The 56,648-nt window shown below is 58.6% G+C and carries 53 protein-coding genes and 1 tRNA gene (1 of these 54 running past the window's edge); 25 read left to right on the forward strand and 29 right to left on the reverse strand.

From position 1 onward, the window contains the following. Positions 1-178 precede the first annotated feature (178 nt). Both ACVWXW_RS07660 and ACVWXW_RS07665 read right to left on the reverse strand, forming a co-directional pair. Complete coding sequence (locus ACVWXW_RS07660) at positions 179-2,128, reverse strand: acetate--CoA ligase family protein (protein WP_457403417.1); 1,950 nt, start codon at positions 2,126-2,128, stop codon at positions 179-181. A gap of 376 nt (positions 2,129-2,504) precedes the next feature. Further along, complete coding sequence (locus ACVWXW_RS07665) at positions 2,505-2,654, reverse strand: hypothetical protein (RefSeq protein WP_011429585.1); 150 nt, start codon at positions 2,652-2,654, stop codon at positions 2,505-2,507. 134 nt (positions 2,655-2,788) lie between these two features. Here ACVWXW_RS07665 and ACVWXW_RS07670 point away from each other — a divergent pair, with 134 nt between their 5' ends. Continuing rightward, a complete protein-coding gene (locus ACVWXW_RS07670) occupies positions 2,789-4,033 on the forward strand; it encodes an Era-like GTP-binding protein (RefSeq protein WP_457403418.1) in 1,245 nt (414 codons plus the stop codon). On the opposite strand, the gene lipA is transcribed toward ACVWXW_RS07670, so the two are convergent. The 4 genes from lipA to ACVWXW_RS07690 all read right to left on the reverse strand — a co-directional run bounded on the left by lipA (position 4,030) and on the right by ACVWXW_RS07690 (position 7,317). After that, a complete protein-coding gene (gene lipA / locus ACVWXW_RS07675) occupies positions 4,030-4,884 on the reverse strand; it encodes a lipoyl synthase (RefSeq protein ID WP_414424038.1) in 855 nt (284 codons plus the stop codon). The two genes, ACVWXW_RS07670 and lipA, sit on opposite strands and share 4 nt — an antisense overlap. Positions 4,885-5,105: 221 nt before the next feature. Further along, the gene (locus tag ACVWXW_RS07680; protein ID WP_011429588.1) at positions 5,106-5,600 is read right to left on the reverse strand and encodes a DUF4079 domain-containing protein; all 495 of its coding nucleotides are present in this window, start codon (positions 5,598-5,600) and stop codon (positions 5,106-5,108) included. Between the two features lie 56 nt (positions 5,601-5,656). Next, the gene (locus tag ACVWXW_RS07685) at positions 5,657-6,850 is read right to left on the reverse strand and encodes an RNA-guided endonuclease InsQ/TnpB family protein (RefSeq protein WP_457403419.1); all 1,194 of its coding nucleotides are present in this window, start codon (positions 6,848-6,850) and stop codon (positions 5,657-5,659) included. A gap of 230 nt (positions 6,851-7,080) precedes the next feature. Further along, complete coding sequence (locus ACVWXW_RS07690) at positions 7,081-7,317, reverse strand: DUF3148 domain-containing protein (RefSeq protein ID WP_011429589.1); 237 nt, start codon at positions 7,315-7,317, stop codon at positions 7,081-7,083. Between the two features lie 510 nt (positions 7,318-7,827). On the opposite strand from ACVWXW_RS07690, the gene ACVWXW_RS07695 reads away from it, so the two are divergent. The 4 genes from ACVWXW_RS07695 to ACVWXW_RS07710 all read left to right on the forward strand — a co-directional run bounded on the left by ACVWXW_RS07695 (position 7,828) and on the right by ACVWXW_RS07710 (position 11,075). After that, the gene (locus tag ACVWXW_RS07695) at positions 7,828-8,049 is read left to right on the forward strand and encodes a DUF2949 domain-containing protein (protein WP_414399082.1); all 222 of its coding nucleotides are present in this window, start codon (positions 7,828-7,830) and stop codon (positions 8,047-8,049) included. A gap of 262 nt (positions 8,050-8,311) precedes the next feature. After that, a complete protein-coding gene (gene mazG, locus ACVWXW_RS07700) occupies positions 8,312-9,112 on the forward strand; it encodes a nucleoside triphosphate pyrophosphohydrolase (protein ID WP_457403454.1) in 801 nt (266 codons plus the stop codon). 422 nt (positions 9,113-9,534) lie between these two features. Beyond that, positions 9,535-10,476: a transglutaminase family protein gene (locus tag ACVWXW_RS07705; RefSeq protein WP_457403455.1), complete on the forward strand. Its 942-nt coding sequence runs from the start codon at positions 9,535-9,537 to the stop codon at positions 10,474-10,476. A gap of 92 nt (positions 10,477-10,568) precedes the next feature. After that, entirely contained in the window at positions 10,569-11,075 is a 507-nt protein-coding gene (locus ACVWXW_RS07710; protein WP_011434437.1) for a hypothetical protein, read from the forward strand. Between the two features lie 9 nt (positions 11,076-11,084). Here ACVWXW_RS07710 and ACVWXW_RS07715 read toward each other — a convergent pair whose 3' ends face one another. Both ACVWXW_RS07715 and frr read right to left on the reverse strand, forming a co-directional pair. After that, a complete protein-coding gene (locus ACVWXW_RS07715) occupies positions 11,085-13,811 on the reverse strand; it encodes a CBS domain-containing protein (RefSeq protein ID WP_457403420.1) in 2,727 nt (908 codons plus the stop codon). A gap of 231 nt (positions 13,812-14,042) precedes the next feature. Further along, positions 14,043-14,591, reverse strand: coding sequence for a ribosome recycling factor (gene frr / locus ACVWXW_RS07720; protein ID WP_011429597.1), 549 nt, complete (start codon positions 14,589-14,591; stop codon positions 14,043-14,045). Positions 14,592-14,828: 237 nt separating this feature from the next. On the opposite strand from frr, the gene ACVWXW_RS07725 reads away from it, so the two are divergent. Continuing rightward, positions 14,829-15,407, forward strand: coding sequence for a hypothetical protein (locus ACVWXW_RS07725; protein WP_457403421.1), 579 nt, complete (start codon positions 14,829-14,831; stop codon positions 15,405-15,407). A gap of 13 nt (positions 15,408-15,420) precedes the next feature. On the opposite strand, the gene recR is transcribed toward ACVWXW_RS07725, so the two are convergent. Further along, positions 15,421-16,020 (reverse strand): recombination mediator RecR, encoded by a 600-nt coding sequence (gene recR, locus ACVWXW_RS07730; RefSeq protein WP_414374697.1) that lies wholly within the window; start codon positions 16,018-16,020, stop codon positions 15,421-15,423. A gap of 35 nt (positions 16,021-16,055) precedes the next feature. Then, positions 16,056-16,391 carry a YbaB/EbfC family nucleoid-associated protein gene (locus ACVWXW_RS07735; RefSeq protein ID WP_414344527.1) on the reverse strand — a complete coding sequence of 112 codons (336 nt, stop codon included), beginning with the start codon at positions 16,389-16,391 and terminating at the stop codon, positions 16,056-16,058. A 221-nt stretch (positions 16,392-16,612) separates the two neighbouring features. Between ACVWXW_RS07735 and ACVWXW_RS07740 the strand changes: the two genes are divergently transcribed. Together ACVWXW_RS07740 and ACVWXW_RS07745 are read left to right on the forward strand one after the other, a co-directional pair. Continuing rightward, on the forward strand, positions 16,613-17,509 hold the full coding sequence (locus ACVWXW_RS07740; protein WP_414329037.1) for a carbohydrate ABC transporter permease: 897 nt from the start codon (positions 16,613-16,615) through the stop codon (positions 17,507-17,509). Positions 17,510-17,527: 18 nt separating this feature from the next. Then, the gene (locus tag ACVWXW_RS07745) at positions 17,528-19,036 is read left to right on the forward strand and encodes a UbiD family decarboxylase (RefSeq protein ID WP_457403422.1); all 1,509 of its coding nucleotides are present in this window, start codon (positions 17,528-17,530) and stop codon (positions 19,034-19,036) included. Here the strand turns inward: ACVWXW_RS07745 and ACVWXW_RS07750 are convergent. Then, a complete protein-coding gene (locus ACVWXW_RS07750) occupies positions 19,033-20,244 on the reverse strand; it encodes an ABC transporter permease (RefSeq protein ID WP_414351827.1) in 1,212 nt (403 codons plus the stop codon). The two genes, ACVWXW_RS07745 and ACVWXW_RS07750, sit on opposite strands and share 4 nt — an antisense overlap. Next, positions 20,241-21,614: an efflux RND transporter periplasmic adaptor subunit gene (locus ACVWXW_RS07755; RefSeq protein WP_457403423.1), complete on the reverse strand. Its 1,374-nt coding sequence runs from the start codon at positions 21,612-21,614 to the stop codon at positions 20,241-20,243. The genes ACVWXW_RS07750 and ACVWXW_RS07755 overlap by 4 nt, the downstream gene beginning before the upstream one ends. Before the next feature lie 165 nt (positions 21,615-21,779). Here ACVWXW_RS07755 and rplS point away from each other — a divergent pair, with 165 nt between their 5' ends. From rplS to ACVWXW_RS07775, 4 genes are all read left to right on the forward strand, one after another. Beyond that, positions 21,780-22,172 (forward strand): 50S ribosomal protein L19, encoded by a 393-nt coding sequence (rplS, locus tag ACVWXW_RS07760; protein WP_457384001.1) that lies wholly within the window; start codon positions 21,780-21,782, stop codon positions 22,170-22,172. Positions 22,173-22,223: 51 nt separating this feature from the next. After that, positions 22,224-22,296 (forward strand) — tRNA-Trp (locus ACVWXW_RS07765). Between the two features lie 72 nt (positions 22,297-22,368). Further along, entirely contained in the window at positions 22,369-23,193 is an 825-nt protein-coding gene (locus ACVWXW_RS07770; RefSeq protein ID WP_457403424.1) for a tetratricopeptide repeat protein, read from the forward strand. A 402-nt stretch (positions 23,194-23,595) separates the two neighbouring features. Continuing rightward, positions 23,596-24,018: a hypothetical protein gene (locus ACVWXW_RS07775; protein WP_414344534.1), complete on the forward strand. Its 423-nt coding sequence runs from the start codon at positions 23,596-23,598 to the stop codon at positions 24,016-24,018. 151 nt (positions 24,019-24,169) lie between these two features. Here the strand turns inward: ACVWXW_RS07775 and pgl are convergent, their stop codons facing one another. Both pgl and ACVWXW_RS07785 read right to left on the reverse strand, forming a co-directional pair. Then, positions 24,170-24,901 carry a 6-phosphogluconolactonase gene (pgl, locus tag ACVWXW_RS07780; protein WP_457403425.1) on the reverse strand — a complete coding sequence of 244 codons (732 nt, stop codon included), beginning with the start codon at positions 24,899-24,901 and terminating at the stop codon, positions 24,170-24,172. Between the two features lie 86 nt (positions 24,902-24,987). After that, positions 24,988-25,995 (reverse strand): phosphoribulokinase, encoded by a 1,008-nt coding sequence (locus ACVWXW_RS07785; protein WP_414351832.1) that lies wholly within the window; start codon positions 25,993-25,995, stop codon positions 24,988-24,990. Between the two features lie 351 nt (positions 25,996-26,346). Between ACVWXW_RS07785 and ACVWXW_RS07790 the strand changes: the two genes are divergently transcribed. Both ACVWXW_RS07790 and leuS read left to right on the forward strand, forming a co-directional pair. Beyond that, a complete protein-coding gene (locus tag ACVWXW_RS07790; RefSeq protein WP_011434421.1) occupies positions 26,347-27,237 on the forward strand; it encodes a ferredoxin reductase domain-containing protein in 891 nt (296 codons plus the stop codon). A gap of 140 nt (positions 27,238-27,377) precedes the next feature. Beyond that, positions 27,378-30,026 (forward strand): leucine--tRNA ligase, encoded by a 2,649-nt coding sequence (leuS, locus tag ACVWXW_RS07795; protein ID WP_457403426.1) that lies wholly within the window; start codon positions 27,378-27,380, stop codon positions 30,024-30,026. A 13-nt stretch (positions 30,027-30,039) separates the two neighbouring features. On the opposite strand, the gene ACVWXW_RS07800 is transcribed toward leuS, so the two are convergent. Next, positions 30,040-31,278, reverse strand: a complete 1,239-nt coding sequence (locus ACVWXW_RS07800; protein ID WP_457403428.1) for an RNA-guided endonuclease InsQ/TnpB family protein — start codon at positions 31,276-31,278, stop codon at positions 30,040-30,042. Positions 31,279-31,334: 56 nt separating this feature from the next. Here ACVWXW_RS07800 and tnpA point away from each other — a divergent pair, with 56 nt between their 5' ends. Together tnpA and ACVWXW_RS07810 are read left to right on the forward strand one after the other, a co-directional pair. Beyond that, entirely contained in the window at positions 31,335-31,775 is a 441-nt protein-coding gene (gene tnpA / locus ACVWXW_RS07805; protein WP_457403429.1) for an IS200/IS605-like element ISSoc10 family transposase, read from the forward strand. 205 nt (positions 31,776-31,980) lie between these two features. Next, on the forward strand, positions 31,981-33,372 hold the full coding sequence (locus tag ACVWXW_RS07810) for a TldD/PmbA family protein (RefSeq protein WP_457403430.1): 1,392 nt from the start codon (positions 31,981-31,983) through the stop codon (positions 33,370-33,372). Positions 33,373-33,606: 234 nt separating this feature from the next. On the opposite strand, the gene ACVWXW_RS07815 is transcribed toward ACVWXW_RS07810, so the two are convergent. The 9 genes from ACVWXW_RS07815 to ACVWXW_RS07855 form a co-directional block, all read right to left on the reverse strand. Next, positions 33,607-33,864 (reverse strand): CHRD domain-containing protein, encoded by a 258-nt coding sequence (locus tag ACVWXW_RS07815; protein ID WP_414374720.1) that lies wholly within the window; start codon positions 33,862-33,864, stop codon positions 33,607-33,609. 380 nt (positions 33,865-34,244) lie between these two features. After that, positions 34,245-34,703, reverse strand: coding sequence for a fasciclin domain-containing protein (locus ACVWXW_RS07820; protein WP_414357838.1), 459 nt, complete (start codon positions 34,701-34,703; stop codon positions 34,245-34,247). 81 nt (positions 34,704-34,784) lie between these two features. Further along, the gene (locus ACVWXW_RS07825) at positions 34,785-36,095 is read right to left on the reverse strand and encodes a CO2 hydration protein (protein WP_457403431.1); all 1,311 of its coding nucleotides are present in this window, start codon (positions 36,093-36,095) and stop codon (positions 34,785-34,787) included. Between the two features lie 58 nt (positions 36,096-36,153). Beyond that, positions 36,154-37,689 (reverse strand): NADH-quinone oxidoreductase subunit M, encoded by a 1,536-nt coding sequence (locus tag ACVWXW_RS07830; RefSeq protein WP_457403432.1) that lies wholly within the window; start codon positions 37,687-37,689, stop codon positions 36,154-36,156. Between the two features lie 50 nt (positions 37,690-37,739). Next, positions 37,740-39,575 carry an NAD(P)H-quinone oxidoreductase subunit F gene (locus ACVWXW_RS07835; RefSeq protein WP_457403433.1) on the reverse strand — a complete coding sequence of 612 codons (1,836 nt, stop codon included), beginning with the start codon at positions 39,573-39,575 and terminating at the stop codon, positions 37,740-37,742. 533 nt (positions 39,576-40,108) lie between these two features. After that, positions 40,109-41,065: an NAD(P)H-binding protein gene (locus ACVWXW_RS07840; RefSeq protein ID WP_457403434.1), complete on the reverse strand. Its 957-nt coding sequence runs from the start codon at positions 41,063-41,065 to the stop codon at positions 40,109-40,111. A 149-nt stretch (positions 41,066-41,214) separates the two neighbouring features. Then, positions 41,215-41,505: a 4a-hydroxytetrahydrobiopterin dehydratase gene (locus ACVWXW_RS07845; RefSeq protein ID WP_099884075.1), complete on the reverse strand. Its 291-nt coding sequence runs from the start codon at positions 41,503-41,505 to the stop codon at positions 41,215-41,217. 78 nt (positions 41,506-41,583) lie between these two features. Continuing rightward, entirely contained in the window at positions 41,584-42,120 is a 537-nt protein-coding gene (locus ACVWXW_RS07850; RefSeq protein ID WP_011434411.1) for a GNAT family N-acetyltransferase, read from the reverse strand. A gap of 2 nt (positions 42,121-42,122) precedes the next feature. Next, entirely contained in the window at positions 42,123-42,281 is a 159-nt protein-coding gene (locus tag ACVWXW_RS07855) for a hypothetical protein (protein ID WP_011434410.1), read from the reverse strand. Between the two features lie 266 nt (positions 42,282-42,547). Between ACVWXW_RS07855 and ACVWXW_RS07860 the strand changes: the two genes are divergently transcribed. The 6 genes from ACVWXW_RS07860 (at position 42,548) to ACVWXW_RS07885 (ending at position 49,765) form a co-directional block, all read left to right on the forward strand. After that, on the forward strand, positions 42,548-43,327 hold the full coding sequence (locus ACVWXW_RS07860) for a cysteine hydrolase family protein (RefSeq protein ID WP_457403456.1): 780 nt from the start codon (positions 42,548-42,550) through the stop codon (positions 43,325-43,327). A 45-nt stretch (positions 43,328-43,372) separates the two neighbouring features. Then, positions 43,373-43,837 (forward strand): cupin domain-containing protein, encoded by a 465-nt coding sequence (locus ACVWXW_RS07865; RefSeq protein WP_457403436.1) that lies wholly within the window; start codon positions 43,373-43,375, stop codon positions 43,835-43,837. Positions 43,838-44,127: 290 nt separating this feature from the next. Next, the gene (locus tag ACVWXW_RS07870) at positions 44,128-45,750 is read left to right on the forward strand and encodes a CocE/NonD family hydrolase (RefSeq protein WP_457403457.1); all 1,623 of its coding nucleotides are present in this window, start codon (positions 44,128-44,130) and stop codon (positions 45,748-45,750) included. Positions 45,751-45,848: 98 nt separating this feature from the next. Then, positions 45,849-46,109 (forward strand): DUF6761 family protein, encoded by a 261-nt coding sequence (locus ACVWXW_RS07875; RefSeq protein WP_011434405.1) that lies wholly within the window; start codon positions 45,849-45,851, stop codon positions 46,107-46,109. Positions 46,110-46,325: 216 nt separating this feature from the next. Then, positions 46,326-48,128, forward strand: a complete 1,803-nt coding sequence (locus ACVWXW_RS07880) for a glycosyltransferase family 39 protein (RefSeq protein ID WP_457403437.1) — start codon at positions 46,326-46,328, stop codon at positions 48,126-48,128. A gap of 176 nt (positions 48,129-48,304) precedes the next feature. Beyond that, the gene (locus tag ACVWXW_RS07885) at positions 48,305-49,765 is read left to right on the forward strand and encodes a circularly permuted type 2 ATP-grasp protein (RefSeq protein ID WP_457383988.1); all 1,461 of its coding nucleotides are present in this window, start codon (positions 48,305-48,307) and stop codon (positions 49,763-49,765) included. Between the two features lie 21 nt (positions 49,766-49,786). Here the strand turns inward: ACVWXW_RS07885 and ACVWXW_RS07890 are convergent, their stop codons facing one another. From ACVWXW_RS07890 to ACVWXW_RS07910, 5 genes are all read right to left on the reverse strand, one after another. Then, positions 49,787-50,347, reverse strand: a complete 561-nt coding sequence (locus tag ACVWXW_RS07890) for a gamma carbonic anhydrase family protein (protein ID WP_457403438.1) — start codon at positions 50,345-50,347, stop codon at positions 49,787-49,789. 16 nt (positions 50,348-50,363) lie between these two features. Continuing rightward, positions 50,364-51,368: an alpha-E domain-containing protein gene (locus ACVWXW_RS07895; protein WP_011434401.1), complete on the reverse strand. Its 1,005-nt coding sequence runs from the start codon at positions 51,366-51,368 to the stop codon at positions 50,364-50,366. Next, entirely contained in the window at positions 51,362-53,272 is a 1,911-nt protein-coding gene (locus tag ACVWXW_RS07900) for a hypothetical protein (protein ID WP_457403440.1), read from the reverse strand. Before ACVWXW_RS07900 ends, ACVWXW_RS07895 begins: the two co-directional genes overlap by 7 nt. Next, complete coding sequence (gene moaC / locus ACVWXW_RS07905) at positions 53,266-53,817, reverse strand: cyclic pyranopterin monophosphate synthase MoaC (protein WP_457403441.1); 552 nt, start codon at positions 53,815-53,817, stop codon at positions 53,266-53,268. The genes ACVWXW_RS07900 and moaC overlap by 7 nt, the downstream gene beginning before the upstream one ends. Before the next feature lie 92 nt (positions 53,818-53,909). Then, positions 53,910-54,401, reverse strand: a complete 492-nt coding sequence (locus ACVWXW_RS07910; RefSeq protein ID WP_414355562.1) for a Tic20 family protein — start codon at positions 54,399-54,401, stop codon at positions 53,910-53,912. A 312-nt stretch (positions 54,402-54,713) separates the two neighbouring features. Here ACVWXW_RS07910 and ACVWXW_RS07915 point away from each other — a divergent pair, with 312 nt between their 5' ends. The 3 genes from ACVWXW_RS07915 to ACVWXW_RS07925 form a co-directional block, all read left to right on the forward strand. Further along, positions 54,714-55,181, forward strand: a complete 468-nt coding sequence (locus ACVWXW_RS07915; RefSeq protein WP_457403443.1) for a hypothetical protein — start codon at positions 54,714-54,716, stop codon at positions 55,179-55,181. 268 nt (positions 55,182-55,449) lie between these two features. Continuing rightward, complete coding sequence (gene hemH / locus ACVWXW_RS07920; RefSeq protein WP_457403459.1) at positions 55,450-56,484, forward strand: ferrochelatase; 1,035 nt, start codon at positions 55,450-55,452, stop codon at positions 56,482-56,484. Positions 56,485-56,629: 145 nt separating this feature from the next. Further along, positions 56,630-56,648, forward strand: partial view of a CCA tRNA nucleotidyltransferase gene (locus ACVWXW_RS07925; RefSeq protein ID WP_457403444.1) — the 5' portion only. The gene runs 1,364 nt beyond the window's last position; the window shows 19 of its 1,383 coding nt (coding positions 1-19); the start codon lies at positions 56,630-56,632; the stop codon falls past the right edge of the window.

The following is a 56,648-nucleotide window of genomic DNA, read 5'->3' on the forward strand; positions in this document are numbered from 1 at the left end:
ACTTGGCTCATAAGTTCATTGTACTTCATCAAAGCGCATTCCTCCCGGCACTGACCCTACGGGTACAGTGCGGGGCTCCTGCGATTTCTAGCTGACTGGCTGGCCGGCCTTTTTCCCCAGCAGGGATCCCTTGTTTTGCCTACCCTTTTACAAGAATCTGAAGAAAATCCAAAACCCCTCAGCCAGACCAGTTCTTCAGCATCTGGCTAATGGTTCTGCAGATGATCCGCAGGGTCATGGAGCGCAGCAGGATCCCCATCTGAAGGTCTGTCCCCGGCAATTCAAATCGCTCCGCCTGGCCCGCCACCGTCAAAGTTAGGGTGGATCCCCGCTGCAGGAAGAGGGCGCCGCCGGGGTTGAGATCCCGTTTCAGGGTTTGCAGCTCTTGATCGGAGGGATCCCGCAGCACCACCAGATCGCTGCCTTCGTAGGCCAAGCCCTCCCGCTCCAGGGTCTCTGCGTCGGCTTCCGCCAAAAGCAGATCCAGTTGGGGATGGCGCAGCAGGGTTTTCACCTGGCGAAAGAGGCTGCCCTGCAGGGGTCTAGAGCTGTGGTTTAGCAGCACGCCCTCCCGACAGACGGATCCCACACATGCGTTGGGGCGGTGGGACAAAATATGCTCCACCAAGGTGTGCGCCTCCGCCAAGGTGAGGCGGTTAAAGGTCAAAATCGGGATGCGGGCCGTCTTGGGAAACAGATGGTCGAGGATTGCCCCCGGCACATCCACTCCCGCGCCAATGGCAGGTTTTTGGTGCATGAGCACACCCGGCGCAGCATTGATCTCGATAATCCCCAGGGATCCCTCCTTCCAGGAGCGCTCCAGGCTGGGGGCAATGACATCGATGCCCAAGCACACCAGCGAGAACTGCTGGGCAATGGTTTGGGCCAAAACCACGTTGTCGGGATGGACGGTGGCCGTGACATCGCGGCTCACTCCTCCCGCCGAGAGATTGGATACCTTGCGCAGATAGACCGTCCGCCCCGGTTCCAGCACACTGTCCACTGTCAAGCCTTGCTCTGCCAGAAAGCGCTCCATTGCCTCATCCCATTGGATCGGCCCCAGGGGAGAAGTGGGGGTATCCCAACGGACGGGATCCCGGTTGGCCTGCTCGATGAGCTGCCCGATGGTGCTTTGGCCATCTCCCGTCACTGAGGCGGGGCGTCGTTCCGTGGCCGCCACAAAGCGGCCTCCCACACACAACAGGCGAAAATCGGTGCCCTGCAGATGCTTTTCCAGGATCAGTCGGATGGGCTCCTCAGGGGGAAGGGCTGCCACGGCTACCTCGTAGGCAAAGGCCAGTTCTTCCGGGGTTTGAATGCCTGCTGTTACCCCTATCCCCTTGTGGCCGGCCACCGGCTTGAGCACCACCGGATAGCCGATTTCTTGCGCTTGCTGCAAAGCTTCTGCCAAAGAGGCGACCACCTCTCCCTGGGGCACGGGGAACCCTTGCGCCGCCAGAAAGGCTTTGCAATCGTCTTTGCGGGTGGTGAAGTCAGAGTCGAGATGGCTGTCGCAGTGAAAGGTGGTGGCCACCCCTCGCACCTGGTTGCGACCATAGCCATACTGCATCACCCCTTCATCCCATAGGTAGTAGGTCGGGATCCCGCGTTCGTGAGCAGCCCGCAGGAGGGCATAGACCGTCGGCCCGCCGTACACCGAGTCGCGAAACAATTGCTGCAGGCGGCGCATCTCCCCTTCAACGTCGAAGGGCTCCCCCTGGGCGATGGCTTCCAGCCAATCCCAAGCAAAATAAACCGCGGCACGAGTGGTACGGCCATGCAAGGTCTGCACCGCGATGCGCACATACTCTGGAAACAGGTGACAGCTCCACTTCTGCAAGTGGAGATCCATCTGCAACCGGTTCACCTCCGTCACCAGCCGGGCAAACAAGTGGGCGTAGGAAGGATAAGATCCCTCCTGCAACTGGGGGAAATGGAAGCAGACCTTGGACAGGTAGACATCAATGGGCAGCGGCTGTGGGCACTGGGTAAGGGCAAAGTCGAAGGTGAAAGCGGCTGTATTGAGATAGGGGTTAGGGCCGAGATAATGCTTCAGGTTGAAAATGTCGAAAACATCCGACTCGCGCGCGTTGATGCGGGGCACGCCCGCCGCCTCCTGCAAAACCATAGCCGGCCTCAAGAGAAGGGAAACAACGACCTCAGCGCGGGGAAAACCCAGCTCTCCCGGCTGGGGCCGCTTCCATTATTCCCGATCCGGCCCCCATCCCCGGCGGCTTGCCCTCGCAGCATAAGGGATCCCAGCTAGCCTTTTGCTGGTCAATTAACAGTTGCCTGACAGGCAACTTGGTAACTTGGAAAACCCTTCCCACCCTCTGATCGGGTTGGGGTTATTTCGAGTTGCAGTGCAACTGTTTGCCAATTCTGGGATCCCCTCTCCTCATAATGGGCAAGGGGCTGGGAGTGCTTGCCTGTAGCAGTGCTAGAGGAATGCCTCAGACTTAGACTTGTTCGGAATCACCTAACGATGGGCTTGCCAAGTTGGACTAGCGAAGGGCGCTCAGAAGCACAACATCCATAACCAGCAGCGCCCCAGCAAAGGCCAGCAGGCTGCGCACGATCTGGCGCTCTTGCTTAGAACGATGGGATCCACCCACACGAAGCCATTTCAGAGATTGGGGAAGGCGGTACAACATAGGAAAGTCGGCGGAACCCTAGGGTGATCATGCCCTATTTTGTGGGGTTTGGATTCCCCACGCTGGGGGGGAGAAACGGCTAGCCCTGAGGGGCAATTCCCTCTAGAGTGAGGGTTAGTCCATTGCCCCTGTCTATGACCACTCCCTTGACCCAAGCCGAAACCGTTTTGCAAAGGTGCTGGGATCATTGGCAATCTCTGGCCAGCCGTCGGGATTTACAACCGGAGTTCAGGGCTCTATCCACTTTGCGCAAGCGCCTCACCGCGCGGCTGTTTTCCATTGCGGTGTTTGGGCTGGTCAACCGTGGCAAGTCGGCCGTCCTGAACGCCCTAACCGGCGAGGAGCGATTGAAGGTGGGCCCCCTCAATGGGGTCACTCAGCAGCCCCAATCCCTGCTGTGGCAGCCGGAGCCAGGGATCCCTTGGCGGGTGAGGCTGGTGGATACTCCGGGTTTGAACGAAGTGGAAGGAGAAGCCCGCGAACAGTTGGCCTGGGATGTGGCCCGCTCGGCGGATTTGATCGTGTTTGTCATCGCCACCGACCTGACCCAGTTGGAATACCAAGCTCTCTCGGAGCTGCGCACTCTATACAAGCCCATCCTGCTGGTGTTGAACAAATGCGATCTCTACTCCGAAGCGGAGTTGCAGGCCATTTGTGCCCAGATCAGCCGCCACCTAGGCTGGGTATCGCCGCAGGAGATTTTGACCGTGGCCGCTTGCCCAAAACCTCTGAAAGTCCGCACCCACTGGCCGGATGGCCGCATTACTTTGGAATGGGAACGGCCTGCACCCCAAATTGAAGCCTTGCGGGGGCGAATTCTGCAGATTTTGCAAACCGAGGCGGGATCCCTCCTGGCTTTGAATGTGTTGAAGCGGCTGGATCGGGTTCAGGCTCAGATTTTGGAAAAACAGTGGCAGCATCATGCCCGCTTTGTGGAGCAATGGGGCCAAGCTGTCGCCCTCGGCAAGGGGATTGTGGTGGGCTTGGCTCCGCTGGGGTTGGATTTGCTGTTGGCCCCACTGCTGGATGGCCTTTGGCTGTTGGGCTTGGGAGTGCGGCTTCACCTACCCCGGACGGCCTTGTGGAGGGGGCTGGTCTCCTTTCGCGAGGGGCTGTGGCGACCGCTGCTGCTCAATGGGGCTTTGCTGCTGCTAGCAGAAGGAGTAAGTTCCTGGCTGTGGGGAGGCTGGGGCAACGGCCTCTTGCCGGGTCTGGTGGCGGGGGTCAGCCTGTATCGCCTGGGATCCCTGGCGCCGCAGGTGCTCAGCCAGTTTGCAGCACAAGCGTTTGGCCTGGAAGCGGGCCTTCGTGCCTTGATCGGACGGGAAAGGTTGGCTATGACAGACTGCACAGCCTCTCTGCCAAGCTCCCTGGCCTAGTTCTCAACCATTTCGGCAGCGTGGTAGGAGCTGCGCACCAATGGCCCTGAGCGCACCTGGCGAAACCCCATCTGGCGGGCTATCTGGCCCAGCTCGGCAAACTCTTCCGGAGTCCAGTAGCGTTCCACAGGGCGATGGGCCAAGGAAGGTTGTAGGTATTGCCCCAGAGTCAGACGATCGCATCCCACCGCCAGCAGATCCCGGAAAGTTTCCAGCACTTCTGCGCGGGTCTCCCCATGCCCCAGCATCAGCCCAGACTTGGTGGGTAATCCAGGATTCAGCTCCTTGACCGTTCGCAAAACCCGCAAGGACAAGTCGTAGCCGGAGCTGCGCCGTACTGCCTGGGAGAGGCGTCGCACCGTTTCGATGTTGTGGTTGTAGCAAACAGGCTGGGCAGCCACCACACGGGCAATGCACTCGCGATCCCCGCGAAAGTCGGGGGTGAGCACCTCGATCTGGGTGCCGGGGCAGCGCCGCCGAATTGCCTCGATGACCTCCACAAAGCGACCGGATCCCTGGTCGGGCAGATCGTCGCGGGCCACCGAGGTGAGTACCACATAGCTGAGCCCCAGCAGCTCAACCGCCTCGGCCACTTTCTCCGGCTCTGTGGGATCCAACGGTGCGGGCCGTCCACTGGCCACCTGGCAAAAAGAGCAGGCGCGGGTACAGATCCCTCCCATCAGCAGAAATGTAGCGGTTTTTTGGCTGTAGCACTCGGCTCGATTTGGACAGCGCCCCTCCTCACAAATGGTGTGCAGGCCCCGCTGCTTGATCACCTGCTGCACCGCTGAAGTCTCGCTGGCTTTGCCGATGGAACGCTTGACCCAACTGGGAAGAGGGCTAACCGACATAGGGAGAACCGTTGCGTTAACTGGGTATCGGCAACAAGACTGCGCCCCTCTACAGCCGAAGGGTGCAGCGCCTGCTCTGCCATTCTGACATGATGAAGCTCTGGGTTCCGAAAAGGGGAGGCCGAAGTCTTTGGGTCGACGGACTTCTCGGCTCGCACCAGCGGGACAAAGTCCTCCCAAAGCTCAGCCCTGTTCAGGGTTGCATGGGTCTTTCGGGGAGATTAAGCCACCTGGGGTGTGGTCAGCATTTGGTTGACGATGCGCTGCACAATCTGAAAGCCGGTCACCGCCTGCCAACCCAAGATCGCCAGGATCACCACGTTTAATAGGACATGCACATTACGCGCCCAGACCTTTTGCCCGTCTTTCATCAGCGGTGCTAGAGCCGCAGAGCTGGCCACCAAGGCCACAATGCCCAACCCAGCCAGCAGGTGAGGCCCAACAAACAGCTTGCCATTGTTCAGGTAGGTAACCCCCATGCCGCCCAGCGCCCCGAACACCATCAACACCAAGAACAGGGATCCGGCGAGGAAATGCCGCTGACCAAACTTCCCTTTGATCAGCTCCTTGCGTTCTTCTGCCGAGGCAGTGCGCACCCGTCGCGCTTGCAGACCCAGGTAAAGGGCATACAGGGCCAGCGCAAATGCCAAAATCATCAGCACAGGATGAAAGAAAGGCAAGGCCAGTTCTAGCCAGCGAGGAAGTTGAATGCTCATAGAGACCGCGGGAAGAAAGAGGAAGACGCCCCCAAATTAACATGAGTTAACGTAAACTACCCGACCCTGACTGCTTCGCAGTACAGGGCGGGCTTTCGGTAGCCCTGCAGTTGGCAAGCCAACCACGAACCTCTAGGCTGGTTTACAGCAGCCCCCAAAAGCGCAATCACATTCGCACCATTCAAATCCGCATCCCCTTCCCATCCACAGTGTCCACACTTAAACTTCTTTCCACTGCGATAGGATTGCGCAGGATCGGGATGGATGTGCAAACACCGGTGGCAGGTCTGCGACGTGTAGGCAGGCGGCACAAGAACCAGAGAAACCCCTGCACGCAGAGCCTTGTACTCCAAAAATTGACGGAGTTGATAAAACGCCCAACTATTTGCCCGCCTACGCTCTGTCTTGCTGCGTGGCTGTTGATTGACCCTTTCCCGAATCCCTGTCAAGTCTTCCAGAGCAAGAGCGCTATTTGTCGCCTTTGCCCTAGAGACAATAGCTTTGGAGATGCGATGATTGACCCACACTTGAAAGCGTCTCTCCTTGCCAGACAGCCGTTGCAACAGTTGACGGCATCTGCGCCGCGAACTGCGTGTGCCCTTACTGGCTTTGCGTTGGAGTACCGCCCTCAACCGGGAGTAGTGGTCTCGGATTCGGTTCAACTGCTGTCCATTCCAGTTGTCCCCCTCTGACGTATGGGCAATATCTGTCCTTCCCAAGTCCACCCCCAGCACTCTACCCGTGCGTTGCGGTGGGCACGGTTCCGTTTCCACACAGATCTGAATGGAGTAGGAGCCGTCTTTACGCTTGACCAGAGTGGCAGATTTGGGATTGGAGCCCGCCAGCCGTTCTCTCTGGTAGCGGCCAATCGCCAGCCCAAAGCGCTCTCGACCCCCAACCGTGGTCAGCGACACCGTCCAGTCTTTCTCGCGGAACGAAAAGATACGGGCATCGTAGGTCGCAAAGCCTCTCTTGAACGCTTTGACCGGACGGTTTTTCTGTCGGGCAACTTTACGGGCACCGGCCAGCCGTCTGCAGACCTGCTGGGCCAGATTACTGGACAAGCCAAACCGAGCGCGAATCTGGTAATAGCAAAGGGACTGGAGTTTGACTGCGTTGACTACTTTTTCTGGTGTGTTTTGGTTGACCCAGTTCAACGCCTGCACAAAGGCATCCATTGTCGCATCCAACTTTGCGGCTTGCGACTGGGACACCTTGAGCTTGCAGGAGACGGTCAGGACTTGGGTCATGGTTCTATCGTAACTTCCGCATTCCTCCCGACACTGACCCTACGGGTACAGTGCGGGGCTCCTGCGATTTCTAGCTGAGCTCGCTGAAGCGTCAGAAGCGGCTAGCCGCGGTTCAGGCTATCGCGAAAGTCCGCCGGCCAGTTGAAGGCTCGCTTCTGCAGAAAGCTGCCAGCTCCCAAATCTAAAGGCCGGCAAACCCATCCAGCTGGCTCGGAGGAGAAATGGGCGTGTCAGGACAGGGATCCCACCGGCGCGAGATATTTTCCGTCTATGAGAAAGATGCCATTGGCAAACTGCACACTGTAGGTGCCCAACAGCCGCCGCTGCAGGATCACCCCTTGTTCGTGCAAGCGGATCAAATGGGCCGGGCGCAACATCGGCATTGGGTCAGCCGTTTTTAGGTAAGGAGGCATCTCCACCACTTGAACCGTTGCCCCCACTGGCAGTAAACCCTGGGCTTCAGACATAACGGGAGTCCATGTGGCAAGTGTCTCTAGCTTAGCTGAACGTAGGACGATGTATGCCCAAAACCGAACCCGAGCAGGATGACAGCATTAGGGCAGATCCCAGAGGAGCCGAACAGATTGGATCCCCGAAGAATTGTTGTAAGATTTTTATCAAGCACGAGGATTCAACGAGATAAAAAGGTAACATCTTGCAAGGTGAGTTGGTTTTTCCCACAAAGAAAAAGCAGTCGGCCTTTCGGGGTGCTGCCAACTGATCGCCAATTTGCTACCATACCATGAACTCTTGGTACCCATTTTTTGTGTCCTTGGATACGGAAACCTCATTTGCCGAGGCAATTTAGGGGTTCTCTTGTCCTGGAGCTGTGGGCGCAGCGCTTAGCAAGCTCGCCTTCGGCCTACGCACCAGCCAGATCTTTGCCGAAATTCTGTAGAAGTGTTAAGAATAGTTACATTGGTTTGCTATCTTCTCAGTTTTCATAGTCGTCCTTACTTCAGCGCTGCGAAACGACCATGCTAGATCCCATTCCCCCCCCAGCCCTTGAGGAATATCTCTTGCAAACGGGCATCATCGACCGTTCTCAACTGAGCCTGGCCAAGAAGCTGCAGCATCGCCAGCAAGGGCCGTTGCTGATGATCCTTTTGGAGTTGAGTTTCATCGATCTGGAGCAGCTCAGCCGCCTTTTGGATTTGGGCCGCGCCTACCCTTTTGATCATGCTGCAAACGCTGGATAGTCTTCAGCCCAACTGGCAACAGGCTCTGGCTCGGTGGTTCGCTGCTGAGCAGGGATCCCTGCTGCTGAAAAGCTGTGGGGGCCAGGATCTGGCGAAGCTGCGCAGTGTTTTGCAACAGATCTGTTCTCCTGTCCAGTCTGTTACGTTGCTAACAGAAGACTTGGAGGTGGTGGCCGGCCCATTGACGCTCCAAAGCTGGGATCCTCAAGCGACGGGCCATTTTGCCCACCTTTATCTGGAGCGTTCCGCCTCTAGCTCACACATGAGTCGTTTGGCGGCTATTGTTGCTCGGTTGCGCGCTCCCGACGGGTGTCCTTGGGATCGGGCCCAAACTCCAGAGTCTCTTACCCCCTACATTCTTGAAGAAGCGTATGAGACGGTAGCTGCCATTCGAGCCGGGGATCCGGCAGCAATTGCCGAAGAGCTGGGGGATTTGTTGTTGCAGGTGGTGTTGCAGTCTCAGATCTTTGCCGAGCAGAACCACTTTGATCTGGAAGCTGTGGCTGCGGGAATTGCCGATAAGCTCATCCGCCGTCACCCCCATGTGTTTGGGGATGCTGTGCCGGCAGACCTTCCGGAGTTGCACCGCTCTTGGGAACAGATCAAGCAAGGGGAGCGACCGGATCAAAGCCTTGGCCAAAAACTGCTGCACTATGCCCAAAGTTTGCCTCCCCTAATGGCTGCCCTGAAAATTTCCTGCAAAGTGGTGGGGGCAGGGTTTGAGTGGCCAACGGTGGAGGGGATCTGGGCCAAGATCCGCGAGGAAGAAGCCGAGCTGCGTCGAGAATTGGAGAGGGATCCCCCCGATCCAACTCGGCAGGAAGCCGAACTGGGGGATCTGCTTTTTGCCCTGGTCAACTTGGGCCGTTGGTATGGTTTGGATGCTGCCCAAGCTCTAACCCAAACCAACCTGCGCTTTGCTCGCCGTTTTTTGCGCATGGAAGAGCTGGCTCAGGAACCAGCGGGATCCCTGCCCGGCGATGGCATAAGCTCCCTTCTGAAAGGACGCAGTTTCCAGGAGCTGGAAGTCCTCTGGCAACAGGCCAAGCAAGAATATCCCTAGTTTGGATATGGGGTTGAGCTGGCGCTGGCTTTGAGGGGGTATCCGCCCACACAGTCTTGGGGCAAGTTCTCTTTGTAGGGTAGGAGCTGTTCTGAGCACCTGTCTCTATGTCGGCTATGTCTCCAGTTTCTTTCCTTGAGCAGGCTGGGGCTTGGATTGAATGCCTGCCCACATGCCAGAATGCAGCAAACCCCCCTCGCTATGCTCCTGTACGGGCCGGGGAGTATATTCGCTCTAAGCTGAAGGTTTCGATGATTGGGGAGGTAGGGCAGAGCTCTCGGAGATCTCAAACTCAGATAAAGTTTCAAAGCTCCCCGGCAGAGGATACAGCTACCTCCTGGCTTTGATTCGAGAGCAGTTTGGGTTACCTGATCTCAAGGCTCGGCTGCCTGTGGTGAAACCTCTTGCCCGTCATTTGGCCTGTGCAAATTCAGATCCGCCATCTCATCGAATATCGCTACAGTCGTCCAGTCCAACTGGAGCCCCACACGGTGCGATTGCGACCGCGCTGCGACGGGATCCAAACTCTCCTGGCTTTTGAGTTGCAGGTGGATCCGCAGCCGGTGGGCCAATCGGCGCTGGTGGACCTGGAGGGCAACGCGGCGGTTCGGCTCTGGTTTGGGGATCCCACCGAGCACTTGCGCATCCAAACTCAGGCCACGGTGCTCACCCTGCGGCAGAATCCCTTCGACTACCTGCTCTGCGATTGGGCCACCCATCTCCCCATCGACTATCCCAGCACGCTGGCAGCCCAATTACAGCCTTATCTGACGGCTCAGGCGGATCCCGGCATCCAGGCCTTGGCCTGGGAGCTATGGGATCACGTGCAGGGGGAAACGACAGCTTTTCTGCCGGCGCTGAACCAGCGCATCTATTCAGAATGCCGCCACATCTTGCGGGAAAAGGGGGATCCCTGGCCTGCCGGCTTGACCTGGCATCGCAAAACCGGAGCCTGCCGCGATTTGGCCCTGGTGTTCATGGAGGTCTGCCGTACGGTAGGCTTGGCCGCGCGCTTTGTCAGTGGCTACCAGGTCAGCCCCTCGCAGCCTTCGGGGGAGAGCAGGGGTGGAGAACCCCCAGAGCCTGTGCGCCGTCATTTGCACGCTTGGGCGGAGGTGTACTTGCCGGGGGCCGGTTGGCGGGGCTTTGATCCCACCCAGGGGTTGGCCGTGGCCGATGGTCATGTGGCTTTGGCGGCCAGCGCTTATCCCAGAGATGCTGCCCCCATTTACGGCCATTGGCTGGGCAGGGGCGTTCACAGCAGCATGAGCTACACCATCCACATTCAGGCGGGATCTTCTGCGCAAAGCCAAGCCCAGCTTGCTGCAGACAGCCTTAGCACTTCACCAAAAGTGCGGAGCTGAAGTTGTAGAGCGTCAACTTGGCCGGATCCCAAAGCGGAAATTTGAGATAGCATAGCCTAGCCAAGATCTAGAGAATCTGCCGAGGGATCCCGTTGACCCAGTCTATTGATGTCCCCACCAGCGTTGATACGTTTTTGCAGGAGTTGGCCGCCATTCAGCAAGTTGGGCCGAAGCGAGTGGCCATCCTGGGCAGTCGTCATGTGCCCATTACCCATCAGTATTTGATCGAGACCCTCAGTTATGCCCTGGCCCTTACCGGCAATCAGATCCTCACCTCTGGGGCCATTGGCACCAACTTGGCCGTCATTCGGGGGGCGATGCGGGCGGACATGAAGTCCTTGACGGTGATCTTGCCGCAGAGTTTGGAGCGACAGCCGGCAGAGTCGCGGGCCAGCCTGGAGCAGGTGCTGCATCTGGTGGAGCATCCGGAAAACGACCATCTTCCCTTGGCGGAGGCCAGCCGCCTGTGCAACCTGGAGATCATCAGCAAGTGCCAGCAGTTGATCTGCTTTGTCTTCCACGACAGCGTCACGCTGCTGGATGCCTGCAAGCATGCTGAGGAACAACACAAGTTGGTCACTCTCTTCTATTTCGACTGATTTGCCCTTCTACTTTCTTCCTCGGTATTGAGCTTGCGGCAGGGGGAAGTGTTCTTGTAGCCAGGCTTCAGCTTCTGCCGGGGTGGTGAGTTCGCCGTTCAGGGTGAGGCAACGCAGTTGCTCCAAAATGGCTTGGAAGGGGCGACCTGGCTTATAACCCAGACGACGCAGATCGTGGCCGTTGAGCAGCGGCTTTACCCAGTACCACTCCTGCAAATAGCGCCAGATCAGCCGCCGGGCCGGCTTGGGGGCGATCCCAGCCAACAAAATCACCGCCGGGATCCGCAGCCCCTGCAGCAGTTGCACCACCTGGGCCGGAGAGAGGGTGCCGGGATCCAATTGGGCCAACAGGGTTTGGTAATAGGAGGAATGGCTGAGGCGTTCGATGCCTGCTTGGGTGAGGTGGAGTTGGCTGGCCACCTGGGGGGCTTGGGGCAGCGTGAGGAGGAGAGCCTCTAGGCGCAGTTGCCAGATCTCCTGGGATCCCAGCTCAGGATAGCGGCGGCGAAAGTGATAAGCCCAGCGGCCCACCCGTTGCAACCGCCGGCACAGGGAGGGATCCCACTCCAGGTCGGGGTGAATACAGCGCAAAGCCCCCCATTCTGCCAGCCGCTCAAAGGCTTGGGGCCAATCGCGGGATCCGAGAATGTAGGCCAGCTCCTGCTTGAGGCGATCCCCGCCGACGGCATCGTGCAGACCACTGGCCACGGCAGCGCGGATCCATTTTTCTGTGGTCGAGTCCAGGGCGAAGCCCAAGCGCACCGCAAAGCGCACCGCCCGATAAATGCGGGTGGGATCCTCGATGAAGCTGTTGGGGTGCAATGCCCGGATGATCCCCTGTTGCAGATCTGCTTGTCCGCCGAAAAAATCCAGCACCTGTCCTCGCTGGGGGCCGTTGAGGCGCAAGGCCAAGGCGTTGATGGAAAAATCCCGCCGATAGAGGTCTTGCTGAATGGATCCCATGGCCACTTCGGGGGGAGAGGCCGGGTAGGGATAAAACTCCGTGCGGGCGCTGGCGATATCCACACAAAAGCCTCCTGGCCAGATCAAGGCCGCCGTTTGGAATTTGCCGTGGATCTCCAGCCGCGCTTCTGGGAAGTGCTGTTTGAGCGCTTGTCCCAAAATCAAGCCCCAGCCCGGGGGATCGATCCCATCCAGGGCCGGAGAGTAGGGCCCATCCACCACCAAGTCCAGATCCAGCCGCTCCAGGTTGGGTGAGGGCTGCCGTCCCCACCGATGCAGCAGCAGATCCCGCACCGTTCCCCCTACCAGATACAACCTCAGGCCCTTTTCATCGGCGAGGCGGGCGGCCTGCTCCAGCAACTGTCGATGCCGCTCCGAAAGAGCGGCGAAGGTGAGATCCAAAGGGCAGGAAAGGGTGGGCAAAGCCAACTGCGGTGAGAGGGCCGGCAACTCGTGTAGGTGCCGCAACACATCGGTGCGAGTTACAATGCCCACCAACTGTCCATCCTGGAGAACCGGCAGGCGGCCAATATCCCACTGCACCATCAACCGCTGAATCTCCGCCAAGGGGGTGTCGGGGGAGAGGGTTTTCACGTCGGTGGTCATGTAGCCCTTGACGGGGGCATGGCCAAACCCGTGATGCAGGGCGATATCGATATCCCGCCGCGAGATCACCCCCACCAGGCGACCTTGAGCGTCCACCACCACCAGGCCGGAATGGCCGTAGCGCAGCAGCACCCGCTGGGCCTCGTCGATGGTGATCTCCGGTCGGATGGTGCGCACCGGAGCCGACATCAAATCTTTGGCCGTCACCGGGGGCGGGATCCGCTCTTGGACAGCCTGCCTGAGGGCCGCCATGACTTGGGCCGGGTCGGGCAAAGGCTGCTCTGGGCTGGCTTTTAACGTGGCTGCTGCAGCACAATCGTGTCCACCGCCGCCGTAGAGGGCCATCACCCTGCCCAACTGGGCAAACTCCTGCCGCGCCCGCCCGATCAGGCTGAGCCGCTCCCCCTGCCGCGCCACCAAGAGCAGCACATCCACTCCCGTCAGATCCATCAGCCGCATCACCAGGCCGGCCAAGCCGGGCACAAACTCCGGCAGCTCCAGCAGCCATTCTCCCAGGCGATACTCCCCCACCTGCTGCACCTGCATCTGGGCCAACCCCTGGCTGAGCAGCTCGCGCATCTCTGGGGTGAGGCCATCCCCCAAAAAGCGCCGCAACAAGACCAGGTTCACCCCCTGATCCAACAGCCAGCTCAGGGCAGCAGCATCGCGGGCGGTGGTCTCCGGGAAGGTCAGGGATCCCGTATCCATGTGAATGCCCAAAGCCAGCGCCAGCCGCTCAAAAGGGCTGAGAGGGATCCCAGCAGCCTGCAGCCGCTCCACCAGCAAGGTACAGGTGGCCCCCACGGCCTCGATATGACAGTTCACCTGCTGCTGCGGCCAAAAGCCATCCGGTGGGGTTTCCGGATCCCTGAGGTGATGGTCGAAAATCTCGATTTGGGTGCCGGGGACGCTCAACCAAGCGGCAGCTTTTCCCAAGCGATCCGGATCGTGACAATCCACCACAATCCACCGCTGCACCTGTCCCGGATCCACAGAGCGCAGCTCGATGAGGGGAAATTCATCTCGGTACAAGGCCAAAAACTCCTGCACCCCCGGCAGGGATCCCCCGGTCAAGGCGATGCGGGCACCCGGATACAGGCGCGCCGCTCCCACCGCCGCCCCCAGGGTGTCGAAATCCGCCGATTGATGGCACAGGATCAGATCCATTGCGGCAAGAGTTGTCGTTTTCCCCCCTTCCATCCTGGCCTAAGCCGGGATCCCTCTTGTTGGAATCGGACAAGAAGAAATGAAGGGCTGCTCAACTCCGAGGGGCAAGTGGAAACCTTGAAGTTTCGGGATGCGTGTCGAGTTTTGATCAAAAAATGGGGTCTTTAACCCCGTCCTACGGCTATGCAGAAGCAGGCCAGTAGCGTGGGGAGTTATGTCCACAAGGAGCTTTTACAGCGTCGTCAGCTCCTTTTCTTTTTCTGCCAGCAGCTCATCGATCTTCTTAATGTAGCGGTCAGTTAGTTTCTGGATGGCATCCTGCAAGCTTTTGGACTCATCTTCAGACAGCTCGCCGTTTTTCTCCCGCTTGCGCACCGAGTCGATGCCATCCCGCCGGATGTTGCGGATCGAGACTCGCCCCTCTTCGGCCAGCTTGGCCACCTGTTTGCTCAGCTCTTTGCGCCGCTCTTCTGTCAGGGGGGGAATGGTGAGCCGCACCACCTTGCCGTCGTTGCTGGGGGTTAGACCTAGGTCAGAGGCAACAATGGCCCGCTCAATGGCCGCCAGGGTCGAGGGATCAAAGGGCTGGATCAAGAGAGTGCTGGAGTCTGGCGTGGTGAGGCTGGCCAGGGCCTTGAGGGGAGTGGGCACGCCGTAGTACTCCACCTGAATGCGATCCAGCAGGCTGGAATTGGCCCGCCCGGTGCGTACCGTATTAAAGGAGCGCTGTGTGGCTTGCACAGCTTTGTTCATCAACTCCTCAATCTCAGCTAGCTCCACGGGGTTTTCCTCGCTTTCAAAATCAGTTTCCAGATATCAGGCTCTGGCAGCAAACCTGGCTCCTCTACGGTGAGCCTGACCTCAATTTTACTGCCTTGTCTTAGGATCCCGTTCCCCAAAGCTGCACCTGCAGCTGGCGAATTTCCGCAAAATGCCCCCCAGTGGGATAGTACGAGCTCAAAGCTTTTCTTAGACTGGTATAGGCTTTACTGCACAATACAGGCACGACGAAGTTTTATGCCCTCTCGTCAAGTTTGTTCTTCAACGGCCCTAGCCTGGCTGATCGGCAGCTTGAGTCTCTTGGGTTTTGGAGCGGCTGCGGCAGCCTTAGAGCTGCAGATTGTCTCCCCCAACGCCTATAAAGTGCCCTACCTGGGAATTGATGGTGTTTTCACTCTGGATACGTCCCTGGAACAATCGGCCAACGATCCGCGCAATCCGAAGCGGGTGAAGTTCGAGAAGATGGAGTTCTTCTCCTTCTACGCCGATCTGGAGGGGAAAAAGCCCCTGGCGGAAAATTGTCGCTACGCCTATCGGGGGGCTGCGCCGGATCCCTTCTACTACCCTGAGCGCTCCTTAAGTTCCATCTGGGATTTGTTTCAGTTGCGGCCTGGAGCAGACGCCAGTTGCGAGACCTTCACCTATGTGATTCTGCGGGCACCCCACGGGGATCCGGTGCACATGCACCTGCGCTACGGAGGCCGCAACAGCAGCTTCCAGGAACTTCTGAACATCAGCACTCTGCCGGAGGATCCTGCCAACTTCAACCCCTGGTGGAGCACCTACTGCGCGGAGGGGGTAACCGGCTGCGATTGATGGGCTGGGCGGCTCACAACTCCTGCCGGGCTTCCAGGGCACGGGCCAGGGTGACCTCGTCGGCGTATTCCAGCTCGGATCCCATGGGCAGGCCGAAGGCCAGGCGGGTCATGCGCAAGGTGGGGGCAACCGGCTTCAGGTAATCCTTGACCACGTGCATGGTTACTTCCCCCTCTACGCTGGGGCTGATGGCAAAGATCAGCTCCTGCGGTTTTTCCCGTGCCACCCGAGCCACCAGCTCGCGGATGTGCAGTTGATCGACCCCGATCCCGTTCATGGGGGAGATGAGGCCGCCCAAAACGTGGTAGAGCCCCTTGAACTCGCGGGTGCGCTCCATCGCAATCAAGTCTTTGACGTCGGCCACCACGCACCACAGCAAGGGATCCCGCTGTGGCGAACGGCAAATCTCACAGGGATCCTCCGCCGACCAGTTGAAGCAGATGGAACAGTGCCGAACGGTTTGCTTGGCTTCCAGCAGGGCTTTGGCCAGGGCCTCGATCTCGCCGGCAGGCCGGTTGATCAAGTGGAGAGCTAGGCGCTGAGCGGTTTTGGAGCCAATGCCGGGCAGCCGTTGCAGCTCTTCGATGAGGCGAGCCAAGGGGCGAGTGTACATACAGAGTTAAGCAAGCGGGGTTAAGCAAGTGGGGCTCAACCCAGTCCCAACCCCGGCAGACTGATGTTTCCGGTCAGCTCTTCCATGCGTTTGCGCATCGTCTCGGCAGATTGGGTGTAGGCGTTCACCATCGCCGTCAGGAGCAAGTCCTCTACCACATCCACCGACTCCTGGAGAATCTGGGGATCCAGAGAGACCTTAAGGGGTTCTTGGTTGCCGTTTACCGTCACTTTCACCAGCCCATTGCCGGCTTCGCCGACGATCTCCATCTCCTCTAGCTCTTTTTGCAGCCTTTGAGCGCCATCGCGCACCTCTTGGGCTTTCTTGAGCGCTTCTTGGATTTTGCCGAAGGGGCCAAAGCCTCGAGTCATGGGATCCTCTCTTGGGTTATCCAGATACTGCTGTTCTACTCTACCCGTTTCCCCATCGCCGGTGAAAGCACTCGCAAGTCTGGGCAGAGGTGCTCCGCACCGCTAAGGCGACCGGCCTTCCTTAGGTTGCCCTTAACTCTGGCAGATTATCCTCACAAGAGAAGCCGAAGATCGACCCAGAAACTCCATCTGCTCATCAGCGTTTGCTGTCCGGAGGTGCCATGGCCCAACTGTTGCAGGATCCCCGATCTCAAGTAGCCCAGCCCAGTTCAACTCGGGTGGAGCCTTCTCCCTGGCGTTGGCGGCGCTGGATCCCGGAGCGTTGGTATGTGCATTTGGGCCTGGTGCTGGCCTGCTTGGTTCTGGGATTTCCGGTGTTGTACGCCCTGCTCGTGAGCACCCAGAACAATGCCGAGGTGTTCCGCTATCAATTGACCTTTGGCTCCTCTTTTGCCTTCAACTGGCATCAGGTGATGGTGGCGCGGCACTTGGGCCACTACATGGTCAACAGCACCATCGTGGCGGTGGCGATCACCGTGGGCAAGACGGTTTTGTCGCTGCTAGCCGGGCTGGCCTTTGTGTACTTCCGCTTTCCCGGCAAAGGGCTGGCCTTCGGCTTTGTGCTGATCACGCTGATGATGCCCACCGAAATCTTGATTATTGCCCTGCTGCGATTGGTCACCAACTTGGGCTGGGGATCCACCTACTACGCTTTAATCGTGCCCTTTCTGGCCAGCGCCACGGCCACGTTTTTGTTCCGCCAGCATTTTTCCAACATTCCCCGCGAGCTGGCGGAGGCCGCCCAACTGGACGGGGCCAACCCGCTGCAATTTCTCACCCAGGTGCTGATCCCCTTGAGCTGGAACGCCATCGGGGCGCAGGCGGTGATTCACTTCGTTTACGCTTGGAATATGTACCTGTGGCCCCGCTTGATCGTGCAAGGCCGAGAGCGACAAGTGGTGCAGGTGGGGCTGCAATCCCTGCTCAATCTGGATAGCTCGGCCTCCTATGGCCCCATGATGCTGGGGGCGATCATCGCCAGTATCCCGCCGCTGCTGGTGTTTATTGCGCTGCAGAAGCCCTTCATGAGCGGGTTAGCCCTCAATCGCGACAAGTAAGCCCTTAGGTTCCCTTTCATGCCCAGAGATCTACGCCGTTTTATTGCTCTGCTGGAATCCCGTGGTCAGCTCCGCCGCATTTCGGCAGAAGTGGATCCGGATCTGGAAATTGCCGAGATTGCCGATCGCCTCTTGGCCTGCGGGGGGCCGGCGCTGCTGTTTGAGCGGGTGAAGGGATCCCGTATGCCGCTGTTGATCAATGTTTTGGGCACGGTGGAGCGCATCTGCTGGGCGATGGGGATGGAGCAGCCGCAGGAGCTGGAGACCTTGGGGAAAAAATTGGCCTTGCTCTACCAGCCACGGCCCCCCAAAACCTTTGCCCAGGCGGTGGAGTTGGGACAGGCGCTGCTTAGCGTCTTCAAAGCGAGACCCAGCCGGGATCTGATCCCTCCCTGTCAGCAGGTGGTGCGGCAGGGAGAGGAAGTGGATCTCACCCAGTTGCCCCTGTTGCGGGTCTATCCCGGCGATGCCGGACGGGTGCTGACCTTGGGCCTGATGGTCACCAAAGACCCGGAAAACGGGATCCCCAACGTGGGGGTGTACCGCCTGCAGTTGCAAAGCCGCAACACCATGACGGTGCAATGGCTGTCGGTGCGGGGGGCAACTCGGCATCTGCGCAAGGCGGCAGCCCTGGGCCAAAAGCTGGAGGTGGCAGTGGCGGTGGGGGTGGATCCGGTGGTGATTCTGGCGGCGGCCACACCCCTGCCGGTGGATCTGTCGGAGTGGCTGTTTGCCGGTCTCTATGCCGGAGAAGGGTTGCACCTGGCCCAGTGCAAAACGGTGGATCTGCAGGTGCCGGCCCATGCTGAGATCGTTCTGGAAGGCAGCATCACCCCTGGGGAAGTGGCCCCCGATGGGCCTGCCGGAGATCACATCGGCTACTACGGCCCCCGCAACGAGCAGGCTCCTCTGATTCGCTTCCACTGCCTGACCCACCGCCGGGATCCCATCTATCTCACCACCTTCAGCGGCAAGCCCCCCAAAGAAAACGACATGATGGCGCTGGCCCTGAACCGCATCTACACCCCCATCCTCAGGCAGCAGGTGCCGGAGATTGTAGATTTCTTTTTGCCGATGGAGGCGCTGGGCTACAAAGCAGCCATCCTCTCCATCGACAAGGCCTACCCTGGCCAGGCGCGGCGGGCGGCTTTGGCTTTTTGGAGCGCCCTGCCCCAATTTAGCTACACCAAGTTTGTGATCGTGGTGGACAAGGATATCAATGTGCGGGATCCACGGCAGGTGCTCTGGTGCCTGTGCTCGCGGGTGGATCCGCAGCGGGATGTGTTTATTCTGGCGGACAACCCCTTTGACACCTTGGACTTTGCCACCGAAAAACGGGGTCTGGGGGGCAAGATGGGCATTGATGCCACCACCAAAATTCCCCCAGAAACCGATGCTCCCTGGCGGGATCCCCTCACTCCGGATCCAGAAGTAGCCCGCCTGGTGGATCGCCGCTGGGCGGAGTACGGCTTGGCGGATCTCAATTGGCAGCCGGCGGATCCCCGCCTGTTTGGATACGATCTCTAGGCCCGCAGGGCCTCAATGGGATCCAGTTGCGCCGCTTTGCGGGCCGGGAAAATGCCAAAGACTAGCCCAATCCCAGTGGACAGGGAGAACGCCACTCCCACTGCCACCCCATCGACTTGGGTGGCCAAGGGGGTGAACACCTGCACCGCCACCAGCAGGCCGCTGCTGAGGAGGATCCCGAGCACCCCCCCGGTCACGGCAATGAAAATCGCTTCGGCGGCAAACTGCTGCAAAATCTGCCGGCTATCCGCCCCAATCGCCTTGCGCAGCCCGATTTCATGGGTGCGTTCCGCAACCGAGATAAGCATCACATTCATGATCCCCACCCCTCCCACCAGCAGGGAGAGGGCCGCCGTGCCCGTCAGCAGCACCCGCAGCAGGCTCAAAATCCTGGCCGACCCATCCAGGAGCACCTTTTGGTTGCGGATGATGAAGTCATCTTCTCCCACCAATTGGTGCCGCTGGCGCAGCAGGTTGCGGATTTGGAACTCGGCAGCAGGCAGATCGGCTTCAGAGCGGGCCGAGACGAAAATCGCCGTCAGCTCTGTGCCGTAGGGGGAGCGTCGCCCGACCAACTGATTGGCCACCACATCCACCGGCAGAAACACTCCGGCATCGCTGTTGCCAAACACCGTCGGCTTCGAGCGCAAAGTGCCGATCACCTCGAAGGGCAAGTTGTTCAGTAGGACGGTCTCCCCAATGGCAGCGGCAGGGTCCAGGCCGAACAACTGGCTGGCGGCATCGCTGCCCAGCACCACCACCGGGCGCTGTTCCTCGATATCCGAGGGCAAGAGGAAGCGGCCTGCCTCGATCTCTAAGTTCAACACCGACAAATACTCCGGCCAAGTGCCGGTGGCCTCGTAGCGGCGATCCACTCCACCTCGCACCGCGCGCACATTGGTGCCCAGGCTGGGGACGGCTGCTGACACGGCAGGCACTTCCGCCGCAATAGCCCGTACATCCTCCAAGGTGAGGGGGCGGATGTTGCCGGCATCAGCTAGGCCCAAGTTGGCCGAAAAGACGATCAGCAAGTTGGTGCCCAGAGAGCGAAATTGATCCACTGCCATCTCTTGGGCAGCATAGCCAAATCCGGCAATGGCCACCACCGCCGCATTGCCGATGAGGATCCCGAGCATGCTCAGCCCGGTGCGCAGGCGATGTCGTCGCACCATTTGCCAGGCCATTTTGGCCGCCGTTGCCAGGCTCATGGCTGTTGCTCCGCTCTTTTAATCAAAGTCTCTAGGTTCACCCCAGGAGGCAGGGCAGTAAAGACCCGATCCCCTGCCTGCAGACCGGAGAGGATCTGGGTAACTCCACCCTGGGTAATGCCCGTTTCCACGCGGCGATATACAGGTCGCCGGGTTTGGGGATCCAGCAGGAGCACGCCTTCCTGGCTTTCCTCCCGGAGGATAGCCACTGAGGGCACCGTCAGAGCCTGAGGCTGGGGATCCCCAATGAAATCCACCGAAACAGTCATGCCGGTGCGCAAAAAGTCGGCCCCAGGCTCCGGTTCAACGAAGACCCGAAAGACGGTTACCTCCCGCACCACCACGGTAGCAGGCGCAATCCGCTTCACCCGCCCCTGCACTACGCGGTCGGGGTAGGCCAGGGAGCGGATCTCCACCGGCTGGCCCACCCGCACCTGGGCAATTTGGGCTTCTGGCACTTCTGCCCGCACCTCAATTCCCTGGGCCAGCGCCAAAATGGAACTGGAAGAAGCTGCGGTGGCATCGGAAGTTGCTGTTGTGGGAGCTACAAAGGATCCCACCTCGGCAAAGCGCTGCACCACCACACCGGAAAAGGGGGCGCGGACTTCGGTGTCAGCCAACCGGGATTGCCGTTGGGCCAGCTCGGCTTGTGCCTGGGCAATTTGGGCTTGAATCTGCTGTAGGGTTTCCGGGCGGCTCCCCAGTTGCAATCGCTCCAACTCCTGTTGAGCAGCTCGTAAATCCGCTTGCGCTTGTTCCAGGCGGGCCAAGCGTTGATCCAGCTCGCTGCGGGCTACCACCCCCGCCTGCACCAGGGCCTGGATGCGCTCTAACTCCCTCTGAGCCAAGTCCACCTGCGACCGGGCAGCATCCACCCTGGCCTGGGCCGCCGCGATCACCTGGGGGCGCTCTCCGGCCTGTTGCTCCGCTAGACGGGCTTGCAGCTCTTGAATGCGGGCTTGGGCTTGGCGAATGCCGCTGGCGAGATCGCCGTAGTCCATCCGGGCCAATAACTGCCCTGCCACCACTTCATCTCCCTGATCCACCAACAGTTCCGCCAGGCGACCCGACTCGCGAGGGCTGACATTCACCTGGCGGAGCGGCTGCACCTGGCCGCTCACCCGCAGGCGTTGGGTCAGATCCACCACTTGAACCGGTACCGTCAATCTTTCCAGCCGTTCTGCCCTCTGCTGCTGCAGCTGACGCTGGATCAGGAGACCGCTGCCCCCTAGGCCGGCCAACAGCAAGCCCAAGAGCATCCAGCCGAAGGGAAATCTCTTGGGGCGGGGTTTGCTCTGGGGCAGAGGCTGCTCTGCAAGCTTGGGAGTAGACAGGGATCCTGTCTTGGGCTCATCGGTGTGCAGGATCACAAAAGTCTCCCGTTTGTAACAAAAGCTTTATCTTTGTCTAGCCTATTGGAAAAATGGGGGAAGCGTAAACACGGTTTCCCGCCTCTTGAGGTCTATTCGGCCAGCTCTGTACAAAAAACAGCGACGATTGTTACCATGGTTAACTGCCGGTAGCGCGGGAAGGCCATGAACGTTCGCATCAACGCTGAGGAGATCATCCGCTCCATTGAAGCTGCCCAGATGAAGTCGGATCTGCCGGAGATTCGGGTTGGGGATCAGGTACGGGTGGGAGTTCGCATCCAAGAGGGGGGCAAGGAGCGGGTACAAGCCTTTGAGGGCACGGTCATTGCCATGCGCCACTCCGGTATCAACCGCACCATTACGGTGCGCAAGGTTTTCCAAGGGATCGGTGTGGAGCGGGTTTTCCTCATTCACTCCCCGCGCATCGAGTCGATTCAGGTGCTGCGGCGGGGTAAAGTGCGTCGGGCCAAGCTGTTCTATTTGCGGGATCGGGTGGGCAAAGCCACTCGTATCAAGGCCAAGACAGAGAGTGCGGATAGCAAGGAACAGCTTCTTTGAAAGGTGGGTGTACCTGCTACACTGGGTAAGCGGGTGTGACCCTAGGCCAATGCGTCCTTAGTTCAGTTGGTAGAACGTCGGTCTCCAAAACCGGATGTCGGGGGTTCGAGTCCTCCAGGGCGCGCTAACCATCAGACCCCCTTCTGTGGCGATGGCTTCAGGTGGGGACACCCCATCCAAGGTGGTTTTTGCAGCCATGAAGTCCGTCAGTGTACCCAACCTACTCCCTGCGCTGCTGCTGGGGCTGCTGTTTTGGCTAGGGATCCCTATCTGGCCTGGATCGGGTGTGGTGGCAACGGCAGCGAGCAACAGGGTAGATCACGAGATCGATCGACTGTTTGAGGAGGCCTTTGCTGCAACTCAGAGGGGAGATTTTGCCCAGGCGGAAGCCCTGTGGACTCAACTGTTGCAGATCCAGCCGGACAACCCGGCCCTGTGGAGCAACCGGGGCAATGCCCGTGTCAGCCAGCACCAACTGCAGGCAGCTCTGGAGGATTATGCTGAGGCCATTCGTTTGGCCCCTGAGGCACCGGATCCCTATCTCAACCGAGGGGCTGCTTTGGAGGGGTTGGGGCGGTGGCAGGAAGCAATTGCCGATTATGAGCGGGTGTTGCAGTTGGATCCCAACGATGCGGCGGCCTACAACAACCGTGGCAATGCGGAAGCAGGGCTGGGCCAATGGCAACAGGCCTTGGCTGACTACCGCCGCGCTACAGAACTGGCTCCCGACTACGCCTTTGCTCAGGCCAACTATGCTCTGAGCCTCTACCAGGTGGGCGAAACAGAAGCTGCCCTGCGCTTGATGCGGGCTCTGGTGCGCAAGTACCCGAAGTTTCCAGATATGCGGGCTGCTCTCAGTGCCATCCTTTGGGTGCAGGGTCGGCAAGGAGAGGCCGAAAGTCATTGGGTGGCTGTGCAAGGGCTGGATCCCCGCTACGCCGACCTGGAATGGGTGAAAACCGTCCGCCGTTGGCCACCGGCAATGGTGGCAGCTCTGGAGCGTTTCCTTTCTCTCAAGTAGTGAGGCTTACGATTGCGGCGGAGGCACTCTGGGTCTTGACTCTGCGCATTGACGAAACGGTTGCTGGGGATCCCCGCAGCTAGAGCCTCAGGTTACATCCTGGCTGGGGGGATGGAGATTGCTAGATTGGGATCAAGCCGAGGGAGGATTCCGGCAGCAGGCTCAACCCAGAGCCAAGAGAGCGCAAAGGGATCCCGGAGCCTCTCGGTAGACTGTGAAAAAGACTGTGTAAAGGATTGCTTCCTGCGACACCTTGTCGCTTTCTTCTTCGTCTGTTTCAGTCCTATCGCGGCGCGTGGTATCAACGTGAGTGCAATGGCTTGTTTCTCTCGCTCTTCTTCCTTCTTCCCTGATGGGAGAGGGAGGCTGCGAAATCACTGGAGCTGGGCAGGGCTGTTGCTCATGGTTCTGCAGCTTGGGCAACCCGCCGTGGCTCAGACGGAAACCCGAGTTTGGAGCGGAACCGGCCAAATTTTGAGCGGCCAGGGGCAGGGGGCGACGGTGCAATTGATCTTGGAAACGGGTGGCGGGCGTATCTGGAGCCAATCGGGGCCGGCCTTGGATGCACCCTTTTCCGGCGGCCATATTTCGGTAACCAGCGGTGATGGCACCTGGCAAATTCAATCGCAAGGGGATCAGTTGTTGGTCACCTTCTACCGCGGCGAGCAGATCATCCGCTGGCAACTGCGGCCCATGGGCGAGATCCCCAGCTCTTCCCCTTCTGCGCCATCCAGCTCCCTGAGCAGTGACTCCGCCCAGCCTGTAGCGTTGCCTGTCCAAGAGCTGGTGATTCCAGTACTGAAGAATTTGCCCGGCAACCCCTGAGGGATCCCTGCCCCGCCGGTTCTCGACCCATGAAACCTGGTGCGTTGGCCGCTGGGGCTATCAAACCTGTGGCCACTGGAATGGGCTGGGATGATTTTGGGGGCGGTGGGCCTGGGGATCCTATCCCATCGGCAGTTAGCCCGCCTGTTGTTTAGCTGAGCAGCGGGACACAGAGCAGGGGCAGTTGAGCTGCTGCCGCCGCATCCAGCAACCACAGCAGCCGTCCTCTGGGGTTTACGCGCTGGCAGGGTAGGTGGGCCTCGGTGGTCAGCGCCTCTTTCACGATGGGGGCTTTGTTCGCTCCGGTTACCAGGAACACCACCTGGGCTGCCTGATTGAGGACGGGATAGGTCAAGGTTAGACGCGGCTCCTGCCCTTTTTGCCCCACCGTCACCCAGCGGTGCTGCACCTGCAGAGCGGCTGTGTCGGGAAACAAGGAAGCTGTGTGGCCATCTTCCCCCACTCCCAGCCATACCAGGTCGAGAGAAGGGCACTCTGTACCGAAAATCTGCCGCAGGGTCGCCTCGTATTCGGCAGCATCGCGAAGGGGATCCCCCGCTTGGGTGGGCATAGGGAAAACTTGAGCCGCCGGGATCCCGATCTGCTGCAGCAGGGTTTCTCGTACCATACGGTAGTTGCTTTCAGGGTGATCCGGGGGAACATAGCGCTCGTCTCCCCAGAACAGCCAGGTTTGTTGCCAAGGGATCCCTGGGGTTTGGGCCAGGGCAGCATACAGCTTCTTGGGGGTGCTCCCTCCCGCCAAGGCCACCGTAAAGCGTCCCCGCTCGCGAATGGCAGCGGCTGACCGAGCTTGCCAAATCTCGATGGCCCGTTGGATTAAGACGGGGCCCTCCGGAAAGATCTCCAACTGGAATCCCTGCATACACCGAAGCCCTACTGCCGACCTATGCTGGGTCAGCCGACCTGCACCAACACTTTACCGAAGGGATCCCCTAAGCGGGGCAAACACTAGGAAGCCACCGCCAGCTCTTTGGCTTCTGCCCGAATTTGCTCGTAGAGGGCGCGCAGCTTCAGGCCCACGATGATCTGAATCAGACCAGAGCCATTGCGGGATCCCGGGTATTCTGGGTGCTTGCGCAACAGTTCCGTCAGCTCGCCATAGTAGCGGGTGGACAAGTTGCTCAGGTGGTTCTCGATGTAGATGACCTCTTCCAGCTTGTCGAAGGTGCCGTCGATCTCCAGAATCGAAACCGGGTGCTCGAAGTAGGTGGAAGGGCCATAGTGGAGGCGGATCCCTGGATAGGAACAAGTCAGCTTTTTGCCGCAGGGGATCCAATCGATGGTGGAGCCTTCGTCAAAGAGATAAACATGGTCGAAGTACTTCACCCCTTCCCGCTGGATCAGCCGCACCCGCAGTACTTTGTGCTCTGGATCCAGCTCCGGCAACAACTGGGTAGGCAAAACCTCAATGACGGCATCGGCGTACTGCTTCTGCACATCGACATAGGCTTCAAAGTCCGGGCGGCGAGCCTCGATTGAGCGCAACACATCTTCGTAGGTGTGGCCCCGCTCCGCCATGTCCCGCTTCACTTTCCAAGCAATCTTGATCTCTGGGGCCAGATCCAAGTACACCTTGAAGTCCAGCAGCTGGCGCACCCGCTCGTCATACATGGGATGCAGCCCCTCCAGGACGATGATGCGGTTGGGCTCCACCAGCTCCGGTGGGTCAATCAGCCCCGTCTCGTGGTTGTAGATGGGCTTCATCACACTTTGGCCGTTCTTAAGCGCCTTGGCCTGCTCGTACATCAGGTCGAAGTTGTTGGCGCGGGGATCGAGCGCCGTGATGCCCTTCTCTTTGCGCTGGTAGCGATCCAAGGAGTGATAGTCATCCAGACAGATGGTGGTAATCAGATCCCGGCCAAACAGATCCCCCAGCCGGCGTAAAAAGGTGGACTTGCCACAGCCAGAATCTCCGGCGACACCAATCATCACAACACGATCAGGACTGCTTGCCATGGGAACTCCTTGGGGACGGGCAGGGCAAAACTGAGAAAAAGGCTCTAAAAAGTTACCAACTGTTACGGCCTTGCATGATACCAAATGAAGCTGTTACATCACAAGCCGCTTGTGGGCCAGAGAGGTGGGCACCCTAAGCAACAATTTAACAAAAAATCCATATTTTTGGCCGATGAGCTTGGCCGGGATTATTTTTCCGGGGTTGCCGCTCTCAGGACGGCCTGGGGGGCTGGCGAAGGTCGTCTGCTTCTCCTCTGACAAGTTCCATTTGAGCAGCCGGGCTGCTGTGGTGTTTGCTATTTTGCTATATGTAAACTCATTTCCTCCCAGTGCCAGGAGCAGATCGCAGGTATGGTTGCCAGCGCAGAAAAGCGAGAGGTTGTCGTCAATCTGTATCGTCCCAACGCACCGTTGATCGGCCACTGCGTGGAGACATACTCCATTGTCGGTGAAGGAGCACCCGGACTGACTAAGCACATTGTGCTCAGCTTGCCGGATCCCAACTACCGCTACCTAGAAGGGCAAAGCGTTGGCATTATCCCTCCTGGCGAAGATGCCAAGGGCAAGCCCCACAAGCCCCGCCTCTACTCGATCGCTTCCACTCGCTTTGGCGATGATGGGGAGGGGCGCACCGTCTCTTTGAGTGTGAAGCGGGCCGAATATGTCGATAGAGAGACAGGCCAGCCGGGGGTGGGGGTCTGCTCCGGCTTCCTCACCGATTTGAAGGCGGGCGATGAGGTGATGATTACGGGGCCATCGGGGAAAACCTTCCTACTGCCCGAAGATGAGAATGCCAACCTGATTTTGATCGCCACCGGCACCGGCATTGCCCCTTTTCGCGCCTTCATCAAGCACCTGTTTGAAGAGGATCCCAACTATCAGGGCAAGATCTGGCTGTTCTTTGGGGTGCCCACCACTTCCACCTTGCTCTACCACGGGGATCTGGAGGCCTGGAAAGCCCAGTACGGGGATCGCTTCCGCGTCGATTACGCCATCAGCCGCGAGCAACAAACCCCCGATGGCAAGAAAATGTACGTGCAAAACCGCATGGCCGAGTACGGCGCCGAGCTGTGGGAGATGCTGCAACAGCCCAACACCTACACCTACATCTGCGGCCTCAAGGGGATGGAGGACGGGATCAACAACGTCATGGGGCCTTTGGCCGAACAAGCCGGTCAGGATTGGAGCAAGTTCCAGAAGGAACTGAAGAAAGCAGACAGGTGGCACGAAGAAACCTACTGATCTCTGCTTGTGATCCCTGCTTGTCGGTTTGTCAGCGCCAATAGGGATCCCGTTCCTTGCTTGAGAGCACTGGCGTGGGGAGTATGTCAAAATGCTTCTATCTCCCAGCGTATGCGCTTTTTTCCCAGGAGCATCGAACCGTGGACGCGCGCTACAATCCCCAGGCCATTGAGAGCAAGTGGCAAGCCCACTGGCGTGAAATCGGGCTGGATCGCACCCCAGAGCTGAAGGACGGGAGCCGCAAATTCTATGCTCTGTCCATGTTCCCCTATCCCAGCGGCAACCTGCACATGGGGCATGTGCGCAATTACACCATCACCGATGTAATTGCCCGCCACAAACGAATGCAGGGATACGCGGTGTTGCACCCGATGGGCTGGGATGCCTTTGGCCTGCCGGCGGAGAATGCCGCTATCGACCGGGGGATCCCGCCGGCCAAGTGGACCTACCAAAACATTGCCCAGATGCGGGAGCAACTGCAGCGGTTGGGCCTGTCCTACGACTGGGAGCGGGAGATCACCACCTGCGCCCCCGACTACTACAAGTGGACGCAGTGGATCTTCCTGCAATTTTTGCAGGCGGGCTTGGCCTACCAGAAAGAGGCGCCAGTGAACTGGGATCCGGTGGATCAGACGGTGTTGGCCAACGAGCAGGTGGATGCGGAGGGGCGTTCCTGGAGATCCGGCGCCCTGGTGGAAAAGCGCATGCTCAAGCAGTGGTTTTTCAAAATCACCGCCTATGCCGACCAACTGCTGGCGGATCTGGAAAAGCTCTCCGGCTGGCCGGAGCGGGTGCGCACCATGCAGGAGAACTGGATTGGCCAATCGGTGGGGGCTAAGGTGATTTTCAAAACCGAGGCAGGGGACGAGCTGGCAGTGTTCACCACCCGGCCCGATACCCTCTGGGGGGCCACCTTCATGGTGATGTCGCCGGAGCACCCCTTGGTGGACAAGCTCACCACTGCCGAGCAACTGCAGGCCGTCAGAGCCTATCAAGCCCAGGCCGCTGCCCGCAGCGAGATCGAGCGCAGCGCTGAAGACCGGGAAAAGACAGGGGTTTGGACGGGATCCTACGCCATCAACCCCGTTAACCAAGAGCGGATCCCCATCTGGATTGCCGACTATGTGTTGATGGGCTACGGGACGGGGGCCATCATGGCTGTGCCCGCCCACGACCAGCGGGATTTCGAGTTTGCCCGCAAGTTCGGCCTGCCCATCAAGCGGGTGGTGCAGCCGCCGGAGGGTTCTCCGGCCTCAGCGGATCGCGCCAGCGGGACGGAGTCCTCAGAACTGCAGGCTGCCTGGACGGGGGAAGGGGTGATGATCAACTCTGGCCCCCTAGACGGGATCCCGGTGGGCAAAGGCCCAGGGCAAAGCGTGGAAAGAGCCATCGCCTGGCTGGAAGCCCAGGGGCTGGGGGAAAAGCAGATCAACTACCGCCTGCGGGATTGGCTGATCTCGCGGCAGCGCTACTGGGGTTGTCCCATCCCGGTGATCCATTGTCCCCACTGTGGCATTGTGCCGGTGCCGGAGGAGGATCTGCCGGTGCTCTTGCCGGAGGAGGTGGAGCTGACGGGGCGAGGGGGATCCCCGTTGGCCCAGCTGGAGAACTGGGTGAAGGTGAAATGCCCCACCTGTGGCGCGGAGGCTCGCCGGGAAACCGATACCATGGACACCTTTGTCTGCTCGTCGTGGTACTTCCTGCGCTTTAGCGATGCCCGCAACGACCAAGAGATCTTCCGCAAAGACCAGGTGAACGCCTGGCTGCCGGTGGATCAGTACGTGGGCGGCATCGAGCACGCCATCCTGCACCTGCTCTATTCCCGCTTTTTTACCAAGGTGTTGCGGGATCGGGGGCTGCTGGATTTTGACGAGCCGTTCCTGCGTCTGCTCACCCAGGGGATGGTGCAAGGGCGCACCTACTACAACCCCAACAAGTCCGGCAAGGATCGCTGGATCCCGGCAGCTCTGGTGAAGGATCCCAACGACCCGCGGGATCCGGAAACGGGCGAGCCCCTGCAAGTTATCTACGCTACCATGTCCAAGTCCAAGGGCAACGGCGTGGATCCTGAGGAGGTGCTGGCCCACTACGGGGCAGATACGGCCCGCATGTTTATCTTGTTCAAGGCCCCGCCGGAGAAGGATCTGGAGTGGGACGATGCCGATGTGGAGGGGCAATTTCGCTTTCTCAACCGCGTCTGGCGGCAGGTGTACGAGTTTGTCGTTCGCGGTGGCGGGACGGAGTCCTTGCAGAGCGGGGCCCCAGAGCTGTTGCCGGCCAAGGTCGAGGTGGGATCCCTGACCAAGGCGGAAAAAGATCTGCGCCGGGCCATCCACACCGCCATCAAGGAAGTCAGCGAAGATCTGGAAAACGATTATCAATTCAACACTGCCATTGCCGAGCTGATGAAGCTGAGCAATGCTCTGGGCGAGGCCGGGATCCCGGATTCGCCGGTCTATGCAGAGGGGATCCGCACGCTGGTGTTGCTGATGGCGCCTTTTGCCCCCCATATTGCGGAGGAGCTGTGGCAGGCGCTGGGGGGCGCAGACTCGGTGCATCGGCAGTCTTGGCCCAGCTATGACCCGGCAGCGCTGGTGGCCGACACGGTGACCATTGTGATTCAGGTGAACGGCAAATTGCGCGGCTCGTTTGAGGCCCCTGCCGAGGTAACGCCGGAGGAGCAGGAACAGTTGGCCCTTCGGTCAGAGGTAGCGCAGAAATATCTGGAAGGGGCAACGCCCAAAAAAGTGGTGGTGGTGCCGAAAAAGCTGGTTAACTTTGTCCTGTGACATACTCCCGCACTCATGCTAACGCAAAGCGCTCCGCGCCGCTAAAGCGAAAGAGTGCGGGCTTCTCAGTGACTCCTGTGAAGGACGTTTCCTGAGCTTTGAGAACGGGATGCCCCACCGCTCTGTATTTGATGTTTATCGCCGCGTTGTGGTCTCGGCCTAGTTCCAGTCCACAATGCGGGCAAGAATGCCATCTGTCTCGAATGGTTTTCGGTACTTTTTGACCGCACTGAGAACAGTCTTGGCTCGTGCCTCTTGGATCCACTGCAATCGCCCTCAGTCCAGCTCTTTCAGCCTTGACTGCGAGAATTTGCAGGAATTGACCCCACCCAGCGTCATAGATGGATTTTGCTAGTCGGGTTCTCGCAATACCTTTGGTGTTGAGCGCCTCATACGCAATATGCTTCCCTTTGCTTACTAGCTTCTTGGCTACTTTGTAGTGGAAATCTTTACGCTGATTGGCCACCTTGAGGTGTGCCTTAGCCACTCGCCTTAAGGCTTTCTTGCGGCGGTTTGACCCTTTCTGCTTACGGGATAATGACCGCTGCAGCCTCTCCAGCCGCTTTTGGGCGCGGCGGTAGTACTGGGGCACTGGGACGGACTCCCCTGTATCGGTCACCAAAAAGGAGTCCAGCCCCATGTCGATCCCTATCGTGTTCTCCAGTGTTGCAGGCTCAAACTCGGGGACGGACGCATCTTGCAGGCTTAATGTCACATACCACCCATCAGCCTTACGGGTGATGGTGGCAGTCTTGATAACAAACCCGTCAGGCAACGGACGGTGTTGAATCAGCTTAATTGCTCCGATTTTGGGCAGATGAATAAACTTCCCTTGAATGCAGTCCTGTTTTACCTGGGGAAAGGTGAAGGAACGATACCGGCCCGCCCCTTTGAATCTCGGCCTTCCTGCCCTCTTGCCGTTACGGTCGCCTTTCAGCCAGCGGTCGAATGCTTTGTGCACCCGCTCTATGCAGTTTTGCAGGACTTGCGAATGGATTGCTTGGTATTCGGGGAACCTTGCTTTGGTATTCACCAAGTCTCGTTTTTGGGAGTAGACATCCGGCCTGTCTTTCAGCTCAGGCAAATGACAGATTAAGGGGCAGGCGTTTATATCACAGCGGTTTTGTTCCCACCAGTTAAGCCGCTCTGCCAACCGATAGTTGTACTGCTTGCGCAACAGCTCCAGCCATTGCTCCATCAGGACAACTTGACTGGGCGTAGGCCGTAGGCGGTACTGATAGGCAGTCCTCATCTTAAGCGTACTCAGAAACCGCTACACTGATTATAGCGCCAGCAGGATTAGCGACCATGAAGCATGATTTTGTTTCCAGCGGCAGAGCTGTATCTGATTTGAAGGCACACTTGGTCTTAACCACCAAGTACCGTCGCAAGGTATTTACCAGCGAAATGCTGCAGCGATTACATGAAGTTATGTATGACCTTTGCCAAAAGTGGGGTTGCAAACTTATTGAGTTCAACGGCGAGGCAGACCATGTTCATCTGCTGTTCCAGTACTACCCGCAGGTGGATCTGTCCAAATTGGTAAACAACATCAAATCCGTCTCTAGTCGCAGGATGAGAAGCGAGTTTGCGGATTACATCAGCAAGATATACCGGAAAAATGTGCTGTGGAATGAATCTTATTTCATCGCTTCATGTGGTGGGGTGACAGTCTCGGCATTGAGCCAGTACATTGAAAGCCAAGGTACTTCCGCCTCTCATCCCGGCCCAAGCGCTCCGCGCCGTTAGCACGTTCGCTTCAGCGGGCCGTAGGCCATACGTCCTACGGACAGAGGGCGGGGCTTCTCGGCGGTTTAGCTAACGGCGGGCCTGGCCAAAATGTTCCGCACTGCTGACACGAACGGGATCGGGGCTTTCACTCGGCGTGGCAGCTCATCGACTTTCCAGGATCGGGCTATGCTGGACTGAGGACTACACCCATCTCCCTGTTGCTATGCGAGACCTTCTGCGCGACATCCTTCGAGACTGCTCTGGCTTTGTGGAACTGCGCTACCACAGCAAGGTGTTCCGCAGCGTCACTGCCGAGAAGGGCCGCCTTGAGCGCACCGCGGTTCGTCGCCGTTCCGGAGTGGGGGTGCGGGTGTTGGAGGCCGGCACTTGGGGCTTTGCTGCCACCGGGGATCCCTCGCCGGCTGCCATTCGGGAGGCCATCGCTGAAGCTCGCCGTGCCGCCCAAGCCAGCGCCGACTACCGCAAACAAAAGCTGGGATCCCTGCCCAGTGTGCGGCTGGCCCAAGGGGAGTTCTGCGAGCCCGGTGTGGAGGAGGTGTTGAACAAACCGCTGGAGGCGAAGATCCAGTTGGCTCTGGAAACCGAGGCGCAGGCCCGGCAGGCTTCCCGCCAAATTAGCTCCGCCAGTTGCACCTACAACGAGATTTACGAGGAAAAAGCCATCGTCACCACCGATGGGGCGGATGTGGCCTTTCGTCTGGTGCGCCCCGAGCTGCGAGTTCAGGCGGTGGCCGAAGCGGACGGCCAGCTCAGCAGTGGCTCCGAGGCCATTGGGGTAACGGGGGGATGGGATTGCCTGTTCCGCTCGGATCCCTTGCAGATGGCGGAAAAGGCGGCTGCTACCGCTGTTGACTTGTTGTCCGCAGGCTACGCGGAAGGGGGATGGGCCACGGTTATTCTGTCGCCTTCCATCGTGGGGCTATTGGTGCACGAGGCCATTGGCCACACTGTCGAAGCGGATTTTGTCCTGGCGGGTTCTGTGGCTGCCGGCAAGCTGGGGCAGCGGGTGGCCAGCGACTGGGTTACTCTCAAAGACTCCGGCCATTCGGAGTTTATGCCAGGGGCAGGGGGAACCCTTCCTGTGGACGACGAGGGCGTTCCTACCCAAAGCACCACCATCATCCAAAACGGCATTCTGGTCAGCTATCTCCACAACCGCGAAACTGCCGCCCACTTTGGGGTGGAGCCCACCGGCAATGCCCGCGCCTGGGAATACGCCGATGAGCCTTTGATCCGCATGCGCAACACCTTCATCGAGCCCGGATCCCAAACGCTAGAGGAAATCATCGCCAGCACTCCCGATGGCTACTTCCTGGATGGGGCCAGGAACGGGCAGGCGGACTCCACCGGCGAGTTTATGTTTGGGGTAGAGCGGGCCTACCGCATTCGCGATGGCAAGCTGGCGGAGTTGCTGCGCGGTGTCACCATCACCGGCAATGCTTTTGAGGTGCTGCAATCGGTGGATGCCGTCTCGCGGGACTTCCTGTGGGACTTGGGATCCGGCCATTGTGGCAAGGGTCAACCGGCCAAGGTGGATGCAGGCGGCCCCTACATTCGCTGTCGGGCCATTGTGGGCGGACAGCAACCTGTGTAGTTATTCCCTTGGCGCTCCACAGCTAGCCCAGAGGTGAAGCCTACAGCTCGCTCTGTAAAGGGGACTGGCAGGCCAGCTCCAGGACTACCGAAAGCTGCTGGCCAGGAGCTACACAGAAACTCTGTCCTGCCGGCACGACTGACCGTGGGGGAGTTCACAGAACAGCCAATCCGTCCGCAAAAATTAGGGATCCCCTCACCTGCGGGGATCCCAGATGGGGTACTGGATCAAACCTTAGCGAGGGAAAACCACCTGGGCTCGCAACTCGCCCGGCGGGTTGGCCTGCGTGTGAATGTTGATGTAGTAAGCTCCGGCCAAAAAGCTGGAGACTTGCTCAGGGGTGAGGTTGGCTTCCAGTCGGAAATTCCCCGACTGATTGCCTGGATTCGGCAACATGTTCAAGACAAAGACCACCGGCCCTGTGGCCTGGGCGAAAGATTGTCCTGGCTGCGGCTGAGCAATGTGAATATGTCCAGGGCCAAAGTTAGCAATGGGTAGAAGTGGGGTTGTGAGATTTGTAAAGCTTCCTTAACCGCTGAGAAACAAGACAGCAACCAGGCAAAAGCCGCAAAAAACCTCGAAAATTGAACGAGGCCGAAGGGAAAAACCGATCAACAACATGGAAAAAAGCTCCTCGGTCAGAGAACAGGCTAAATAAGGTACGTATCAGGCCAAGCTTCGGATTCATCTCTGGGTTTAAAAGACGGCGACATCACTGCTACCGAGAGACAAAAATCCCCACCCTGTGGGGGGCGGGGGATGGTGTAGACTGCACGCGGAGCAGAAATCTCTGACCGTACCTATAAAGTTGCGGAGAGGGGGAGAGGGTTCACCCAGGCACTTTCCCCAAGCTCGGTTCAGGATAGATCTGTCTATCCTCTGGCCGAGGCAGCCAAGGCGGAGTTCATAATCGGCCAGAACCAGTGGGGCCGCATCAGGATGACAGTGTCGATGACGTGGATGATGCCGTTATCGGCTTCGATGTCGGCTTGGATAACGGTGGCGTTATTGACCTCGAAAACGTCCCCTTCGATCAACAAGTCGATGGGGGATCCCTCTACCGAGCCCACACTTTGGTACTTGGCCAAATCTGCCTTTTTCAAGCGGCCGGGCACCACGTGGTAACACAGGATGCGAGTCAGTTGGGGGATGTTTTGCACCAGAGTGGTGATGGTGCCAGGGGGCAGCTTGGCAAAAGCCGCATCGGTGGGGGCAAAAACGGTAAAGGGGCCGGGGCTTTTCAAAGTATCCACCAGGTTTGCCGCTTTAACGGCAGTTACCAAGGTGGAAAAGCCCTCAGCAGAGACGGCAATATCAACAATATCGGGCATGGCCGGGATCCTTTTGCTGTGAAGTTGTTGCTAACTGGATTGCTGCTCGAAAGGCTTTGGGATCATTAAAGTTGCCACGGGCTAGCGATAATTCTGATCCTGAATGTAGGCGAGGCGGGCTGCTTCCCGGATCCCATATTCCGGTCGGGTGAAGCGATTGAGTTGTCCCTCAAAATAACGGCGGTTCATCATCAAGTGCCGCGGATTTGGGTCATCAAGGGGATACAAGAAAGCGGCCCTTCCCGCCTGAATCACGGCTGAGGTGACGTTGTACATGGAGCGCTGGAAGCTAACCCCCAATTGAATCAGCATGTCCTCTTCGCCGCGGCAATGCTTGCGATAATACTCCACCAAATACTGGGGCAAAAAGTGGTACATATCCTGGTGCAAGAGCGTGGGCGGGATCCCGGCGGTGCCCACCGGAAACTTATCGGCGTAGAGGATCCCGTAGTGGAAGTCCAACTGGTTGGTGGGAACTTCGTTGGCCTGGGCGTTGTAGGACTTAGTGCCGCGGAAAGGAGAGGTGCGATAAAACACGGCCTCTACATAGGGGAAGGCAGCCTCATATAGCCAGGTGAATCCTTTGGATTTGGGCACAATATCGTACCATTCTCCCCGAATACGCACGCGGTGGTAGATGGGTCGTCCGGCAATGGCGAAGATCCCGTTGACCAAAAAGTTCATCGCCTCCGGCACGCTGGTAATTTTGCCTTCATCGTAGAGATCGCTGATCTCAAAAAAGACCGGAGCCATCACCTCCCAAAACAGGCCCAACACCGAGTACATGGTGGCCTGGCGGCATAGCTCTAAAAACATGTCTGGGAAGAGCTTGTATAGCCCCATCAACAGAGGGTTGCCTTGGCAGTAGGCGCGGATGGCGCGGTCGGCATTTTGCTTGTATTCTTCGGAATCCATGTAGGGATCCAGCAAGCCCCCCATATCCCGGTGCCAGAGCATGGCCCGCATACATTCTTCGGCAAATTCCATGTTGATGCGGTCATGCCAGAGGTGATGCAAAATTCTGGGCAGCTTGCGCTTCAGCTCCCCTTTTTCCATGAACTCCAGCAGCTCGGGGTGGGCCGTAGCCTGGCCTCGCCAAATGCGCAAATCCGCGTTATCCCCCGCGTAGTGGTTGGCCAGCTTCAGATACTCTTCAGGAATGATGAACTTGAAAAAAGGCAAGGGATCCACAAACACCTGCTCGGCAATGTAGAGCAGATCCCGCCAGTAGAAATCCATCGGCACGGCATAGGCTTTGTAGAGGCCGATAATTTGCATTAGGTTTTCCGGCGTATCCGGCAGCATGGATCCCCCTGCCTCCAAGCGGTGGACTACATCCGCAAAAGGGTGGTTAGAAGGGGGAAGCTTGCGGGTTGTAAGGGTTGTCGTCATGGAAGAAGTCTCCAACTCTTCAAAAGTCCTGGCTCCATAGGGGGCATCTGCTGGGATCTCAATTCCTGGGAGTTTCCCGCTTGCCTGGATCGGCTCCAGAGAGGGTGATGGGGGCAAGGTCACCGGCTGATGCCAAGATAAGCGTTTGGGCCTGAGCCACCTGGGTGGATAGGGTAAAGGCCAACGGTTGCGGCCATTTCACCAGGTTCATGGGCTGGATCCCAAACCAAACGATCAAGGCCGTCAAAATAAGCCCTGGGATCCGCTCCCAGCCATGCACGCGCGGGTAGTAGGCGGTGCGGTTGTCCAACCTGCCAAAGCAGGTGCGGTTCAGCAAAATCACAAAGTACACCGCCGTCAAGCCGGTGCCACAGATGCTGATCAAAGTGGGCAGAGGAAAATCTTGGTAGCTGCCCTGGAAGATCAAGAACTCCGCCACAAAGCCCACCAGGCCAGGGATCCCGGCGCTGGCCATCCCCCCCAAGATGAGCAGAGCACTCACCGTGGGCAAGCCCCGCAAGGGGTTGAGCAGGCCGTTGAGCACATCCAGATCGCGGGTTCCCACTTTGCGCTCCACCAAGCCCACCAAATCGAACAGCAGCGCCAAGATGAGACCGTGAGAGACCATCTGAACCATCGCCCCGGTCAGGCTAATCGGGGTGGCTGCCGCCATGCCCAGCAGGATGTAGCCCATATGGCCGATGGAGCTGTAGGCCACCATGCGCTTGATGTCTTTTTGGGCGATGGCCGCCAAAGCCCCCGACAGCACGGCAATGGCTCCCCACCAGGCCAGGATCCCACCCAAGTCGGCCCAAGCTTGGGGAAACAACTGCAGCCCAAAGCGAAACAGACCGTACGTGCCTAACTTGGAGAGGATCCCTCCCAGGAGGATGGCCACTGGCGGCGACGACTCCCCGTATGCATCAGGCAACCAGGTGTGGAAGGGGATCAGCGGCATCTTAATGCCGAAAGCCACGATCAAGGCCAACAGCGTCAAGGTCTGGGCAACAGGGCTGAGAGAGGTGATGCGGATCTCCAGCAGCTCAAAGCTATGGGGATCCCCCAGCCAGTAGATGGCCAAAAAGGCCCCCAACAGAAAGATGGCGGAAACGGCGGTGTAAATCAAAAACTTGATGGCAGCATAATCCCGCTTGGGGCTGCCCCAAATGGAGATGAGCAGGTAGATCGGGATCAGCACCAGTTCGTAAAACAAGAAGAACAAAAGCAGGTTCTGGGCAACAAAAGCCCCGTTGACCGACCCGCTCATGAGCAAAATGCAGCCGTATAAGAGGTTGGGCCGCTTCACCTCTGGCTCAGCCGTCAGCACCGCAATCAGCGTGAGCAACCCATTCAAAGCCACCATCAGCAGGGAAAACCCGTCCAGGCCCAGGGAGTAGCTCAGCCCAATTGCCGGGATCCAATCCCACCGCTGCACCCACTGCAGCCCTTCCGCTTGCAGGTCAAAGTTGGCAAACAGCAGCAGCGAGATCCCCAGCAGGATCCCGGCCAAGGCCACCGCCAGCTTTCGCCCCCCCAAGCCTAAGAACAGGAGCAGGGATCCCAAGATCGGCAACACAATCAAGGCACTCAGCATGGTCTTTTCCCTCTTTATCTAAGGACTCCGTCCCGCTACCTTGCCCAAGCCTAGAGAATCAGCCAGCCCAGCAGGGCCACCCCCACCACAATCGTCAGCACGTAGGCTTGCAACTGGCCAGAGGTGGTGTATTTCAAAACCTGTCCACCCGCCAATACCGCCAAGCTGGTCAAATTTACCAAGCCGTCTACCACATAGCGGTCGAACAAGGCTGTAACCTCAGAGATGATGCGTACCGCAAACACCACACTGGCCCGGTAGAGCTTGGGGGTGTAGAAGTCGTTGGCCAACAAATCCTGCCAGTCGGCCAAGAAGGCCCAGTCCACCGGCTGCCGCTGCGGACGCAGATACAGCCAGGCTCCCAAGGCAATGCCTGTCAAGCTGGATCCCGTCATTACCCCAACAGGGATCCCTTCCAGAGCGGGAATCAGACCTAGTGCCGCTAGGATCATGGGCATGTGCAGCGTTACCCCCATCATGGCGGTGCTAGGCAACGTCATCGGCCAATGCACCTCTGGCGAGCGCTCGCTCATCTGCTGCGGTTTGCCCCCCCAAACAAGGCCAAATACCCGCGTTAGCCCCAGCGCCGTCACCGCATTGGTAACCAGCACAACTGCCGCCCACAACCCCTGCCCCGGTTGCACCAACTGCTGCCAGAGATCCGTCAGCACCCAAAAGGAGCCGAAGGGAGGCAAAGCGATGATTCCAGCCATCCCGGTCAAGAAGCACAGCCCCGAGATAGGGCGCCGCGACCACAAGCCTCCTAGATAGCGCAGATCCTGGGTAATGCTGTTCCAGATCACCATGCCCAGCGCCATCACCAACAGGGCCATCGCGGGCGCATAGGTCAGCAGCAACCCATAGGCTTGCTGGGGATGACCGGTGCCCACCGCCACAAAGATCAAGCCCATGTAGGCGCTCACCAGATAAGACAGGGCCCGCTTGGCATCGATCTGGGCCAAGGCCACTAGGGATCCCCCCACCGCTGTCAAGCCGCCGATGGTTAGCATCACCCTTAGCACTGTTGGGGAAAGCTCGTAGAGGGGTTGCAGGCGAATCAACACCCAGGCCCCTGTGCCCACCACCACCGCATTGCGCAAGATCGTCGAGGGGATCGGCCCTTCCATCGCCTCATCCAGCCACAGGTGCAGAGGAAATTGGGCACACTTGCCTACGGGGCCGGCCAGCAACCCCAGCCCTACCAGGGCCAGCAGGGTGGGATCCACAGTGACAGATCCTGCCTGCACCGCCTCTGCCCAGGCCGCCAAATCCTCAAACTCCCAGGAGCCGGTCAGGGGATAGATGGCGATTACCCCCATCAAGAGCAACAGGTCGCCGATGCGCTTGGTTAAAAAAGCATCCCGCGCTCCCGTCACCACCAGCGATTGGTTGAACCAAAAGCCCACCAACAGGTAAGTGCCCAGGGTCAAAATCTCCAGGATCACGTAGCTGAAAAAGAGGGAGTCGCACAAAGCCAAGGCACACATCCCCCCCTCAAACAGGCCCAGCAGGGAGAAAAACCGCGCCCAGCCCCAGTCCATTTCCATGTAGCCAAAGCCGTAGATCTGGGCCACCAGGTTCAGCCCCGTCACCACAGCGCAGGCCCCCAGAGTTACCGATGACACCTGCAGCGGCAGCTCTAACATCAGATCCCCCACCTGTAGCCAGGGCAACCGAATGACCTGCGCCGGCTGATCCCAAATTGCCACCAGCGCCCCCACGCTGTGCAGGAAGGCCATCAACGTCAAGAGCGCATTCAGATAACCTGCCGGACGTGGTCCCGTGCGCCGGGTGATTCCTGGGGACCAGATCAGCGCTCCCGCCCACGCCACCAAGGCGTAGAGGGGAATCAGCCATGCAGTTGTGACCAGCCCGTTCAAGCTCATAATCCTCCTTCGGCCAGGGATCTTGGCCAAACTGGAACACTTGCTGAGATCCTGTAAAAAATCTTAAGCAGCATCTTAGCTGCGAACCGAGATAGACAAAAATTGAACTTTCCGATAAAAACTATAGACAAAAATCTATAGTTCAAGCAGGGGGAGCAGAATAACCTCTGTCGTTGTCACCCCCTCACTCTCTAAAGCGTAGATGGAAATGAACCCCTTGGGAACCTAAGGATTTGCGATTGTTTGGACACAGGGAATGATCAAGAAAACTGGGTTTAGCGCTCCGCACCGCCAAAGCGAAGGCCTACGGCCCGCTGTCGCGACAGAGCGGCTTTGTGTTATGGTACGGGTTGATCTCCGCCAACTTGAATATGGCGCAGTGTCAATAAAAAGCGTCTGGGAAGTGTCTGGGAGTTCATCCCAGTAGTTGGGGCTATGGCATCCGCTTACGCAAACACGACCCCGTCCACCCCTTCTCCCAAGGTTGCTGCTCAAGCTGCTGTGAAATTGCCGAGAAGACTGAGAACAACGACCTAGAAGGGCGTTTTGACTTTGGGTTGCTTGACCTTCAGCTCGCGAATCCGTTTCAACATCTTCTGGAAATACTCCGCCAGGTAGTCCTCAAGAGAGGTCAGAGAGGCCAGTTCAATCCCCAGGGTTTCGCATACAGGCGTCATATCGGCGTGCATGGGTTCTTTGGCAGCAATCACCTCGACGAAGGCCAGCCGGTCGGCAATGTTCCAGCTCCACTGAAAGAACTGCGCCACCTTGCGCGCCCCTCTCAGCAGTCCCAGCGGCATGGTGCTGACTTTGGCCTTTTTGCCGGATAGCTGCTCGCACAAGGCAATGACTTCTCGAGCCGTCCAAGCCTTGGGCCCCACCAAGGGAAAGATTTGCTGCTTGGCAGCTTCTACAGTGAGAGCTCGCACCGCAAACCGGGCTGCATCTAGGGTGTCTAGGTAGGCCGTTGGCATGCCCTCGCCGGTTACCCAGACGATTTGTTCTTCCAAGATGGGGATGGCGTACTGGCCGATCAACCCCTGCATAAAGCCCGCTGGCCGGAAAATGGTGTAGGGCATCTGGGATCCAACCAAATACTTCTCAATGTGATGCTTGAAATTCATCAGGGGCACGTTGGGGTACTCGTGGTGAGCACCCATAATGGAGAAAAAGATAAAATGCTTCACCTGGGCAGCTCGGGCTGCATTGATCAGGGCAACTTTGCCATCCCAGTCCACCTGACGGGCGCTGAGGGTATCGGTCACCCGCACCGTGGCACAGTCGATCACCGCCTCGATGCCTTCCATCGCGGAGTTGAGGGTGCTGGGCTGAAGCAGATTTCCCACCTTCAGGTGAGCGCCCCATTCACTCAAGAAAGCAGCCTTTGCCGGATTTCGCACCAGACAGGTGACTTGATGTCCTTCTTCGATGGCTCGGCGCACCACCTGACGGCCCAGCGTTCCCGTCGCCCCCACAACCAGCACGTTCATAAAATTATCATTTCTTAACCTTAGGCTTAGTCTATCAGACCGACACAGCTCCCAACACAATCCAACACAACTTTGAGGCAGCGACAAAATGGGGATCCTCTGCCAAGCCGGCTTTGAGGGATCCCTAGAGTTAGGTACTGAGAAAGCGTTCAGCCGGCCAGCTCGTTCATGCGTTGCGCCAGGGTAAAGTCCAGTTCTGTAATGCCCCCGGCATCGTGGGTGGTAAGATGCACGCGCACGCGGTTGTAGACATTGGTCCATTCGGGATGGTGCCCCATGCTCTCGGCCACCAAGGCCACACTGCTCATCCAGCCAAAGGCTTCGACAAAGGAGCGAAACTGAAATTGACGATGCAGCTTCCCATCCTGCAAAGACCAGCCCGGCAGATTTTCCAGCTTGGCTTGGACTTCAGCTTCACTGAGTTTGACAGGTCTGGACATGGGCTTTCCCTCCGGTCGATGCCATCGTTTTCATCACGCTTTCATCAAAGGAGCAACTGAGAGCGGATCCCGGCTTATTCACAAAACTTCATGACCTTTGTATTCATGCTCTTCTACATGCGCGTCTATGGGCGCGGGGCTGAGCGGCTTGTACAACCAGTAGCCTTGTACAGCAAAGTGGGCCTGCTGATAGAAATGGAGGGCGGCTTGGTTGTGATGGTAAACCTGCAGGGTAATGGCAGCTAGCTGCTGCTGGGATCCCCAGCGTTCCACCTGTTGCATCAAAGCTCTGCCCAGGCCCTGCCGGCGATGGGCGGGATCCACCCAGAGCAGAAAAATGTAGGCTACCCGCCGATGGGTGGCTTGATCGGTGGAGATGCCGGCCCAAACACAGCCCACCGGCTCTGCAGTTTCTTCTTTCAAGATCCACCAGCAGGGGGTGCGGGGTGGGTCGAAGAGGCGATCCAGCGTCTCTTCTAGGTGATCCCAGTTGCTTTGCTCTGGAAAAGATTCCTGCAACGTGGCCTGCAATCCTCGTCGCACCCAGGGCCGATCCCAGGCTGAACCGATGCGCCAACGATAACCCACAGGCAAAGGGATCCCTTGTTCAGCCATCCTCAGGCATTTGCAGAAAGGGCCACAGGCGTCGCTTCTTCTAGAGGGGCAGGCTGGGCCATATCCTCCGGCAGAAACGAGCGAATGCTCACCACCACCAGGGTAAACAGAAACACCAGCAGGATGAGAGCGGGAAAGATATATTGCCGCAGGATGCTCATGCTTCTACATAATCATTTCAAGTTTCTACAGCATAGCGTGCAGGGAGGGATCCCTGGGCAGCTTTTCGGAAATCTCCTCGGTTTTTCTTCTCCTGATCTCCATCTCAGCCCCTATCGACTGACCCTGGGGGATCCCATGCGTCAATAAGGTGAGAAAGTGTAGCCTACGATTCCAAAGTGAGGTTGGCTGTGCATTAAGGTCGAGCGTAGTTGTGAGTCATCCGCCCCACCTGATCCCACTGCTGCGCGACGCGAGCGGAGAATCCATGAGCACTCCCAATCGCCCCTTGAAGACCCTTGGGATCCCTCCCAATGCTTGGGCCGTGAATGCCGAAATGGCCGACATCACCCGTCCGCCCTTGGATCCCCGGCCCATCCTGCTGCCCACCTCCAGCAAAACCCTGCGCTTGGATCTGGCCAAAGCGGCGCTGCTGGTGATCGACATGCAAAACGACTTTTGTCACCCCGACGGTTGGCTGGCCAGCATCGGCGTCGATGTCACACCGGCGCGGGCTCCCATCGGCCCTCTGAAAACCCTGTTGCCGCGCCTGCGACAAGCTCAAGTGCCGATTGTGTGGGTGAACTGGGGCAATCGCCCTGACTTGCTCAACATCAGCGCCGGCTTGCGACATGTGTACAACCCCACCGGAGAAGGGGTGGGACTCGGGGATCCCTTGCCCAAGAACGGGTCTCTGGTTCTCACTCACGGCAGTTGGGGTGCGTCCGTAGTGGAGGAGTTGGAAGTCAAACCCGAGGATATCTGGGTGGACAAGTTCCGCATGAGCGGCTTTTGGGATACCCCTCTCGATAGCATTCTCAGAAACCTGGGGCGCACCACCCTCTTTTTTGCCGGCGTGAACATCGACCAGTGCGTCATGACCACGCTGCAAGATGCCAATTTCCTCGGCTACGACTGCATTTTGCTGGAAGACTGCGCCGCCACCACCTCTCCTGAATACTGTTTGCTAGCTACCCTCTACAACGTCAAGCAGTGCTTTGGCTTTGTCGCCTCCTCCTCAGATTTGCTCGCGGCTCTCCCCTGTTAGCACTTGCCCACTATTCACCCCTCATCTCTTGAGCGGAGGATCCGGATGCAAACGCTTTCCCGCTGCGTGATTCCAATTGTTAAAACCCCTGCCGATTATCAGGCTTTTCGCATCAGCCCCCACGATACCAATCGCCTGGCCATCGTGTTCGATCCTTCTCATGCTCAGATTTCTCTAACCTTTTGTGTGGAGATCTTCGATGAGGGAGGCAAAACCCCTCCCAACCGCCATCAAATGGCTGTAGAGATGTTCTTTATCCTCAAGGGTGAGGGCATGGCCATTTGCGATGGAAAAGCTGCTCCCATCAAAACCGGAGACAGCATTTTGGTTCCGCCAACAGGCGTGCATGAAATCCGCAACACCGGCCCAGGCCGCCTCTACGCCCTCTGCTTCATGGTGCCCAACGAAGATTTTGCCGAGCTCATCCGATCCGGTACTCCTGCGGACTTGGATGAGGAGGATTTGCAGGTGCTGTCGGGAGGCTGGAGAAGGGCACTTGCTGAGGCTTAGGCCTCAGAGGCTCTGGAAGCTGTGGAAGTTGGAAGGTCGGGGGTACTCCGAAATAAATAAATCTTTTCTCAGATTCTCAGTTTCCCAAAAAAAGGGGTCTGGGAGAGGCCGCGCTTGCGCCAGCAGGCCGGAGATCAAGGGCAATACCAGGGAAGGGGCTCAAACTCTGGTGGGAGTTTCTCCCTCTCATAAGGGCTTCTGTTTTATCTTAGGAAGAATCCACCCAGGGATCCCTTAGGTTGTCCTTGATTGGTATCCCTTTGGCAAGATCCGCTAGCCCAACCCAGGCCATGTTGCCCGTTCGCCCCCGCGAAACTGTTTCCATGTTCACCCGCGACGGGATCCAACTGGACGCGGATGTCTATCGCCCGCAAGGGGAGGGGAGCTACCCGGTTTTGCTGATGCGGCAGCCCTATGGGCGGGCCATTGCCTCGACGGTGGTGTATGCCCATCCCAGGTGGTATGCGGCCCAGGGGTACATTGTGGTCATCCAGGATGTGCGCGGACGGGGAACTTCCAAGGGATCCTTCTACCCTTTCCGCCATGAGGTGGAAGACGGGTTTGACGCCGTCAATTGGGCGGCTGCCTTGCCGGGGAGCAACGGCGTAGTGGGCATGTACGGCTTCTCTTATCAGGGCATGACCCAGCTGTATGCCGCTTCCAGTCGTCCGACGGCTTTGAAGGCCCTCTGCCCGGCGATGCTGCCTTACGATCTCTATGCCGATGCCGCTTACCCAGGGGGGGCCTTTGCCTTCTACAACAACCTCAGTTGGGCCTTGCAACTGGAGACCGAAGGGGCGCGTCTCAGGGGGGATGCCAATGCCTACCAAGCGCTTTTGAAAGCTGCCCGCAATCTCCCCCTCTACGACCCTATCCCCCTCAAGCCGGGGGTGTTGCAGCAGTATGCCCCCCAATCCTATTACTTCGACTGGCTGGAGCACAGTGAGCCGGATGAATACTGGCGCAAGCTCTCTCCCCGTCTAGAGGCGGTGGATCTGCCGATGCTACACATTGCCGGCTGGTTTGACAGCTACCTGAGTGGTAGCCTGCGCCTCTACAAGGAAATGAGCGCCCGCAGCCAGAACCCTCAATACCTGATCATCGGCCCTTGGGCCCATCTCCCTTGGGGCCGCAAAGTGGGGGCGTTGGATTTCGGCCCAGAGGCTGTCAGCCCCATCGATCGCCTGCAGGTGCGCTGGTTTGACCAGTTCCTCAAAGGCAAAGATACAGGGATCCTCCAGGAGCCGCCGGTACGCCTGTTCGAGATGGGATCCAACCGCTGGCGCGGCTTTGATGCTTGGCCTACCCCTGAGCCAAAAGCTTTTTACCTACACAGCACCGGCTTGGCTGCCCTTTCAGAAGCAGAGGGATCCCTTCGCCCTGAACCCTCGCCTGCACAACAGTCGGATACGTTTGTTCACGATCCCTGGCGACCGGTGCCGGCCTTGGGGGGCCACCTAGTTCAGCCTGCCGGGCCGCAAGAGCGCTCCGCCCTCGACTGCCGCACCGATGTCCTGACCTATACCACTCCGCCGCTGCAAGCCGAGCTGGTTCTGGTCGGGGACATTGCTGTGGAGGTGTACGCGGAGGCCGACAGCCCCAGTTTCGATCTTTGCGCTGTGCTCTCGGTGGTAAGGCCCGATGGGCAGGTGTATAACTTTTCCCAAGGCTATTGTCGCCTACGGGATCCCCAGCCCAGTACCCCCATTCTGATTCCCTGTCAGCCCACCTGTATTCGCATCCCTTGCGGTCACGCCTTGCGCCTCAGCCTTAGCGCGGCTTGTTTTCCGGCCTATCCTGTCAACACAGGCACGGGAATGCGGGAAGAGCGGCTGATTGAGGCCCGCATTCTCACCATCACTCTCCGCAGCGGTGGCGAGACGCCTTCGCGGCTGCACCTGCCCATGGCTTGAAGCCAAGAAGAGACCAAGCTTCGGGATCCCGTTCGCAATCCCCGCTTACAAAGAGACACCAAACGTTAGGATAGAAACAGGCAGGGCAAGGGAACACCATGTTGCAAGACCCAAAGTTGATCCGGCACTATCAGGCTTTGACCGATGCTCTGGTGGATACCTGGCAGCGGGGCTACCGGCGCACCGATGAGCTACGTCTGCTGGTGGATGGCTACCTGCTGGCCTTGCGAACTGGCAAACAATTGGAGCCCTTCGAGATCTATCGCATTGAGGACGAGGTCAACCGCTTCCTCTACGATCCGTCCAACTTCATAGATCCGGAATTGGAGCCAGAGGCGGAGCCGATGCGGGGTTATTGATTTTGTGAATCCCTGTTGGCGATCCCTAGAACAGGTGGGGCAAAGTTTTGATTCCAACCTTTTCTGATCTCCCCTCGCCCCTTGGGAGAAAGACTAGGGGGGAAGGCGCTGACTGAGTTCTGGTTTTGTCGAGCATCTTGCGCCTGGTAGGCTGAGAGGGATCGATTCGTTCCTGATTCCAGTCGTATCGGTTCTATGGCGGTTTGGGATAGGGTGATGACCTCCCGGCATCTGCCCCTGCTGGGATCCGGCTTGGGCTTGGGGGTAGCCCTGATCCTCTGGTACGGGGTGTTTGGCTACCACGTGCTGCAGATTGGCCTCTGGCTGCTGAGCATCCTGCTGGTGGGGTTGTATTGGGCGCAGTTTTCCCCGGCTCAACCCCCTTGGGATCCGACGCGGCTGCGCTGGCAACAGGAGCTGTTGCACCTGGGGCTGTTGGTGTTGGTCTTTGCCCCGATTTACCTCTACGACCTGGCCAACATCCCCTTTCAGATCAATACTGACGAGATTGTGATCACCTCCATGGCCCGTCGCGCCTCAGGGGTGCGCTATCCCGATATCTTTGGGCTGATGCCGGAGTATTTCTATTTCCCCCGCTTCATGTTCAGCCTCTTCGGCGGCCTGACGCGGCTGATGGGGGGAGTCACGCTGCTCAATGTGCGCACGGTACATGCCGCCTTCGGGGTCGTCACCATTCTGGTGGCCTACGGGTTTTTTCGGGCATTTTGGGGATCCCGTCTGGCCTTGGCCGGGGCAGCCCTCTTGGGATCCAACCATGCCCTGCTGGCTATTAGCCGTATGGCGATGCGGGAAAACCTCATTGTCTTGGTAGAGTGTGCAGCCTTGGCCTTGATCTTGAAGGGGGTGCGGGAGAAAAACCCCCTGTTGCTCTATCTGGGGGGAGGAGCGGCGGCTTTCTCCCTCTACGGCTATTTGCCGGGGCGGGTGGTGATCCTGCTGGGGTTGCTGTTTGGAGTTCTGTACCTGCTCCTGGGCCGGGAGGATCTCCGAGGAGAAAACAAGCAAGCTAATCCCCTCTGGGTCCTGGCTAAGCTGACGGTGCCGGCGGCGTCGGGTTTTTTTCTGGTGGCTGGGCCCATTCTGGTGGCCACGGTCACAGCACCTGCGGTGAGCGCCGAGTACTCTCGCCAACAATTTCTCTTTTTCCCGGAGGGGCGGGCCCTACAGCAGATGTGGGTGAATGCGGCTACCCCGGAGGAGGCGGTCTGGCGCAACATCTTCAACGGCCTGAGTATGTTCAACGACCCCGGCCAGCACGACCGCGGCTACATCTATCCCAACTACGGCCATGCTTTTGTGGATCCCTTGACGGGGGCTTTGATCTGGCTGGGGCTGGGATCCGGCCTCTACCGCCTTTTCAAGAAGCGCAGCCAGCCCCACGACTGGCTCTGTATCGGCAGCTTCCTATTTCTCTACCTGCTGTTTAGCTTGGCCATCACCAAAGCCCCCAACTACACCCGCCTGCTGGTGATCCTGCCCTTTGTAGCCTATCTAACCTTGGAAGGGATCCAAGTGCTGGCAGGTCTCCTGGAACGCTGGGGATCCCGGGCCGGGAGTTGGCTGCCGGCGGCGGCGATGGCGGGGGCAATCCTGCTGATTGGGGGGTGGAACCTGGCCATTTTTGGAGACTTTGTCCACAAAGGCTGGACGCAGGGCAACGATGTGGGGGCCACCGGGCGCTATGTGGCAGCTCGCCAAATGGATCCCGACTACCGCTTCTATCTGGCGGCTAGCACTGCCTACCCCTATTTCAGCTGGGGAGAGCCTATCTACTGGCAAAGTTGGATTCAATTTTTTGCTGGGCCGGAGCAGGAGGTGAAGGTTTTTTCCCCAGAGACGTTGCCCGGCCAAGACCTAGAACCGCCGTTTACCCTGTTCATGAACGAGTGGGTATGGGATCAGCAAGGGGCAGAACTGCAACGGCGTTTTCCCAGCGGACGGTTGCACCGGATCCCTGCTGAGCGGGGGCTATGGGCCTTTGAGGTGGCGGATCCCTAGAGCTCCCCCCTGGTTTGGCCAACCCACTGTTCGCGGGACGGAGTCCTTTCGCGTCAGCGGGACGGAGTCCTTTCTTTTTACCAGGCTAAAAGTAGCTGAAAGCACACTATGCAGATCCAGAGCCGCCAACAGTAGAAGAAGTAGAAGAAGATGATAGCGTTCCAGGGATCCCAGACGTGCGTTTTGATGCCTACGACCCGGGCGAGGGGTTTTACGACGAGCTGTTTTTGGGGCGTAACCAGCCCCGTCCTGAGGCGATCCCGCTGATTGAGCGCATTCATTCTCTGGAAGAAGGGGAACTGCAGCAGCGGCAAGCGGCGGCGCAGGCGGCCCTCTTTCAAATGGGGGTAACCTTCAACGTCTATGGCGATAGCCAGGGCACGGAGCGAATTTTCCCCTTTGACATCATTCCCCGCATCGTCTCGGCTTCCGAGTGGCAGCGGCTGGAGAAGGGTCTCAAGCAGCGCATCCACGCCCTCAACCTGTTCATCGACGATGTCTATCACGACCAGAAGATCCTTAAGGATGGGGTGATCCCTGCCGAGCTGATCGAGACGGCCAAGGGATTTCTGCGGCCCTGTGTGGGGCTCAACCCACCGGGGAGAATTTGGTGCCACGTCACCGGCACCGACTTGGTGCGGGATCGGGACGGAACTTGGTACGTGCTGGAAGATAACCTGCGCTGTCCGTCGGGAATCTCCTACGTGCTGGAAAATCGGCGGGTGATGAAAAGCACCTTTCCCTCCCTGTTCAACACCATGGGGATCCGCCCGGTGGACGATTACCCCAGCCACTTGTTGGATACTCTGCTCTACCTGGCGCCGCCGCAACTGGCCAATCCAACGGTGGTGGTGCTCACCCCCGGCATCTACAACTCCGCCTACTTCGAGCATTCTTTCCTCGCCCAGCAGATGGGGGTGGAGCTGGTGGAAGGGCGGGATCTGGTGGTGGCCGATGGCTATTTGCAAATGCGCACCACCAAGGGGCTGCAGCGGGTGGATGTGATCTACCGCCGCATCGACGATGACTTCATCGATCCCCTTGCTTTTCGCCCTGATTCCCTCTTGGGGGTACCCGGCCTGTTTGAGGTCTACCGGTCGGGGCGGCTGGCGATCGCCAACGCTTTGGGAACGGGGGTGGCGGACGACAAGGTGATCTACGCCTATGTGCCCCAGATGATCCGCTACTATCTGGGAGAGGAAGCCATTTTGCCCAACGTGCCCACCTACCTCTGCTGGGATCCTAAGGATCAGGCGTACGTACTGGAAAACCTGGACAAGCTGGTGGTGAAGGCAGCCAACGAGTCAGGCGGCTATGGCATGCTGATGGGATCCCAGGCTACACCGGCAGAGCGGTCTGCTTTTGCCGAGAAAATCCGCGCCCAGCCGCGCAACTACATCGCCCAACCCACCCTGTGCCTTTCTCGCGTGCCCACCTTGGTGGATCGGGGAGAAGGCCCCCGTCTAGAACCCTGTCATGTGGACTTGCGGCCCTACATCCTCTATGGCAAGGACATTTATGTTCACCCAGGGGGGCTGACCCGCGTCGCCCTCAAGAAGGGATCTCTGGTGGTGAACTCCTCCCAGGGGGGCGGCAGCAAAGATACCTGGGTGCTCTGTGTGGATCCCGGCTGTTGAGAGACGGCTTGCAAAATAGGTTCAGAGCCGCTCGCCCGAACATCTGCTCCACTGACCAAGGCAGCTGGCATGCTGAAGCGCCAGATCCACGTAGTGCTGGGCGTGAAGGCGCAGTTGCTCGACCTCTTCCTCGGTGAGGGTGCGGATAACCTTGGCCGGGATCCCCGCCGCCAAAGAGTGGGGTGGCACAGACCGGGTGACCACTGCTCCAGCTCCCACCATGCTGCCTGCCCCGATGGTGACCCCGTTCAAGATAATGGCCCCAATCCCGATCAGACATCCCCCCTCGATGTGGGCACTGTGGATGACCGCTCGATGGCCTACGGTCACTTCCTCGCCAACCAGGGTCGGCTGTCCGGGATCCCCGTGCAGAATGGCTCCATCTTGGATATTGCTGCGGCGGCCAATGACAATGGGCGAGAGATCCCCCCGCAGGATAGCCCCGTACCAAATGCTCACCGCTTCCGAAAGATGGACATCGCCGATCAGTGTGACATTGGCGGCAATAAAGGCTGCCTCATCTACTCCCGTCGGCTGCCGATCCAGCCCAATTGGCCAGGTGTCCTGTTTTTCTCGTTGCATTTAGAGTCGAGGCCGTTCATGTCAGTTGGGCTTGACGTTGAGAGAGTAGAGAGGATTCAGACGGTTGCAAGGGGCGAGTGGCAAAGAAAGTTTCGTAGATGCAATCGCCAACGTGGTTCATTTGTAGCTGCAATTTGTCGAGAAACTCATGTAAGCCCTGCTCCATAATGTCGTCGATGGTTAGGTAGTCCAGCTCAGAACGCAGGCGGCCCAAAGCTCGCTCGCTGGGATCCCGCCAGGTATCGGCTGGGGTGCCGGTGATTTGGTGCAGGGATCGATCTGCGTGAATAAGACAAAACTGAATAGAGCGGGGAAATTGCCGATCCAAAATCAGGAAAGAGGCCACCTCTCTGGGATTGATGCGGTGCTGGCGGCTGTATTTCCGGTACATTTCATAAGCACTGGCCGACTTCAGCAAAGCAATCCACTGCAACTCATCCAAAGCCGTACCCACATACTGCAGAGAGGGCAGCAAAATAAAATACTTAACATCCAAAATGCGCGCCGTTTTGTCCGCCCGCTCCAAAAGACGGCCAATCTGGCCAAAATGCCATCCTTCCCCATGGGTCATGGTGGCATCCATCACCCCGGCGAATAGGTGACTGGCCAGCTTCACTTCCGTGAAAAAATCATGGAGCTGACTCAGGTGGGGGCCTTGCTGAGCCGCTTCTTTGACCATCAAATAAAAGCGGTTGACCCGCTCCCACATTTCTGAAGAAATGACCTCCCGCACAGAGCGGGCATTTTCCCGCGCCAGCCGCAAACAGGAAAGGATGGAGTTGGGGTAATCCCTATCAAAAGCCAGGAACTGGATGACTGTTTCTTGGGTTGCCTGGCCATAGCGTTGGTAAAACAGCTCCTGATCCCCGGTGGTGTAGACGATGGGATCCCACTGCTGAGCGGGACCGCTGGGCAAGTCTAGGATGAGGTTGAGATTGACATCGATGAAGCGGGCGATGTTCTCGGCGCGCTCCACGTAGCGGTTGAGCCAGTAGATGGAATCGGCCACGCGACTCAGCATGCTGTTACCTCCTCTGGAGTTTCTTGTCTCCGCGCTCCGTTCAAACCCAGCAGGCGGAGCAGCCGCCGCACCTTCACCAGCAGCACCCCCGTCAGGCCGGTCAAGATCCACCCCATCCACTCGGCTGCAGTACCCAGATAGCGCACCTGCACGCGATGATCCCCCGGCGGGATCCGCACCTGCAACAGCCCCAGTCCATTGTGCTCGGCAGATGTGAGGCGACCATCCACCTGTACCCGCCAAGCAGGGTAGTAAAACGTGCGCAGGACTACCCATCGATCCTGAGCAGTGGGGTTAACGGCCCGAAAACGACGGTAGCCATAGCGCCACTGCTCCACTTCCAACAGTGGCTCCAGATCGCTTTGTTCTCGTCCAAAGTTCACCATGTCGCCTTGCCACCGCAGCAGCGGATCCACCTCTGGGGGCGGCATGGGCAGGGTTGCTTGGCGAGGTCGGTACTCCAGCACATCCACCAGCGCCAGCCCATCGGGAAAGATCCAGTGCCAGTGAAGAAAAGCGATGCCCGGTCGCTGCTGGGGCTCATTGGGAAATGGCTTAGCGGCAGACAGCTCTTGAAAAGTCTGGATGGTTTGCGGGTCAAACCTGGCTCTGGACAAGACCTGCCAGCCCTGCCAGCTTTGTATCCCCATGGCCAGACCTATCCCCACAATCAAGAGGATCCTCAAGCCCTTTTGTCCCCACCCCCAGGCGGCCAGGGATCCCAACAGCCAGGGCACCGTTACTGATGTCACCGCCATCCAGCGCCAAGAAAACTGAATGCGCCGCAGGGGCAAAATCCACTCGTAGAGCCAACCCAGCAAATCCGTCATCATCAGCAGGGCCACCAAGCTGGCCCCCAAGCTGTAGAGCAGGATCGCTTTGGCCAGGGGAGCATGGGATCCCAAGGCATCAAAGGACTCCGTCTCGCCAGCGCGAACGGAATGGATCGGGGTCATCCCCCTTGTCCTGCGGGCCAGCCATTCCCAGAAAACCAGGATCCCAGCACCCAAGACAACGGCCACCATCCAGATCCAGTACCCCACCAGGCCGCTTTCAAACCAGTGCTGCGTCAGTTGCGGCTGGAGCCGGGTTAGCCCACTCAGCATCAGGCGATGTTGGGGCATGTACTCTTCGACAAAATTCACCAACTCCACCTGGATGAGGCGCTGATCCCAAAAGGCTGGCAGCAGATAAAACGCCGTCCACCCCAGCCCCAGCCCAAACCCCAAGTAGCAGCGCCCCACCCTGGGCCAGAGGGGATCCCAGCGGCCCAGCACCCAAGGCAGAGGCAGCCAAGTTAGCGTAAAGACCAGCAAAGTGGGCAAGTGAGATAGGGCCAACAGGCCGTAGCTAATGGCTAAGGCCACAATCGGCCAAAGGGACTGGGGCCGGCAGATCACCTGGACTGAGGCCCAGAAAATCCAGGGAGAGACAGCAATGGCCCACACTTCCCCCATTGCCCCCCGTTGATAAATATCCACCAGCCAATAGGGGCCGGCCATACCCGCCAGAGCCAAAACCAGAGCCCAAGCCCAGGGGATAAGTTGCCGGAGAAGGGCATACAGCCCTGCGCCAAAGACCGCCATCGCCAAGCCCATGCTGGCCACCAGGGATCCGGGCATATCCAGCTCCAGCAGGCGAAACGGCAGAGGGGCCACCATGCACAGAGGGGGGTAAAAGGCAAAGGTAGGATTGCCGTAGCCGAAGTTGGAATACTCCAGCCAGCGGGGGTAAAACTGCCCGCCGAAAAACTGTCGTTGATACTGAAAGGCCCAACTGAGGTTGAAGTGAGTGGAGTGAGTCATGGGATAGCCCTGGCGCAGCATGGGCCAGAGCAGCACCACGACTCCCACCAGCAACCCTATCCCAACACCCCTCTCTGGTTGTTGCAAAGCTTTCAGCATTTCTCGGCGTTATCCCGATCCTCTGCCTCGAAAGGCCCAGACTTCCCCCCATACTTGCGCAACAGCCGGATGTGTTCGATCACCATCGTCTTCTCCAAGGCCTTGGTCATGTCGTATAGGGTGAGGGCAGCCACCGAAACTGCTGTCAAAGCCTCCATCTCCACCCCTGTTTGGGCGTTGGTTTTCACTGTAGCGGTGATCAGAAAGCCGGGCAGATGGGGATCCGGATTCAGATCCACGGTGACGCTGCTCAAGGGGAGAGGATGACACAGCGGGATCAGATCGGCGGTGCGCTTGGCAGCCATGATCCCGGCCAGCCGGGCTGTTTCCACCACATTCCCTTTGGGCCCTTGACCGGCCAAGATGGTCTGCAAAGTCGTTTCTGACATGCGTACCTGTCCTTGGGCAGTGGCCAAGCGGGCAACCATGGGCTTGTGTCCCACTTCCACCATTTGTGCTCGGCCAGAGGCGTCCAGGTGGGTGAGGGCTTGCCCAACAAAGGACTCTGTCCTGCTGGCGCGACTAGAACTCGAATCCGATGGCACCCCGGCCTCCCACAATCCTTGAGAGCTGAAGAGTTGGCTTAGGCTCCGATGAGGTCGGCAAATCGGCAACCAGACCCGCAGGGACTTGACAACTAGTAGCGAATCCAGGCATAGGCGGCATCAGAGAGCACCGGCACCTCGGCGTAGTGGCCGCGAATGTTTTGCACCCAGGCGTAGACGGTGATGGCAATCACCCCCAAGAGAGCCGTGGTGGCCAAAATGCTGACCATCGCTGCCAGGCCAAGGTTGCCGAAGAGTATGCCAAACGCCTGCATCAGCACCTGCACCAAGAACAAGGCAATGTTGAGCAAGAGCGCCTGGATGGTGTTGAAGCGAACAAAATGGGCTACGCGGGTGTTGCGGATCACCAGGAACAGGAGAGCCAAAAACACCCCCATTCCCAGCCAGCCCGTGGCCAGGGGCACCAGACGAAATAGGGGCGCAAAAATGGGGATCAGCCCTGGCAGAGATTGAAACAGCCCAGAGGGCAAAAAGCCCAAGGGCAGAGCCGATACCAAAGGCAGAAGGTAGGGAAGGGATCCCCACAGCCGATTGATGGGAGTGATGTCGCCGCGCCAGGTCATAATCCGTCGATCCCTATTAGGTGCAGTGGTCATTGAAGTGAAGTTTGCTTGTCGGTGCGCTTCCAGGATCCCCACCAGCTAAAGATTCAGAGAGAGAAAGCAACACCCAAGCCTTGGGCTTATTGTAGTCGATGGATTTGGGTGGCTCAACGCGCTTGGCCGCAAGCCGGCTTCTGCTTTCCAGTGAGCAGAAAAACTCGAGGCCAAAAGGTTCAGGGTGAGCGTTCCGATGCATCTGGGCTGGTATAATCAACGGCAAATTCTGGCTGCATCACCGGTTTTTCAGGTTCTCTACATTTTTCAGCTTCCACCATGAAGATTTCATCGTCTCCCGCTGCTCGCATCGTCGGAGCTTTTGTCTGGCAAGTTTGGTCTGGGCTGATGGGTTTTCTCAACGACCGTTTGTTGCCGGAGCGCTATCACATTCGGCCCGAAGCTTTGCCGGAGTGGATTGCCCAGGTGTGGGCTGGCTATCTGCGCTATCGGGAAGCCTCTCGTCCGGGGGCGATCCAGTTTCGCGGCTTGACGGTGGATCCCAGCCGAGATCTGCGCTCAGCTCACCTCGGATCCCGTCCGCTCCGCTACCGCGGCTGCCCCATGGAGACGGTTGCCCGACCTGGGGATCCCTCTCCTACCGCCCAACCCATCCCTGAAAAGGCTTTTGTGCCCCCCTACTGGAAACTCCTCAATACGCTGCGCTTGAAGTTGAGCCTGGCCGATATTGATCGCTACCCCGTCACTCCGGCCCTGCAGCGGGTTTACCGAGGTCGAGAGTTTTAACACCGCTCTGCTGCTCTGCACGACAGTGGAGTTTTAAGGCTGGGGATCCCCTTGTGGGCGGGGATCCCTTTTTGGACTTTGTTCGCGACAGCGGGACGGAGTCTCCGGATTGGACTTGTAGGTTTGGGTGCGGGTGGTTTCTCCTGAGGGGAAAGCTGAGAAAGACTGCAAAAAAACTTAAGGTCACTTTCCCGCTGGGGGATAAGAGCCCCTACAGTGGATAAAGAAGAACATGGTGCTCCGCACCGCCAACGCAATGAGCCTTGTTATGTCCAAAAGCGGCATGCTCCTACTGAACTTGGGGGGGCCAGAGGCCCAGGCCGATGTGCAGCCCTTTCTTTACAATCTGTTTGCCGATCCCGAGCTGATCCGGCTGCCGTTTCCCTTCTTGCAGCGGGCCTTTGCCTGGGCCATCTCCACACTGCGGGCCGAAAAATCCCGCCGCAACTACGCGGCCATTGGGGGGGGATCCCCCTTGCGGCGCATTACTGCTGAGCAAGCACGAGAACTGCAGGCCCACCTGGTGGCTGAGGGCTATGACGTGCCGGTGTATGTTGCCATGCGCTACTGGCATCCGTTGATCGAGTCGGTGGTGCAGCAGATCAAGTCGGATGGGATCACCCGCTTGGTGGTGCTGCCGCTCTACCCGCAGTATTCCATCAGCACGACGGGATCCAGCTTTAAGCTGCTGGATCGGCTCTGGGCTGAAGATCCGGAGCTGGCATGCATCGAGCGCTGCCAGATCTACTCCTGGTACGATCAGCCTCAGTACGTGCAGGCGATGGCCAGAGCAATTCGGGAACAGTTGGATGGATTTGCCGAGCCCGAAGGGGTGCATGTGCTGTTCAGCGCCCACGGCATTCCCGAAAGCTATGTCACCGAGGCCGGGGATCCCTACCAACAGGAAATGGAAGCCTGCGTGCGGCTGATCTGGCAGCAGGTGGGACGCCCCAATGACCACACCCTCTCCTATCAAAGCCGGGTGGGTTCGGTGCGGTGGCTCCAGCCTTACACCGAACGGGTCATCCCGGAGTTGGGATCCCGAGGTGTGAAGCAGTTGCTGGTGGTGCCGATTAGCTTTGTGTCGGAGCACATCGAGACCCTGCAGGAGATTGACATCGAGTATCGGGAGCTGGCCCATCGAGCTGGGATTGCCGATTTTCGCCGTGTGCCCGCCTTAAATACCGACCCTCTGTTCATTGCTGGCTTGGCGGCGCTGGTGCGGCCTCATCTGCTCACTCCGGGCTTGGCAGCTCCTGCCTTTGTCCCTGCTGCTGTGGGCGGCTCGCTGCTGGAGCGGTAGGGAAAAACTCCGGGCATTTCATTGTTGCTCTGCTCATTGTTGCTCTGCAACGCTGACGCGACCAGACGAGGACGCTGACTTCATACCCCCAGAAGCGTTCTCCTACCACCCCAGGTGTCTCATCTTCATGGAGTTTTGACTGGGAATGACCCTAAGCCCGAGCG

It is taken from the genome of Thermostichus sp. MS-CIW-30 (assembly GCF_054058015.1).

Coding starts and splice junctions, on each gene's coding strand:
- ACVWXW_RS07785 (WP_414351832.1), bottom strand. CDS start 25,995: ATGGCAAGCAGTCCTGATCGTGTTGTGATGATTGGTGTCGCCGGAGAT.
- pgl (WP_457403425.1), bottom strand. CDS start 24,901: ATGCAGGGATTCCAGTTGGAGATCTTTCCGGAGGGCCCCGTCTTAATC.
- lipA (WP_414424038.1), bottom strand. CDS start 4,884: ATGTCGGTTAGCCCTCTTCCCAGTTGGGTCAAGCGTTCCATCGGCAAA.
- hemH (WP_457403459.1), top strand. CDS start 55,450: ATGTCCAAAAGCGGCATGCTCCTACTGAACTTGGGGGGGCCAGAGGCC.
- ACVWXW_RS07845 (WP_099884075.1), bottom strand. CDS start 41,505: ATGTCCAGACCTGTCAAACTCAGTGAAGCTGAAGTCCAAGCCAAGCTG.
- ACVWXW_RS07685 (WP_457403419.1), bottom strand. CDS start 6,850: ATGACCCAAGTCCTGACCGTCTCCTGCAAGCTCAAGGTGTCCCAGTCG.
- ACVWXW_RS07865 (WP_457403436.1), top strand. CDS start 43,373: ATGCAAACGCTTTCCCGCTGCGTGATTCCAATTGTTAAAACCCCTGCC.
- ACVWXW_RS07810 (WP_457403430.1), top strand. CDS start 31,981: ATGCGAGACCTTCTGCGCGACATCCTTCGAGACTGCTCTGGCTTTGTG.
- ACVWXW_RS07850 (WP_011434411.1), bottom strand. CDS start 42,120: ATGGCTGAACAAGGGATCCCTTTGCCTGTGGGTTATCGTTGGCGCATC.
- rplS (WP_457384001.1), top strand. CDS start 21,780: ATGAACGTTCGCATCAACGCTGAGGAGATCATCCGCTCCATTGAAGCT.
- ACVWXW_RS07915 (WP_457403443.1), top strand. CDS start 54,714: ATGAAGATTTCATCGTCTCCCGCTGCTCGCATCGTCGGAGCTTTTGTC.
- ACVWXW_RS07840 (WP_457403434.1), bottom strand. CDS start 41,065: ATGAACGTGCTGGTTGTGGGGGCGACGGGAACGCTGGGCCGTCAGGTG.
- ACVWXW_RS07695 (WP_414399082.1), top strand. CDS start 7,828: ATGCTAGATCCCATTCCCCCCCCAGCCCTTGAGGAATATCTCTTGCAA.
- ACVWXW_RS07860 (WP_457403456.1), top strand. CDS start 42,548: ATGAGCACTCCCAATCGCCCCTTGAAGACCCTTGGGATCCCTCCCAAT.
- ACVWXW_RS07800 (WP_457403428.1), bottom strand. CDS start 31,278: ATGAGGACTGCCTATCAGTACCGCCTACGGCCTACGCCCAGTCAAGTT.
- ACVWXW_RS07745 (WP_457403422.1), top strand. CDS start 17,528: ATGCCCAGAGATCTACGCCGTTTTATTGCTCTGCTGGAATCCCGTGGT.
- ACVWXW_RS07835 (WP_457403433.1), bottom strand. CDS start 39,575: ATGAGCTTGAACGGGCTGGTCACAACTGCATGGCTGATTCCCCTCTAC.
- ACVWXW_RS07665 (WP_011429585.1), bottom strand. CDS start 2,654: ATGTTGTACCGCCTTCCCCAATCTCTGAAATGGCTTCGTGTGGGTGGA.
- ACVWXW_RS07875 (WP_011434405.1), top strand. CDS start 45,849: ATGTTGCAAGACCCAAAGTTGATCCGGCACTATCAGGCTTTGACCGAT.
- ACVWXW_RS07775 (WP_414344534.1), top strand. CDS start 23,596: ATGGTTCTGCAGCTTGGGCAACCCGCCGTGGCTCAGACGGAAACCCGA.
- ACVWXW_RS07735 (WP_414344527.1), bottom strand. CDS start 16,391: ATGACTCGAGGCTTTGGCCCCTTCGGCAAAATCCAAGAAGCGCTCAAG.
- ACVWXW_RS07895 (WP_011434401.1), bottom strand. CDS start 51,368: ATGCTGAGTCGCGTGGCCGATTCCATCTACTGGCTCAACCGCTACGTG.
- ACVWXW_RS07725 (WP_457403421.1), top strand. CDS start 14,829: ATGCCCTCTCGTCAAGTTTGTTCTTCAACGGCCCTAGCCTGGCTGATC.
- mazG (WP_457403454.1), top strand. CDS start 8,312: ATGAGTCGTTTGGCGGCTATTGTTGCTCGGTTGCGCGCTCCCGACGGG.
- ACVWXW_RS07820 (WP_414357838.1), bottom strand. CDS start 34,703: ATGCCCGATATTGTTGATATTGCCGTCTCTGCTGAGGGCTTTTCCACC.
- ACVWXW_RS07870 (WP_457403457.1), top strand. CDS start 44,128: ATGTTGCCCGTTCGCCCCCGCGAAACTGTTTCCATGTTCACCCGCGAC.
- ACVWXW_RS07790 (WP_011434421.1), top strand. CDS start 26,347: ATGGTTGCCAGCGCAGAAAAGCGAGAGGTTGTCGTCAATCTGTATCGT.
- tnpA (WP_457403429.1), top strand. CDS start 31,335: ATGAAGCATGATTTTGTTTCCAGCGGCAGAGCTGTATCTGATTTGAAG.
- ACVWXW_RS07825 (WP_457403431.1), bottom strand. CDS start 36,095: ATGACGACAACCCTTACAACCCGCAAGCTTCCCCCTTCTAACCACCCT.
- ACVWXW_RS07690 (WP_011429589.1), bottom strand. CDS start 7,317: ATGTCTGAAGCCCAGGGTTTACTGCCAGTGGGGGCAACGGTTCAAGTG.
- ACVWXW_RS07890 (WP_457403438.1), bottom strand. CDS start 50,347: ATGCAACGAGAAAAACAGGACACCTGGCCAATTGGGCTGGATCGGCAG.
- ACVWXW_RS07740 (WP_414329037.1), top strand. CDS start 16,613: ATGGCCCAACTGTTGCAGGATCCCCGATCTCAAGTAGCCCAGCCCAGT.
- ACVWXW_RS07670 (WP_457403418.1), top strand. CDS start 2,789: ATGACCACTCCCTTGACCCAAGCCGAAACCGTTTTGCAAAGGTGCTGG.
- ACVWXW_RS07770 (WP_457403424.1), top strand. CDS start 22,369: ATGAAGTCCGTCAGTGTACCCAACCTACTCCCTGCGCTGCTGCTGGGG.
- ACVWXW_RS07750 (WP_414351827.1), bottom strand. CDS start 20,244: ATGAGCCTGGCAACGGCGGCCAAAATGGCCTGGCAAATGGTGCGACGA.
- ACVWXW_RS07715 (WP_457403420.1), bottom strand. CDS start 13,811: ATGGATCTGATCCTGTGCCATCAATCGGCGGATTTCGACACCCTGGGG.
- ACVWXW_RS07830 (WP_457403432.1), bottom strand. CDS start 37,689: ATGCTGAGTGCCTTGATTGTGTTGCCGATCTTGGGATCCCTGCTCCTG.
- ACVWXW_RS07880 (WP_457403437.1), top strand. CDS start 46,326: ATGACCTCCCGGCATCTGCCCCTGCTGGGATCCGGCTTGGGCTTGGGG.
- ACVWXW_RS07900 (WP_457403440.1), bottom strand. CDS start 53,272: ATGCTGAAAGCTTTGCAACAACCAGAGAGGGGTGTTGGGATAGGGTTG.
- ACVWXW_RS07660 (WP_457403417.1), bottom strand. CDS start 2,128: ATGGTTTTGCAGGAGGCGGCGGGCGTGCCCCGCATCAACGCGCGCGAG.
- recR (WP_414374697.1), bottom strand. CDS start 16,020: ATGTACACTCGCCCCTTGGCTCGCCTCATCGAAGAGCTGCAACGGCTG.
- ACVWXW_RS07855 (WP_011434410.1), bottom strand. CDS start 42,281: ATGAGCATCCTGCGGCAATATATCTTTCCCGCTCTCATCCTGCTGGTG.
- ACVWXW_RS07680 (WP_011429588.1), bottom strand. CDS start 5,600: ATGAGCATTCAACTTCCTCGCTGGCTAGAACTGGCCTTGCCTTTCTTT.
- ACVWXW_RS07910 (WP_414355562.1), bottom strand. CDS start 54,401: ATGACCTGGCGCGGCGACATCACTCCCATCAATCGGCTGTGGGGATCC.